Here is a 56,227-nt window from a genome sequence, read left to right as displayed (position 1 = left end):
TCATCATCGGCATCGGGCTGCTGCTGAGCGTCTATGAGGTGGCGACGGGCAGCGAAATCCCGCGTCCTCTGGATAACGGTATCAGCATGGGATTTGCGTTTCTGTACAGCTTCCTGACCAACCGGGCCTATTACCTGAAGCAGGCCAAAGGGCAGCAGAGCTGGAACCCGTTCGAGGGGCAGCGGTTCATCTGACTCGGCTGGTACGTTCGGCAAGTATTGTCAGGGGCGGCCATGAGCTGAAAATTCGCAAGCAGCCACTGCGCATCACTTGGGATAGAGCGGCGGCAAGCTGCCGTTCTCGCCCGCCGGCAGCAACACCTGCTCAGCTGGCGGAATGGTACCAATCGCCCGCCACAAATCCTCCCCCTGCCAATACTGCCCGCTCTCGCTGTACAACGCCCCGTTCAAACCATCCAGCGCATCCGACAACGGCACGAAGCGCGCCGCCATCTCGGCCAGGGTTTCGGGTTGCTGCCGGGCCCAGGCATCCAGTGCCTGGCGCGTAGCCTGGGGGTCGTTGGCCTGGCATGCGCGCTTGATGTCGTCCAGCAAGGTGCGTGGGCTTGGCCCGTTCTGTGCCGTGCGCAGCACCGCTGGCCGCGAACGGGCGCGCCACCACAGGGCAAAGCCAAGCACAGTGGTCAGGGCGAACACCAGTGTGGACAGCTGCCAGGGCCACAGCAGGGTGCTGGCGCTGCTGTTGTCGCCCACCGGGGTGTCGGCGCTCAGTGCCGGGTTGTCCAGCACGTTCAGCGTGCGCGCCGGCAGGCTGCTGTGCTCCAGGTGGTCTTCGCGGGTGTTCCACCAGGCCACTTCCAGCGCCGGCAAGGCCAGCGTGCCGCTGTGAGTCGGCACCAGGGCCTCGCGCTCTTCGCGGTTGGCGGTCATGCCCCGTTCGCTGATTTCGTTGCGCAGCATCGGCTGGTCAGGGTAGCGGCGCAGGCCGATGATTTCTGTGGCCGGCAGCGGCGGCAGTTGGGTGCTGGACAAGCCTTCGGCACGCAAGGTGATGTTGCGCGTCAGCGAGTCGCCAATCTGTACCTGCTGGCTGCTGGGGTCGGGGCTCCAGTGCTCTTCCAGGGTCAGGCTGCTGGCGGGCAACCACGGCAAGCCAGCCGGCCAGGCTGCCGGAATCGGCCGTACCGTGAGGCGCAAGGGCAGCGAGCTGACTTGCACCTGGTGGCCGGCGCGGGCCGTGCCATTGGCCTGTGCTGCTTCGTCGCTGCTGGCGGCTGCCGTGGCGGTGAACGTCAGTGGCGGGATGTCGAGGGTGCCGCTTTGCTGGGCATACACCGCATAGCGGGTTTCGATCACGCCATGACGCACACCATTGATTTCCTTTTCATACGTGCGCGACTCGCCCAGCGGCTCGACCTTGGCGTTCTCCAGTTGCAGTGGGCTGAGGCTGCTGTCGTCGTACAGCGCTACCGAGTGGTAGATGCGTAGGGTCAGCACGGCTTGGGCCTGGACATAGACGTCATGGCTGTCGAGGGTCGCTTCGATGAAGACCTGAGCGTTGTCCTGGCGGCTGGCATCGGCCTGCAGCACTTGCAATTCGATGGCCTGGCTGTGTGACTGGCCCAGCCGCAGCTCGGGGATGCGCAGGCTACCGCTGCGCCGTGGCAGCAGGGTGATGATCCAGCGGGTGCTGGCGCGGGTTTCGCCGTCCAGGGTGTGCAGGCTATTCAACTGGCGCGTACCGCGGACTTCGAAGTCACCTTCCAGGGCGCGCAGGTCGGGCTTGCCGAACTGGGTGACGTCCTGGCTTTCCAGGGTCAGTTCCAGGCTTTCGCCCGCTTCCAGGCGGGTGCGGTCGACGCTGGCCTGCAGCAGCGGCTCGGCCTGGGCCAGCACGGCCCAGAGCAGGGTGAGGAGAAAGACGCCGAAGCGACTCATCGTGATTTTTCCTGATGCAATTGCTGTTCATACCAGAATTTGCGTCGCAGCAGCTCTGCCGGGTTGTCGGGGATTTCCCGCAGCCATTGCTCCAGGGCTTGGCGCTGTTCGCCGTCGAGGCTGGTCGACACCGGGCGCTGTGGTGGCTGGATGACACTGTCGTCGCCCCCGGCCTGGTTGCCGGGTGCGGCCTGGCTGTTGCTGCTGCTTTCGCCGGGTTGTTCGGGGCTGGCCTGTTGGTCGTCGCCGGGTGTGCCTTGGGCCGGGCTGCTGGCCGAGCTGCTGTTGCCTTCGGTTTCGCTGCCGGGCGTGTCTTGGGCATCGCTGCCGGGCGGTTGTTCCTCGGCCTTGGCTTCACGTTGCTGCAGCAGTTGCTGCACCAGCGCCTGGTTGTCCAGCGCGGCCTGCAGGTCGGGCTGGCGCTCCAGGGCTTGCTCGTAGGCATCCAGGGCGGCGTCCAGCTCGCCACTATGGGCCAGGGCATTGCCTCGATTGTAGTGGGCTGCTGCAGTGTCGCCTTGGGAAAATGCCTCGGCGGCCCCGGCATAGTCGCCGGCCTGGTACAGGGCCATGCCGCGCCATTGCGGGTTCTGGAAGTGACGTGCAGCGCTGGCCGGGCGGTTTTGCTCCAGCAGCTTCTGGCCTTGCTGGTCGGGGCGCAGCCACAGGTCGTTGAACTCGAAAGCCTGGCTAGGCTGCGGCAAGGCCAGCAGCAGCGGCAGGCAGAACAGCCAGCCGCGCCGGCCAGCGCAGGCGGCCAGCAGCAACAACGGAATCAGCAGCCAGTAACCTTGGTCGGCCCAGCTGTCCAGTTGCAGGGTCTGGCCGTCATTGCGCCCGCTCCGCGGGTTGTCGAACAGGCCCAGGCCACGCAGGTCGAGGTCGTCAATGCGGGCGTGCCGGTAGCGCCCGCCCGTGCCGCTGATAAAACCCTTCAGGCTGGCACTGTCCAGGCGAGGCAAGAGGATGCCGCCCTGGTCGTCTTTAAGGTATTCGCCATTGGCCTGGCGCACCGGGGCGCCTTCGCGGCTGCCGATGCCCAGCATCAGCAGGCTTGGGCCCTGGCGGCCGAGGGCCTGGGTGATGCCCTGGCGCTCGGCGGCGCTGAGTGCCGAGCCTACCAGCAGCAGGCGGCCTTGGCCGAGGCCGCTCTGGGCCAGCAGCGCCAGGCCTTTTTGCACGGCCAGGTCGGCACGCTGGCCGGGTTTTGGCATGATCGACGGGTCGATGGCCTCGAGCAAGTTGCGGGTGGTGGCCAGGTCGTCAGACAGCGGCACCAGGGTGTGCGCGGAGCCGGCATACACCACCAGCGCCGTCTGGCTGTCGCGGCGGTGTTCAAGCAGGTCGAGGATCTTGCGCCGGGCCTGTTCCAGGCGGTTGGGCGGGCTGTCCTCGGCGAGCATTTGCGGGGTCAGTTCGAGCAGGATCACCAGGGGGTCGGCCGGGCGCTGACGGCTTTCTTCCAGCCGCTGCCAGCTGGGCCCGAGCAGCGCCAGGATCACCAGTAACCAGGCGAGGCCCAGCGCCACCCACGGCAGTTTGCTGGTGCTGCCGCTGCCGCCACCCAGCAGTACACCATGGAAGGCGGGCGGCAGAATCATCTGCCAGCGCCCGGCACGCTTGCGCCGGTGCCACAGCTTGTACAGCAGCCAGCCGAGCACGGGAACCGCCAGCAGCCAGAGCGGGCGCAGCCATTGGGGCCACAAGTCGATCATCGCCGCCTCCTTAAACGCAGGCGCTTCAAGCGCTGGCGCCATTCCGGGTGCGGCTGCAGGAAGCGCGGCTTGCGCAGCAGGCGCTGCAACAGGTTGTCAGGCCACTGCACGGCTACCACCAGCAGCACGCTGAGCAGCAGCGCCAGCGCCAGGGGCCAGGCGTACAGGGCCTGGGCTGTGCGTGCCTGGGTCGGTTGCTGGGCCACGGGCTCCAGTTGGTCGAGGGTATCGCCGATAGCGTCCAGTTCGGCGCCGTCATGGGCGCGGAAGTAGGCGCCGTGGGTGATGTCGGCAATTTCCTTGAGCGCGGCTTCGTCCAGGTCCAGGCTCGGGTTGAGGCCGAGCAGGCCTGGTGTGCCACTGGCTTCGGGGTTGGCGCCGATACCGATGGTGTAGATGCGCACGCCTTCCTGGGCCGCCAGGCGGGCGGCTGTCAGCGGGTGAATCTGCCCGCCGTTGTTGGCACCGTCCGTGATCAGCACCAGCACCCGGCTTTGTGCCGGGCGTTCGCGCAGCCGTTTGACCGCCAGGCCAATGGCGTCGCCGATGGCGGTGTTCTTGCCGGCGATGCCGATCTGCGCCTCGATGAGGAAGGTGCGCACGGTGCGCCGGTCAAAGGTGAGCGGCGCCTGCAGGTAGGCCTGGCTGCCGAACAGGATCAGGCCCACACGGTCGCCTTCACGGTCTTGCAGGAAGTCGCCCATCAGCGCCTTGACCAGGTCGAGGCGGCTGATGTCCTCGTTCTTCCACTGCATGTCGGGGAAGTCCATCGACCCGGACACGTCCACCGCCACCAGCAGGTCGCGGCCGCTGGCGGCGATCGGCACCGGTTCGCCCAGCCATTGCGGGCGAGCGGCGGCGCACAGCAGCAACAGCCAGATGACGACGAACGGTGCCTGCTGGCGCCAGGTGGGCAGGTTGAGCCGTGCGCGGCGCCCGGCCAGGCCTTCCAGCTCGCTGAGGAAGCCCACCTTGAGCACCGGTTCACCGCTGTCGGCGGCGGGCAGCAGCAGGCGCGCCAGCCATGGCAACGGCAACAGGGCAAAGACCCACGGCCAGGCCAGTTCAAACATGCTTGCGGATCCAGGTTTCGACGGCTTGGCTGAGCCCGGCGATGGCCTTGTCATCGAGCTTGCACTCGGGTTTATAGGCGCCTTCTACCAGTACCATCCAGCGGGTCAGGCCGGCGGCCGGGCAGCGGTTATCCAGAAAGGCCAGCCACTGGCGGCCGTTGAGGGTGTGGCTGTTGGCGCCTGGGTAGTGGTTGCGGCACAGGCGTTTGAGCAGGGCGTTGATCTGTTGCAGCCAGGCGCCGGCCGGGGCGCCGTCATACGGGCGTGGCAGGCGGGCCAGCTCGGCCAAGGCCTCCAGGCGTACCGGGTCCAGGGGTTGTTCGGCGCGCACGATGCGGCGTTTGCCCGGGCGCCAGCGGCGCAGCCGCCACAGGCCCCAGCCCAGGAGTGGCAGGACGGCCAGCAGCAGCCACCAGCCTGGTGCGGGTGGCCACAGGCTGACCGGTGCCGGGGCAATCAGTGGGTGCAACTGGTCGAGCGGGTTCATGACGCGCTCCGGGGCCGCTGGGCGTTCAGGTACTCGCGCAGTTGCTCGATCATTTCGCTTTGCGTGCTCAGTGGCATCAGGACCACCCTCAGCTTTTGCGCCATCAGCTCCCAGCGCTCGATGCGGGCCTCGGCCTGCTGGCGGTAGGCCTGGCGCAGGTTGGCGTCGAGGGTGTCGAGCTCCAGCTGGGCGCTGCGCTGGGCGAAGCGCAGCAGGCCGGCGGCGGGCAACGCGTGGTCGAGTGGGTCGGATACCGGCAGCAACAGCAGGTCGCAATGCCTTGAGAGCATGGCCAGGTGCTGTTCTACCTGGGCGCTGAGCGAGCGCTCATCGCAGATCACGATGGCCAGGCTGCCGGGGCGCAGCACTTCGCGGGCGCGGCGCAGGGCCAGGCCGAGGCTGTCGGCCCCGGGTATGGCTTCGGTGTGCAGTGACTGGTTGACCTTTGCCAAGCGGTTGAGCAGTTGCAGCAGGCTCTGTTTGCTGCGTCGGGGCTTGATCTCGTGGTGTTCGTTGTCGCCGAACACCAGGCCGCCGATGCGGTCGTTGTGGCCCAGCGCTGCCCAGCCGAACAGCGCCGCAGCCTGGGCCGCCAGCACGGACTTGAACATCAGCCCTGAGCCGAAGAAAAGCCGTTGGCTTTGTTCGACGAGGATGAAGATCGGCCGCTCGCGTTCTTCGTGGAACAGCTTGGTGTGCGGCTCCTGGGTACGCGCAGTGACACGCCAGTCGATGTTGCGCACATCATCGCCGGCCTGGTAAACGCGCACCTGGTCGAAGTCCACGCCGCGCCCGCGCAGCCTGGAATGGTGCAGGCCGACCAGCGGGCTGCGCTGGCCGGGCTTGGAAAACAGCTGGATTTCGCGCACGCGGTGGCGCATGTCGATCAGCTCGGCAAGGCCAATGCGGATGCCGTGTTCGGCCAGCTGCGCAGTGGGCATGGGGTCAGGCAACGGCGACGACGTCGAGGATGCGCTGGACCACGCGGTCCTGGTCGATCCCTGCCGCCTCGGCCTCGAACGAGAGGATGATGCGGTGGCGCAGGACGTCGAACAGCACGGCCTGGATGTCTTCGGGGCTGACGAAGTCGCGCCCGGCCAGCCAGGCATGGGCACGCGCGCAGCGGTCCAGCGAGATGGAGCCGCGCGGGCTGGCGCCGTAGGCGATCCAGTCGGCCAGCTCGGTGTCGAACTTGGCCGGGGTACGGGTGGCCATGACCAGCTGCACCAGGTATTCCTCCACTGCGTCGGCCATGTACAGGCCAAGGATTTCCTTGCGCGCGGCGAAGATGGCCTGCTGGCTGACCCGGCGCTCAGGCTTGGTCTCGCCGCCGAGGGCTTCACCCCGGGCCTGCGCCAGGATACGCCGCTCTACGGCGGCGTCGGGGAAGCCGATTTTTACATGCATCAAGAAGCGGTCGAGCTGGGCTTCGGGCAGCGGGTAGGTGCCTTCCTGCTCGATCGGGTTCTGTGTGGCCATGACCAGAAACAGCGGCGACAGGTCATAGGTGCTGCGGCCCACGCTGACCTGGCGCTCGGCCATGGCTTCGAGCAGCGCCGACTGCACCTTGGCCGGTGCGCGGTTGATTTCGTCGGCCAGCACCAGGTTATGGAAGATAGGCCCCTGCTGGAACACGAAGCTGCCGGTTTCCGGGCGGTAAATCTCCGTGCCGGTGATGTCGGCCGGGAGCAGGTCGGGGGTGAACTGGATGCGATGGAACTGCGCTTCGATGCCTTCTGCGAGTTCTTTGATGGCTTTGGTCTTGGCCAGGCCCGGTGCCCCTTCGACCAGCATGTGGCCGTCGGCCAGCAGCACGATCAACAGCCGTTCGACCAGTTTCTCCTGGCCTAGGATCTGGGTAGAAAGAAAAGTGCGCAGCGCGATCAGCGCTTCACGGTGTTCCATCGGCGACGGTTCCTGGTAGGGGCCTGAGGCGGCGTGAGGCAGCAGCCTTGGCAAGGGGGGATACTTTAATCTATCCGGGGGGGCGACCACCAATGGCGGCGGGTAAATTTATCGTTGCAGCCGGGCATGCGGGCAAAGAAATGTCCCACGTATGGCTGGCCATTGCCTGATGTTCCGTGACGGCGTGCTGGCGCCTGCTTGTGCTTTTCGGACAAGCAGGAGGCACGATGATGAAAATGACCAGCGCCAGCACGCCAAACCTTACGCCGATCACCTTGCGTTTTGGCGTGTTCTTCGATGGCACCGGTAACAACCAGCACAATGCCATGACGATGGGTGAGCAGGGCGACAAGGGCGGCAGCTATGGCAACGCCTTGAGCAATGTGGCCCTGTTGCATGCGTTGTATCCGACTGATGCGGCCCATGCCGACGGGCCGCAGGCGTTCTTGAAGCACTATGTGGAAGGCGTGGGCACGCTGGCGGGTGAAGCTGACCATGTCTACGCCTCGGCCACCGGGCATGGGCGCACGGGGGCCGAGGCGCGGGTTGCCGAGGCGTTGCAGGCGATGGCCGAGCAACTGCAGGCGTGGCGCCGGGCGCATCCGCAGGCAACGCTGGAAGGGGTCGAGTTCGATCTTTTCGGTTTCAGCCGGGGTGCGGCGGCGGTGCGGCATCTGGCCAACCTGCTGCACGAGGACGCGGGCGGGCTGTTATCGGTGGCGTGCGAAACCTCGATCAACTTTATCGGCCTGTTCGACACCGTGGCGGCGATCATCGCGCCCTTACAGGGTGACTTCGACCCTGCAGACGGCCGCCACGGTGGCCTGCGCCTGGGCCTGGGTGCGGGTATTGCCCGGCACGTGGTGCAACTGGTGGCCGAGGACGAGCGGCGGCATAACTTCCCGCTGGTACGCAGTGGCCACGATATCGTGCTGCCGGGTGTGCACTCGAACATTGGAGGTGGTTACCCGGAAACCACCCTGGAGCAGGTGCTGCTGTGTAAACCTCAGTCCCAGCGGGTGCCCGCAGGCATGCGTGTCGAGCAGTGCCGCGTCCATGCCAAGGTGAGCGCCTTGCTGGCTTCGGCGTTTGCCGATATGGGCGAACCCAGGCCGCGCGTGATGACCTGGGAGGAGCCGATTGCCGGTGGGCATCGGGACGAGGCGCAAAAGCAGGTCTATGTGGCGGTGTACCGGGAGCGGCAAGTGGCGGGGCACTTGTCCCGGGTGTACTTGAGCGTGATGCGGGCGTTGGCGGTGCGCGCGGGTGTGCCGTTTGCGCCGTTGGGCGCGCAGGCAGAGCATTGGCTGCCGGATGAGTTGTCGGGCATCAGCCGAAAACTGCATGCCTTTGCCTTGGGGGAAACTGGCCAGGCGGGGTTGAGCGAGGAAGAACAGCGGCTGTTGCGCGACAGATACATGCATGCGTCAGCGAACTGGAATGCACTGAAGGGTTTGCGCAACAGTGTTCTGGATGTGCTGTTCGTCAATCGGCCGGGGGCAGGCGGGCGAGTGATGCATGCCAACCCGGCGCAATGAATGACTGACCCTGGCCTGGCAATGCTGCACCGGGCCTACAGGGCGCGCGCCAGCTGTTCAGTCGCGCGCCTTCTGGCTGAATACGTCTCCTGTGCCAGGGTCAGCAGCACCGTCAGCAACATGAACACCACCGATGCGATGAAGATCCCGTTGGGCAGGCGCTGATCGAGCATCCAGCCGAACGCTACCGGCCCGATGGCGCCACCGATGTTGAACCCGGTCGACACCAGGCCGAAGGTTTTGCCCTCGGCCCCGGGTGGCGCCGCTGCCTTGACCAGCATGTCCCTTGATGGGGCGATGACCCCCGTGAGCAAGCCAATGGCGCCCAGTACGACCACCAATGCCCAGCCCTGCAGCAGCCCCAGTGCCACCAGAGCGGTCAGCGCAGCCGCCAGCGCGAAGGCCAGCGCCGCCACCAGGCCATGGCGCCGGGTACGGTCGGCCAAAGCGCCTCCGCACAGCACGCCGGCTGCGCTGCTCAGCAGGAAAGCGGTGAGCGCGGCGTTGGCCCAGGCCAGTGTCAGGCCTTGGCCCTGGACCAGGGCGGCTACGGAGAACTTCTCGATGGCACTGGTGCTCAGGTTGAGCAGGATGAACAGCACCGTCAGCACGCCGATCATGGGGGTGAACAAACGTACGCGGCCTGTTGCTGCGGCCGGGCCTGTGTCTTGTTTGTTGGCAGGCCTGGCGACCCGGTAAACGCCACTGCCTGGTATCGATATCAGCAGTAGCGCGGCTACCCCGAATACCGCGCCCGCCGCCAGGGCTGCCCGCGTGCCGAGCGCCGCGGCGATGCCGAGAAATACGGCTGGGGTAACGGCTGAACCGAGGAAACCGGCAAAGGTATGAATAGAGAACGACCGCCCCAGGCGTGCGGGCTCGATGCCGTTGGCCAGCAGCGCATAGTCGGCCGGGTGGTACACACCATTGGCCAGGCCAGCCATGGCCATCGCCACCAGCAATACCGCATACCCGGGGCTGGCCGCCAGTAGCGCGAAACTGAGGCTGCCCAGCAACAGCCCCGCCTTGAGCACTTTACGTGCGCCATAGTGATCGACGGCATAACCCAGCGGGGCCTGTACCAGCGCGGAGACGATGTTGAACACCGCCAGGGCTACGCCCAGCTCTACGAAGCCTACGCCCAGCAGGCCGGGCAGCACGGGCAGTAGCGCCGGGATCAGCATGATGTGCACATGGCTGACGAAGTGCACGGCAGCAATTTGGGTCAGCAGCTTGGGGCCAGCGTGGGGCATGTCGATACCTGTTGAACAGCGTGCGCCCCTGGCGCACGGCAAGGTGGTGGAAAGCTCGTTTAGCGGGAGGCGCCGCGCAAACCGGGCAAGCGACCGTTCAGCACAACATGGGCCAGCAGACCAATGACCAGGCCCCAGAAAGCCCCGCCAATGCCCAACAGGCTGATGTTGGCCGCCGCCGCCAGGAAGGTGATCAGTGCTGATTCGCGTGAACGGGCATCGGCCAGGGCGCTGGCCAGGCTGGCACCGATGGTGCCCAGCAGGGCAAGGCCCGCCAGGGTGGTGATAAAGGTGCCCGGCAGGGCCATGAAGACACTCGCCAGCGTGACCCCGAACACCCCGACGAGGATGTAGCAGACACCGGCAGCGATGCCCGCCACCCAGCGCTTGTCCGGGTTTTCATGGGCTTCCTTGCCGGTGCAGATGGCCGCGGTGATGGCAGCGATGTTGAACGCGTGTGAACCGAAGGGCGCCATCAGCAACGAGCCGATGCCGGTGACGGCGACAATCGGGTTGGCGCTGGTCTTGAAACCATCGTTGCGCAGCACCAGCATGCCGGGCATGTACTGGCCGGTGAGGGTGATCAGGAACAAGGGCAGGGCCACGCTGAGGGCCGCGTTGAGGGAGAAGGTGGGCGCGGTGAAAACCGGTGAGGCGAATTCCAGCCGCAACGTCGTCAGGCCCACTTGCCCCTGCAGCAACAGGTAGCCCAGGCCCAGCAGCAATATGGCGACCACGGCGTAACGGGCGGTGAAGCGTTTGAAGGCCACATAGGCTGCAATCAGCAGCCCGGCGAGGGTGGGGTCGACCGACAGGCTGGCAAAGGCACCGATGCCAAACTGCAGCAGGATGCCGGCCAGCAGGCCGGCGGCAATGCCGCCGGGCACGACGCGCACCAGGCGCTCGAAGCACCCGCTCAGCCCCAGCACCACGAAGCCGGCGGCCGACAGCAGGTAGGCACCTATGGCCTCGCTGTAGGGCACGCTGGCCAGGGCGGTGACCAGGAACGCGGCGGCTGGCGTGGACCAGGCTGTGATGACCGGCTCGCGGCTGTACCAGGACAATGCCAGGCCGCTGAGGCCGACGCCGATCGACACCGCCCAGACCCACGATGACGTCAGCTCCGGGCTCAGCCCGGCCACTTTGGCCGCCTGGAACACCAGGATGAACGTGCCGCCGTAGTTGACGATCACCGAAACGAGTCCGGCAATCACCGGGTGAAGGATGTCTGTCAGCCTGAGCGGCGTTGCAGAGCTTTGAGCAGGCGCGTCCATGGTTGCCTCGGGTAATGGTCAGATGAGGAGCGGTTTTGTGCGGCGAAGGGGTAATCCGACTGCAGCGTCATTGGCCCTTTCGCAGCCCAAGGCTGTTCCTGAAAAAAAGGCTGCCCGACAGCGACAGGCTGCCGGGCAGGTTTGTGCATCAGTTGGTCAGCGCCACCAGCAGGTTTTTCAGGTGGTTGCTGCCTTGCGCATCCAGCGGCTGCAGGGGCAGGCGTGGGGCGCCGACCTCCTGGCCGAGCATTTTCAGGCCGGCCTTGATGGTGGTCGGCAGGCCACGGCGGGTGATGTACTCCAGCAGCTCGTACTGGCGGTAGAACAACGCACGGGCTTCGGCCAGATCGCCTTGTTGTGCGGCGTCCCACAGTGCCAGGTTGAGTGCAGGGATCAGGTTGGGCGCGGCGGTACACCAGCCCGTGGCGCCGGCCACCAAGGCTTCCAGGGTCAGCGGGTTGCAACCGTTGTAGAACGCCACCTGACCATCTGTAGCCGTGAACAGGCGGTGCATGCGCTGGATGTCACCGGTGCTTTCCTTGACCATGGTCACAGTGGGCACTTCGCCGAGGATACGCAGGATCAGCTCCACCGACAGGTCGGTGCCGCTGGTGCCCGGGTTGTTGTAGAGCATGATCGGAATGTCGATGGCGGCGCCGACCGCCTTGTAGTGGGCGATCACTTCGGCTTCGGTGAGCTTCCAGTAAGAGATGGGCAGCACCATCACCGCCGTAGCACCGCAGGCCTGTGCCAGGCGGGCACGCTGCACGGTGCGGGCGGTGGTCAGGTCGGAGACGCTGACCACGCTGGGTACGCGCCCGGCAATGCGTACCTGGCTGAAGCGCACCACGGTTTCCCATTCGCTGTCGGACAGGTAAGCCCCTTCGCCGGTGCTGCCCAGCGGCGCGATGGCGTGCACGCCGTCTGCAATCAGGCTATCGATGGACGTGCCCAAGGCATCCAGGTCGAGTGTGCCGTCTGCCGTGAAGGGAGTGATGGTGTAGCCGATAACGCCGCGAATTACAGGTGTAGACATGACCAGGCACCTTTGCCGTTGTTGAGGGAAGAGTACAGCTTCGATCAGCCCAGGCAGTCGCCATGGGCACGCAAGGCACGGCGCGCGTAGTAGCTGAAGGCAGCACCGTGACGTTTGGGGGTGGAAATCCAGTCGTGGGCCTCTTTGCCCAGTGCTTCGGGGATGGGGCGGATGTCACCGGCGCCCATGGCCAGCAGTTGCATCTTTGCTGCCCGCTCGAACAGCAGGGCGAGCACGCAGGCTTCCTCGATCGAACGCCCAGCGATCAGCAGGCCATGATGGGAAAGCAGGATTGCGCGCTTGTCGCCAATCGCGTTCGCGATGATTTCGCCTTCTTCGTTGCCCACCGGCACACCGGGCCATTCCTTGAGGAATGCACAGTCGTCGAACAGTGGGCACAGGTCCATGTGCGAGATGGCCAGCGGAACTTCCAGCATCGACAAGGCGGCGCTGTGCAGCGGGTGGGTGTGGATGATGCAGTTGACGTCGGGGCGGGCGCGGTACAGCCAGCTGTGGAAGCGGTTGGCCGGGTTGGCCATGCCACGGCCTTGCAGCACCGTCAGGTCTTCGTCCACCACCAGCAGGTTGGAGGCAGCGATTTCGTCGAAGCCAAGCCCCAGTTGTTGGGTGTAGTAGGTGCCAGGTTCCTGCGCACGCGCAGTGATCTGCCCGGCCAGGCCAGAGTCGTGGCCGCCGTCGAACAGGATGCGGCAGGTGAGGGCGAGCTTTTGTCGTACGGTGTAGGTGTTGTCGGTCAGCGCCGTCAGCATCTGTTGCTGGGCGAGTTTGACAAGCTGGTCCTTGGGGGTGTGCATGGTGGTCGTCATGGGCGGTACCTGCAGGGGTGGAGACTAGGGATGGCTGATCGGCGCGGAGGCGACGCCAGGACACGGCGTTGATCATAATGACACAAGGTGTCATATGCAAGCGATGTGTCATCCTTGCCTCAGGGCCTCAACACATCAGTGCCAGCGCAATCTGTTATGGCGTGCATACGCAACTGGTATTACTTGCCCCGGCTTCACGCTGTTTAGCATCGAGCGGGTCTTAACCGTCGACGAGAACAACAACGTGAACCTTGGAACCCTATCCAGTCGAAGTGCCAGATACTGGCCTGAACGTCTGGCGGTAATCGACCGCCACACCCGGCTGACCTTCGCTCAGCTCGAACAGCGGGCCAACCAGCTGGCCTCGGCCTTGCTGGCACAGGGCATCGCCACGGGCGAGCATGTCGCCATCCTGGCGCCAAACCGCGCCGAACTGGTGGAAGCAGAGGTGGCTTTCTACAAGGCCGGCCTGGTCAAGGTACCGGTCAATGCGCGTCTGGCACCGGATGAAGTCATTCAGGTGCTCAACGACGCCTGCAGTGTCGCGCTGATCGCCGATGCGCAACTCGCCCAGGCGTTGCTGGACCGCAGGCAGGAGGTACCTTCATTACGCTTGATCGTGACCTTGGGTGAGCGGGGCGGTGACATCACCTATGCCGCGCTGCTGGCACAAGGCAGTAGCCAGCCAATCAGCTGCGACCTGCCTGACGACGCCCTTGCCGTTTTGCATTACACCTCTGGCAGCTCTGGTGTGCTCAAGGCTGCGATGCTCAGCGTGGGCAACCGCAAGGCGCTAATCCGCAAGAGCCTCGCCAGCCCGACCCGTCGCGCCGCCCCGGGCGACGTCATGGCTCACGTCGGCCCTATCACCCATGCCAGCGGCATGCAGCTGATGCCGCTGCTGGCGGTCGGTGCCTGCAACCTGCTGCTGGAGCGCTACGATGACCAGCTGTTGCTCGAGACCATTCAGCGCGAAGGCGTGACCCGCTTGTTCCTGGTGCCTGCCATGATCAATCGCCTGGTCAACTTCCCTGATGTCGAGCGCTACGACCTGAGCAGCTTGCGCCTGGTCATGTACGGTGCCGCGCCGATGGCACCAGCGCTGGTGAAACGGGCCATCGAGGTATTCGGGCCGATCCTGGCCCAGGGTTACGGTGCTGGCGAGACCTGCTCGCTGGTAACCGTCCTGACCGAACAGGACCATCTGTGCGAGGGCGGCGACTACCGGCGCCTGGCCTCGTGCGGACGTTGCTACTTCGAAACCGACCTGCGCGTGGTGAACGACCACTTCCAGGACGTCCAGCCGGGAGAGGTGGGCGAAATCGTAGTCAAGGGCCCGGACATCATGCAGGGCTACTGGCGCGCCCCCCACCTCACCGCCGAGGTGATGCGCGACGGCTACTACCTGACTGGCGACCTGGCCACGGTGGATGAGCAGGGGTATGTGTTCATCGTCGACCGCAAGAAAGAAATGATCATTTCCGGTGGCTTCAACATTTACCCCAGCGAGGTCGAGCAGGTGCTCTACAGCATGCCGCAGGTGTTCGAGGCGGCGGTGGTGGGGGTGCCTGACGAGCAGTGGGGCGAAGCGGTGCGGGCGGTGATCGTGCTCAAGCCGGGCATGGCGCTGCAGGAGCAGGACGTCATCGAACATTGCGCCCAGGCCCTGGCCGGTTTCAAGAAACCACGTGCCGTGGACTTCGTCAGCGAGCTGCCGAAAAACCCCAACGGCAAGGTGGTGCGCCGGTTGATCCGTGACGCCTACTGGCAAAACAGCGAACGCCGTATCTGACACGAGGAACGACCATGTATCAGCCAAGCGAAAAGGCCCAGCAGATCATCGAGGCCATCAGTGGCTTCGTTCGCAACGAAATCCTGCCCCTGGAACAGCAAGCCGGTCTCAGTTGGGCAGAGCCGCACCCGCGGGCGGTGCTGCAGCAGGTATGGCAGCGTTCGTGCGAGCAGGGCTTCTACAACATCATGCTGCCCGAGGCGATAGGTGGCGCCGGGTTGAGCGTGTCAGACCTGTGTGCGGTCAAGGAAGCCACGGTGCTCACCGGCTCGATGCTGTCGCCGCACATTCTCGGTGAGCTTTCCGGACCGCCCCGTATCGGCCATCTGTTCAAGGTGGCGAGCCCGACCCAGATCGAGGCGTTCCTGCAGCCGGTGTGCCGTGCCGAAAAGGCCGTGTGCTTCGCCCTGACTGAAAGCGAAGCCGGCTCTGATGCAACGGCGATCAAGACCTCCGCACGGCGGGAAGGTGAACACTATGTGCTCAATGGCGCCAAGCGCTACATTTCAGGGGCGCCCTATGCCGACATCGCCGTGCTGCTTGCGGTGACGGATCCCGGGCGCGGTGCCCAGGGGATTTCGGCGTTCTTCGTCGACCTGAGCGCATCGGGGGTAAGGGTTGAAAGCGATTATTCGGTCATGTCCGGCGGTGGTGCGCATGGCGACATCATTCTTGAGGACGTACGGGTGCCGGCGGCCAACCGCATTGGTGAGCAAGGGCAGGGCTTCAAGTTGGCGATGGGGCGCATCACCCTCAACCGCCTGCTGCATTGCCCCACCTTGCTGGGGCTGGCCGGCCTGGCACTGAACCTCTCGATCGACTATGCCCGCACGCGCAAGCAGTTCGGCCAGCCTATCGCCATGTTCCAGTCGATCAACCACATGATCGCCGACATGGCCACCGAGCTGCATGCTGCACGCAGCATGGTCTACGCCACGGCAGCGGTGAATGACGCCGGTGGCAATATCCGCACCCAGGCCCCGATGTGCAAGCTGTTCGTTTCGGAGACGGCCTTCCGCATCGCCGATCGCGCCGTGCAGATACACGGCGGTGCCGGGCTGCTGCGTGGCAACCCGGTGGAGTGGATATTCCGTGCGACACGTATGATGCGCATTCTCACGGGAACCAGCGAGATCCAGCGCAACACCATCGCCAAGGGCGTGCTCATGCCTGAGCAATGACGCGGTATGCCCGGCCCGTGGCGGCCGGGCTCTCCAGACAAGAACAATAACGAGAGATCATCATGACTCATACTGACACCCCCGCGCGTGCAGGCACGGCCTGGATGATTGCGGTACTGCTGGCGCTGTTGATGCTGGTGAACTTCCTGGACAAGGTGGTCATTGGCCTGGTGGCGGTGCCGATGTCCAGGGAACTGGGCTTGTCCCCTGCCGAGTTCGGCCTGGTAGGGGGCGCACTGCACTGGTTCTTCGCCATCTCGGCGGTGATAGGCGGCTTCATGGCCAATCGCCGGCCAACCCGCACCCTGCTGCTGGGGATGGGCGCGTTCTGGGCGCTTATCCAGTTGCCCATGTTGTTCGTCAGCTCGCTGTGGGCGATCGTCGCCTGCCGGGTGCTGCTGGGTATTGGCGAGGGACCGGCCTCACCGGTGGCTACACATGCCTTGTACAAGTGGTTCCCCAACGACCGTCGCAACCTTCCCGTGGCGCTGTTGCATACCGGCAGTGCGCTGGGGCTGTTGGTAGCGGGTGCCATGATCCCATGGATCAGTGTGCACTACGGCTGGCGCATGAACTTCATCGTGCTGGCGGTGATCGGGGCGGTGTGGTGTGTGCTGTGGTGGTGGCTGGGCAGCGAGGGCAACCTCGACCGCATTCGCCCGGGCCAGCGTGAAGAAGGGCAGGCCCCTGTTCCCTATCGTCGGCTGCTCGGTGACCGCACGGTACTGGGCAACTACTTGTGCCACTTCGCCGCCAACTGGTCCCTGGCGTTGACCCTGACCTGGGTACCGAGCTACCTGGAAACCGGGCTGGGGATCGACCCGATCATGACCGGCCAGGTGTTCGTTCTGTTCGTGGTGGTTACCACGCCGCTGAGCCTGTTCATGGCCTGGCTGTCACAGCGAATGATGCGTGCCGGGGTTGCCACGCGCTGGTCGCGCGGTGCGTTCGTTTCAGTGTGCCTGATCGCCAGCGGGCTGCTGTCAGCGGCGTTGTTTCTGCCCGGTCTGAGCAACGTCGAGCGGATCGTCAGCCTCACCTTCAGCGGCGGGCTGGCGCTGGTGATGTACTCCGTGGGGCCTGCCATGCTGGCGGAGTTCACGCCCAGCGGGCAGCGCGGCGGCATTCTGGCGATCGGCAACGGTATCGCCTCGTTGGCCGGGCTGTCGGCACCGGTGGTCACCGGTTTGCTGGTGCAGGGCGCCGGGGCCGGGCACACGGCAGGGTTTGGCCAGGGGTTTCTGGTGTGCGGCGCGGTGCTGGTGATTGCCGGGCTGATCGGGCTGGCCTGGATGGACCCGCAGAAAACCCGGCAACGTCTGATGCAGGTGGGCACGGCTGCGCCAGCCCAAGCGTGATGTGCACAGCGCTCAGAGGCTCTGCTCCGCCAGGGCCTCGCGCTCGATCAAGGTTCCTTTCCAGCGCTCGTTGCGCACCGCATCCACCAGCAGTGCGCGCACCAGATCGCGCATGCAGGCGGCGGCGAACGACAGCGGCTTGTGCTGCGAGTGGGCCAAGGCGATGGTGCGGGTGATGCGCGGTTCCACTATCAGCCGCGCGCTGGCAGGCGCGGCCAAATCCAGCAGCGGCGGCCAGTTGCTGATGGTGGCCGCCAGGCCAGCACGGACCAGGCTGGTGATACCGGGGGCGGACTGCTGTTCGTAGCTGGAGTCCAGGGTCACACCGGTCTCCATGGCAGCCTGCTCGATGCGCCTGCGCAAGTGCAGGCTACGGGGTGGCATTACCAGGCGGCTCGCTGCGGCTTCAGCCAAGGTGATGGGCGACTCGTCAGGACCGTGCCCAGGCAGGCCGACCCAGTACAGGTCTTCGGAAAACACGGGCTCGGCGACCACATGGACAAGTTCTTCGGCGTTGGGCACTACGCCGAAATCCACCTTGCCCAGCTCGATCGCCTGGCCACCTTCGCGGCTCAGGCCATCCCATACGGTGAGCTTGATCCCCGGGAAGCGTGCCTGGGCCTGGGTAATGATGGCCGGCAACAACAGTGCCGAGGCCGTGGCGGGAATCGAGATGGCCACGTGCCCCTTGGGGTTGCCGCGGCTGGACTTCAGCTCATCCTTCACCGAATCGAGTTGCTGCACGACCGATCGGGCCACCTCGTACAACTGCCGCCCGGCATCGGTCAGTTCGATACCGTCATGCTGGCGCGCCAGCAGTTGCATTTCCAGTTCGCTCTCCAGCAGGCCTATCTGTCTGCTCAAGGCCGGTTGGGCGATGAACGCCTGGCGTGCGGCATTGGAAAAACTGCCGGCTTCGACAATGGCGATCAAATAACGCAGCTGTTTCAAAGTCATTGTGGTTCTCAGGCTATGCCGAAGTGATATGGCAACCATCGGGAGACGCTATTTGTTCAGCCCCGGTGGCCTACTTAGTATCGGTAAGCAGCAAAACGAGGATAACAGAAACGTTCGAATAATTACCCAAGCCCTTGCCTGCAGGCCTTTGCGCCGTACTTAAGCATTAACTCGCAATTCACTCTCTAATAAACACAATAAGAGGTTAAGAGTGATGGCATCTCGTATTTTCGGTCGCTCGGGACCGTTGTCGGTACTTGCCTCATCAGTACTTTTTTCTGCGTCTGCCTGTGCCGCTCAGTTTCACTGGGGTGAACTTGAGGGGCAATTCGACTCGGCGCTTTCTTTTGGTACCAGCCTTGCGACTGCCAACCCTGACCCGGCCCTGCACAACAGCGCCAACAGCGATGACGGCCGCCTGAACTTTGCCTCTGGCGATGTGTTTTCAGCGGTGTTCAAAGGCACCCATGACCTGGAGCTCAAGCACGACAACCTGGGGGTGTTCCTTCGCGGTACCTACTGGTACGACACGGCCCTGCGTGATCACGATCAGCGCTTCAAGCAGGTCGAGGACAACAACCGCAAGCGCTCGGCCAAGACCGCAGGTAGCCAGCTGCTCGATGCCTTCGGTTATTACCTGTACGACATCGATGGCCAGCCGGGTTCGCTCAGGCTGGGCAAGCAGGTGGTCAACTGGGGTGAGAGCACCTTCATCCAGGGCGGACTGAACGTCATCAACCCCTTCAACCTGGCGGCCTTGCGCCGCCCCGGCTCGGAAGTGAAGGACGCGCTGGTGCCGGTGAACCTGTTCTACTTCACCCAGAACCTTACCGAAGCGCTGTCGGTCGACGGTTTCTATCAGCTGGACTGGGAACAGACCCAGCTCGACAACTGCGGCACGTTCTTTTCGAACAACGACTTTTTGCCCGATGGGTGTGATGGCCTGGACGTGGGCGCCAAATTGATCGGCAACCCCACAGCCGTGACCGGGCTTGCGCCGTTCGGTGTGAACCTCACCCGCGAAGGCGTGCGCATACCTCGCGGCAGCGACCAGGATGCCCGCAACAGCGGGCAGTGGGGCGTTTCGCTGCGCTGGTACGTGGCGGCGCTGGACACCGAGTTTGGTGCTTACGCGGCGAACTACCACAGCCGCACGCCTTACCTGGGTACGGTCAGCAGCCCGTATTTCGACAACCGCCGTTTCGCCCCGCAGTTGTGCGCCAACCTCGCTATCGGTCTTGCAGACTGTGCCGCTTTTCTGGGTTCCAGCGCAGGCCAGTCGCTGGTCGGCGCGCTACGCCTGGGCACCTCGCAGTACCGGGTGCAATACCCCGAGGACATTCGCCTCTACGGCCTTTCGTTCTCCACTACCCTGCGCACCGGCACGGCGCTGCAGGGGGAGCTGAGCTACCGGCCGAACATGCCCATGCAGCTCAACGGTACCGACATCATCCAGTCGTTGTTGAACGTCGATGGCCGCTCGCCCTTGCTCGGCGACGGCCTGCGGCCAGACAGCGCCAGTACGCTGTTCGACGGCTACCGCCGTAAAGAGATGACCCAGTTGCAGATAACCGCTGTTCACGCTTTCAGCCAGGTGATGGGGGCCAACCAGTTGCTGTTGATAGGCGAGGCTGGCGCCACCTACGTGGGCGGTCTGGAGGGCGCCTATGGCCCCCGTTACGGGCGCTCGGGCACGTTCAACAGCGGCGAACTGGCGGACAACAGCGTGTGCGTGGCCATTTCCAAAACCCCTGAGCATTGCAACGACGAAGGCTTCATGACCCCGTTTTCCTGGGGCTACCGGCTGCGTGCCACCTGGGCCTACCCCAACGTGATTGCCGGTTTCGACCTGCGGCCGAACCTGTCCTGGGCACATGACGTGCACGGCACCGGCCCGGTGGAGGGGTCGGCGTTCAGCGAAGGCTCCAGGGCCATCAGTGTCGGGTTGGATGCGACGCTCGCCAGCACCTACAGCCTGAGTGTGTCGTACACCGACTTTATCGACGGCGACTATGGCACCCGCGGCGACCGGGACTTCATTTCGCTGAGCCTGGGCGTCACTTTCTGAGGGCATGACAATGAAAATGCGCATGGTGATGATCGGCCTGTTCTGGGCGAGTGGCACGCTGGCAGCAGCCGGCCTGCCCGACAACCTGACCCCGGTGGGAGCCGAGCGTGCTGCCAGCCCCGACGGGCGCATCCCGGCCTGGCAAGGTGGGTTGAGTACAGCCCAGCAACGCCTGGGCGACAACGGCACGCCGCTGGATCCGTTTGCCGATGAGCAGCCTCTGTACCGGATCACGGCCGCCAACTACCGGCAGTACCGAGGTCAGCTTACCGACGGCCAGGTGGCCTTGCTCAAACGCTTCCCAGCCAGCCTCAGCTTGCCGGTGTATCCCACCCACCGCAGTGTTGCGGTACCCGACGCGGTCGCGGCATCGGCCGCCCGCAACGCCGAGCAGGCGCAGCTGGATGACCAGGGCAACGGTGTGCGAGGTTTCACTGGCGTCATCGCCTTTCCGCGGCCAACCAACGGCCTGGAGGTGATCTGGAACCACCTGACCCGGCATCGCAACGAGAGCTACAGCCTGAGCTCCGACAGCGTCACGCCGCTGAAGAATGGCCGCTTCGTGCTGATGAGCGCGCGTCAGGAAGTGGCCCGGCCTGAAGGCTTGGCCAGCCTGGGGGCGGGCAATGTACTTTATTACTTCACCTACCGCATGACGGCGCCCTCGCGGCTTGCCGGCGATGCGATGGTGGTGCATGAGACACTGGACCAGGTCGCCGAGCCGCGCTTGTCCTGGGTGTACAGTGCCAGCCAGCGCCGGGTACGGCGGGCGCCGAATATCGCCTATGACACCACCGGCCCGGGCACCGCCGGCCTGCGGACCGCCGACAGCCGCGACATGTTCAATGGCGCGCCAGACCGGTACGACTGGAAGCTGCTGGGCAAGCAGACGCTGCACGTGCCCTACAACAGCTACCGCTTGGCATCGCCTGAGCTGCGCTATGCGGACCTGATCAAGCCAGGTCACATCGACCCGGCACCAACCCGCTACGAACTGCACCGGGTATGGGTCGTGGAGGCGACGTTGAAGCCCGGGGCGCAGCATATCTACGCCAAGCGCCGGTTCTACCTGGATGAAGACACCTGGGCCATTCTCGAAACAGACAGCTACGACGCACGTGGCGAGCTGTGGCGCACCTCACAGGCCCATGGTTTCTTTCACCCCGGCGGCCAGGTGGCGGTCAACGCCATGGAGGTCACCTACGACCTCAAGAGTGGCCGCTACCATGCATCGGGCTTGATCAACGAGCAGCGTCGGCCCTTTGCCTTCAATGTGCGCACCAGCCTTTCGTACTTCTCGCCCGGCGCCCTGCGCAGCTTTGGTGTGCGCTGATGGGCGTGCCTGAACCACGGCCTGACTGGTCGCGGCGGCTGTTGGGCCAGGGTGAAGCGCCTGATCCGCGCTTCACCCTGGCCAACGAACGTACTTTCCTGGCCTGGATTCGCACCGCGCTGGCGCTGCTGGGTGGCGCTATCGCCATTGAAACCTTCGCCGGCCACGTCCTCGAGACACCCCTGCGGCTGTGGCTGGTCGCTGGCCTGATGCTGCTGAGCGCATTGCTGAGCGCGGGCGCCTGCCTGCGCTGGCTGCGGGTAGAGCGGGCATTGCGTCATCGACGTCCATTGCCGTTGCCGGCACTGGTGCCCTTGTTGGCGCTGGGCTGCCTGGTCGCTGTACTGCTGGCAGGTCTCGTCCTGTGGCCACGCTGGCATGGGTGATCCGGGCCTGCAGGCAGAACGCACCGAGTTGGCCTGGCGGCGCACTGTGCTGGCGCTGATGGCGGTGGCGGGATTGGCCTGTCGTCAGGGCGATGTGTACGTGCTGGCATTGGCGGGCGTGGCCGCGCTGGCGCTGCTGACCCGCCAGGGGCGGCGTTACGAACGGGGCCTGGCGATGTTGCAGGCCGAACGCGGCCAGCCTGCGCCGTGGGGAGTGCTGGCACTGGGTAGCGTGGTGTGGCTCATGGCATTGGCAGGCTTGTGCCGGTTGGCGAAGGGCGGCTGAGCGCAGTGCCGGCGCCGCCCGCTGCCGCTCAGGGCGTGACGAGATTGAAGCGTGAATCAGCCTCTTCCAGCCCGCCCATGAATTGCAGGAACTTTACCCGCTCGCCTTTGATGTCGATTGCCCCTGCTGTGGCTTCCTTGAGAAAGCCTGTCTGCTTCAAGGCAATGCTGTCCAGCGTCTGCTTGCGCATGGTCACCTCTACATCGGCCTTGGCGTGGCGCGCCAGGTCGCGGTGGGTGAGGACGCCGTTGCGCAGGGTGAGCGCGTAGTCTTCGTCCAGGTCGGAAAACCGCCAGTTGATGGTCAGGTCGCTATCGGCAGCCTTGTAGGCATTCACCCGCACACCCAGGTAGTCGAAAAACAGGCTGGGTGTCAGGGCCCGCACCATGTCATCGGCGTTGCCGCCGCTACCCGCACCGGTGGCAACGCCTGAGCGCAATTCCTGCGCGCCACTGAGGTAGGCATTGCGCCAGGTGGCGTTCTCACTCTGGTAACCCAGTTGCTCCAGCGCGTCGGCCTGCAGTTCGCGGGCCTCGGTGTTGTCTGGCTCGGCGAATACCAGGTGGTTGACCAATTGCGCCACCCAGCGATAGTCGCCCTCGGCGAAGGCCTGGCGGGCCTGGGTCAGCACCTGATCGGCACCCCCCATCGCCGCCACGTAACGCTTGCCGGCCGCTTGCGGTGGCAATGGGTCGAGGTTGGCCGGGTTGCCGTCGTAGAACCCCATATAGCGTTGATAGACGGCCCTGACGTTATGGCTGAGCGAGCCGTAGTAGTCGCGGCTGTACCATTTGCTTGCCAGGCGCGGCGGCAGGCTGGCCAGGGTCTGGGCAATTTCCATGGGCGTCTGGCCCTGATTGATCAGGCGCAAGGTCTGGCTGTCGATGAAGGCATACATATCGCGCTGGTCGGCCAGGTAGTCGCGGATGGCCGCACCACCCCAAGTGGGCCAGTGATGCTGGGCGAACACCACCTCGGCCTGGTCGCCATAGTGCGCCAGCGATTGGTCCAGGTAATGGGCCCACACTTTCGGATCGCGCACCAGGGCCCCGCGCAGCGTCAGTACGTTGTGCTGCACATGGGTGGCGTTCTCGGCCATGCACAGTGCCCTGAGCGCCGGGAAATAAATGTTCATTTCCGCCGGCGCCTCGGTGCCCGGGGTCAGCTGGAATTCCACCTCCACGCCGCTCAGGGTCATGCGTTGCAGCGGTTGGCTGATTTCGAGCGTCGGCGCGATGAGGCTGACAGTGGCGTTGGCCGGCACGCCCTTGCCCAGTCCGGCATCCACCTGGCCTCGCGGCCCACGGGGCAGGGGGGCGCCGTACATGTACTGGGCGCGGCGTTTCATGGCCGGTCCGGCCAGCACGTTTTCGCCGATGGCATGTTCGAAGAACCCCTCGGGCGCGATGACCTGGACTTTGCCAGCCTTGACGTCCGCCTCGTTGATCACCCCGCGCACGCCGCCGAAATGGTCGACGTGTGGGTGGGTGTAGATCACCGTGGTCACCGGCTTGCGTGGACGGTGCTTGAAGTACAGTTCGAGGCCCGCCTTGGCGGTCTCCACGGCAAGCAGCGGGTCAAGCACAATCAGCCCGTCCTTCCCTTCGACAATGGTCATGTTGGCCAGGTCCAGACCGCGAAGCTGGTAGATGCCCTCGGTGACCTTGAACAGCCCGGCGATGTTGTTCAACTGAGCGATGCGCCACAAGCTCGGGTTTACCGTGGCAGGGGATTGCGCCGGTTCCAGAAAAGCATACTGGGCCAGGTTCCACACGGTCTTGCCATCGGCTGTCGCGACTGGCCCGTCAAACCGCTCGACCAGCCCACGCCGGGCGGTTTCGTAATCGACGCGATCCTCGAAAGGCAACCGTTGCAGCCACTGCTGGTTGCTGGCCAGGGTGGCCGCGGTGGCATCCTTGGCCGCTGTTGCGGCCAGGCTCGGAAGGGGGGCCAGCAGGGCAAGCGCCAGCATCGACAGTGAAAAGCGCATGGGATTTCCTTGTTGTTCTTGAGGCAGAACACTCTAGGGGAGGGGCTTGCGCACCAGCCAATACCAGAGCGGCATGGCCGCTATCGCGTTTCCTGATGGCTTCAGGCGGGGGGGAGCGTGAGGATCTGTTCGACCAGCCAGGCCAGGGCGGGGTCGTGCTGACGGTGGCTCAGGTGTACCAGTTCCAGTTCGAAAGGCTCCAGGGCAAAAGGCAGTTCGTGCACCGCCAAGGGCAGCAGATGCGCGAACTGCTGGGCCAGTTGCCGCGGCAGCACCACACACATGTCGGTGGCTGCGGCCAGATGGGCGGCCTGCAGGTAGTTGGGCGTGGTATAGGCGATTTGCCGGGTCAGGCCTTGCTCGGCCAGCCACTGGTCGACCATGCCCCGGGTCTGGCCGCCGTGCACCCAGATGTGCCGCAAACCCAGGAACGCGTCGAGGTCCAGTGCCTGGCCCGGCACCAGGTGCGGGTGCTGCTGGCGCAGCGCGATCTGCAGGGTTTCACGGCGCCAGGGGTGGCGGGTGAAGCGCGCCGGCACCTCGTCGAAACGGCCCAGTACCAGGTCGAGGTCGCCCCGGTCCAGCGCCTCGGCCGGCAGGTTGGGGGCCAGGTGCACCACGTCGATGCGCACGTTGGGTGCCAGCAGCTCCAGCCGCGCCAGGAGTGGCGGCATGCACAGCTGTTCGACGAAATCGGTAAGGGCGATGCGCAACTGGCGATGGCTGCGCTGAGGCTCGAAGCCATCGCCGGTGCCCAACGTCTGCTCGATCTGCTGTAACGCCGCACGTATTGGCCCCTCCAGTGCCAAGGCCCGTGGTGTCGGGCGCATGCGCCGGCCCACGCGGACCAGCAGCGGGTCGCCCAGCTGGTCACGCAGGCGCGCCAGGGCATTGCTCACGGTCGGCTGGGTGAGGGCCAGACGCTCGGCTGCCCGCGATACGTTCTGTTCACGCAGCAACATGTCGAAGACGCGCAGCAGGTTCAGGTCGAAGTTCGAAATATTCATGCTGAAAATATATGGCATACGAAATGGAAATTTCAAAAATACCTTCGGCCTGCTTAGGGTGATCACAGTCCTCATACCTACAAGAAAGCAGGAGCGTTGCGCGTGAATACTCCCTTCCCGATCAATCAGGTGGCTGTAATAGGTGCAGGCACCATGGGCCGCGGCATCGTCATCAGCCTGGCCAACGCCGGGCTGTCGGTGCTGTGGCTGGACTGCAACGCGGCAGCGCTCGAAGCCGGGCTGGGCATGGTCAGCCAGTCCTGGGCCCAGCAGGTGGACAAGCAGCGCATCACCCCGGCCCAGGCCGACGCTTGTCTGGCGCGTGTGCAGGCAGTGGACGGCTATCCGGCGTTGGCGGAGGCCGACCTGGTGATTGAAGCGGTGTATGAAAACCTGGCGCTCAAGCAGGAAATCTTCCGTGCACTGGATGCACACCTCAAGCCACGTGCGATCCTGGCCAGCAACACCTCGGCGCTGGACATCGACGCGATTGCCGCCGTCACCCAGCGGCCGTCCCAGGTCCTGGGGCTGCACTTCTTCAGCCCTGCGCATGTCATGAAGCTGCTCGAAATCGTGCGTGGGACGCACACCGATCAGAAGGTGCTCGATGCCGCCAAAGCGCTGGGCGAGCGCATGGGCAAGGTGGCGATAGTGGCAGGCAACTGCCCTGGTTTCATTGGCAATCGCATGTTGCGCAGCTATGTGGGCGAAGCGCGCAAGTTGCTGCTTGAAGGGGCGTTGCCACATCAGGTGGATGCGGTACTGCAGCAGTTCGGCTTCGCCATGGGGCCGTTCCGCATGTACGACGTGGTGGGCATCGACCTGGAGTGGCGCGCCCGGCAGTTGGCCGGGCAAGGCATGCACGACCCGCTGGTGCAGGTCGATAATGCACTGTGCGAGCTCGGCCGCCTTGGGCAGAAGACCGGGCAGGGCTATTACCGCTATGTCCCCGGCAGCCGGCAGGCCGAGCATGACCCGCAGGTCGACGCGTTGGTGCTGCAGGTGTCTCAGAACCTTGGCTACCGACGTCGGGGCATCAGTGCCGAGGAAATCCTCGAACGGTGCCTGCTGGCACTGGTCAACGAAGGGGCGAAGGTTCTCCAGGAAGGTATCGCCGCCAGCAGCAGCGACATCGACCGGGTCTGGCTCCACGGCTATGGCTTCCCGGCTGCCACTGGCGGGCCCATGCGCTGGGCTGACGAGCAGGGGGCGCCGTTTATCCTGGCCCGGCTGGAATACCTGCAGGGCGTGCTTGGCGAGCATTGGCGCCCGGCAGGGCTGCTCTACTCACTCGTGGCCGGTGGCAAGCGTTTCGAACCGCGCGGGGAGGTTCAGGCATGAACTACCAGGCGCCCCTTCGTGACATGCGTTTCGTGCTGCATGAACTGTTCGACCTGAGCGGACATTGCCAGCAACTCGGTATCGAACTGGACCGCGACACCCTCGACGGCATCCTTGAGGAGGCCGCACGCTTCACTGGCCAAATCATCGCACCACTCAATCGCAACAGTGACGAACAGGGCTGCCAGTGGGTGGGCGGCGAGGTCACCACCCCGGACGGCATGCGGGACGCCTATCGGCAATACGTCGAACATGGCTGGGCCAGTATGACCGGGCCGCAGGCCTACGGTGGCCAGGGTTTGCCGCAGATGGCATCGGCCAGCTTCCATGAAATGCTGATGGCAGCGTCGTTGTCGTTCCGCATCTACTCCGGCCTGACCGAGGGCGCGGTCCTGGCGTTGCATCGCCATGGCAGCGAGCCACTCAAGCAGGCCTACCTGAGCCGGATGGTCAGTGGCGAGTGGGCCGGCACCATGTGCCTGACCGAGCCGCAGGCCGGCACCGACCTGGCGTTGCTGCGTACCCGCGCCCAGCCGGAAGCGGACGGCAGCTATCGCATTACCGGCAGCAAGATATTCATCAGTGGTGGCGAGCAGGACCTGACCGACAACATCGTTCATCTGGTACTCGCGCGCCTGCCTGATGCGCCGGCCGGTGTCAGGGGCATCAGCCTGTTCCTGGTGCCCAAGCTGTTGCCCGGTGGCGAGCGCAATGCGCTGGGCTGCGGGGCGCTGGAGCACAAGATGGGCATCAAGGGGGCATCGACCTGCGTGATGAACTTCGACGGTGCCCAGGGCTGGCTGGTGGGGGAGGCCAACCAGGGCCTGGCCTGCATGTTCACCATGATGAACGATGCCCGCTTCCAGGTCGGCCTGCAGGGGCTTGGTATTGCCGAGGCCGCTTTTCAGGGAGGGCTGGCCTACGCCCGGGAGCGTCTGCAGTCGCGCTCGCTTGCTGGGCCGGTGGCAGCGGAAAAGCCTGCCGATCCGATCATCGTCCATCCAGACGTGCGGCGCATGCTGCTGACCCAGAAGACCCTTACCGAGGGCTGTCGCATGCTGGGCATCTACACCGCTCGGCAACTGGACCTGGAGCATGCTGCGAAAAATGCACCGGCGCGCCAGGCCGCAGCTCGGCGGGCGGCGTTGCTGATCCCTATCGTCAAGGCGTTCTTCACCGACGTCGGTCAGGAAGTCGCCAGTCTTGGGGTGCAGGTGTACGGCGGTCACGGCTACATCCGCGAGTGGGGGATGGAGCAGTTGATGCGCGATAGCCGCATCACCCAGCTTTATGAAGGCACCAACGGCATACAGGCCCTCGACCTGATACGCCGCAAGGTCCTGGGGGATGGCGGGGCCGAGCTCAATCTGCTGATCGACGAAATGGCGCCGCACGTCAGGGCTGCCAATGCGCGCGACGGCCTGCAGGCCATGGCGACGGCCGTGGGGCAACGTCTGGAGGAATGGCGCGTCCTGGCCGCCCATGTGGTCGAGGCCTGTCAACGCGACCCCCAGGAGTCAGGGGCAGTGTCGGTTGATTTTCTTGCCTACTCGGCCTACGTGCTGTTGGCGGCGATGTGGTTGCAAGCGGCGGTGTGCGCTGAAGCGACGCTTGCCGCCGGCAGCGCGGAAACAGCCTTCTACAGGGCCAAGCTTGACGCCGCGACGTTCTACTGGCGGCGGCTCCTGCCCCGCGCCACTGCTCACCGCGAGGCCCTGCTGGGTGGCGCGGACTGCCTGATGGCGCTACCGGCGAGCGATTTCGCGTTCTAGCGCACGGCAAACCACACGAACAAGGAGAGTGCGATGCAGCCTTTCAGCTTTGCCACCACTGCGCAGATCCTCTGCGAACCCGGCGCGGTGCAGCGCCTTGCAGGTCTGTGCCGTGAGCGCGGTGCCAAGCGTGTATTGATCGTCAGTGACCCGGGTATCGCCCGCCTTGGCATGCTTGATGACCTGCTGCCGGGGTTCACGGCAGCCAAGGTCGGTGTGGCGATCTTCAGTGAGGTTACGGCCGACCCTAGCGAGGCATGCGTGCTGGCGGCCGCCCAGCGCGCCCGGCATATCGGCGCCGACCTGGTGGTGGGGTTCGGCGGCGGCAGCTCGATGGATGTGGCCAAGCTGGTTGCGCTGCTGGCCCACCGCGACTGTTCGCAGCCCATCGCCGAGCTGTACGGCATCGACAGGGCCAAGGGCCGCCGGCTGCCGTTGATCCAGGTGCCCACCACGGCAGGTACCGGTTCGGAGGTGACGCCGATCGCCATCGTCACCACCGGTGCCACCACCAAGATGGGCATTGTTTCGCCGCTGCTGTTGCCAGACCTGGCAGTGCTCGACGCCGTCTGTACCCTCGGCCTGCCATCGGCGGTGACGGCTGCTACCGGTATCGACGCCATGGTACATGCCATCGAAGCCTATACCAGCCGCCTCAAACGTAACCCGCTGTCCAGTCTGCTGGCCCGTGAGGCGCTGCGGCTGCTGGCGGATAACCTTGACCAGGCTGTGCACAATGGCGGCAACCTGCAGGCCCGCCAGGCCATGCTGCTGGGGGCTTGCCTGGCCGGCCAGGCCTTTGCCAATGCACCGGTGGCGGCGGTGCATGCCCTGGCCTATCCGCTGGGTGGGCACTTTCATGTTCCCCATGGCCTGGCCAACGCGCTGGTGTTGCCGCATGTGCTGCGCTTCAACCTGCCGGTGGCGGCAGTGGACTACGCCGAACTGGCCGTGCCGCTGCTGGGGGCCCGTTTGCAGCCCGGCGATCAGCGCCAGCAAGCAGAACAATTCGTGGCCGAGCTGGCCGCGCTGGGTAGCCGCTGCGGGTTACCGGACCGCCTGCGCGACGCCGATGTACCGCGTCATCGGCTTGGCCAGCTGGCCGAAGACGCGATGCAACAGCAGCGCCTTTTGGTCAATAACCCGCGTGAAGTCACCCAGGCCGATGCGCTGGCCATCTATGAGGCAGCCTACTGATGAGCGACCTCCGGCAACGTGAACACTATCGGCACTTCACGCCTATAACCACCCGGTGGCACGACAACGATGTCTATGGCCACGTGAACAATGTGATCTATTACAGCTTTTTCGACAGCGCCGTAAACCGCCTGCTGGTGCGGGAGGGCGGGTTGGATATCGACCAGGGGAAGGTGATCGCGCTGGTGGTCAGCTCCGCCTGCGACTACCAGGCGCCGGTGGCCTTCCCGCATGACATCGAAGTGGGCCTAGTGGTGGGCCGGTTGGGCAACACCTCGGTGCACTATCAGTTGGCTATGTTCCTTGCCGGTCAGCCGTTGGCCTGCGCCACCGGCCGCTTCGTCCATGTATTCGTCGACCGCGAAGGGCGGCGCCCGGTGCCGGTACCTGACTGCCTGCGGCGCGTGTTGAGCGAACTGCAGCCCCTATCCCCTGAGGAACAGCCATCATGAAAGACGCCGTGATCGTCGCCACTGCTCGCACCCCTATCGGCAAAGCCATGCGTGGCGCCTTCAACGACCTGAAAACCCCCAGCATGACGGCTGTCGCTATCCGCGCCGCGGTAGAACGTGCCGGTATCGAACCGGCGCAGGTCGATGACCTGGTGCTGGGGACTGCCATGCAGAGCGGCACTGCCGCGATCAACCCGGGTCGGCTGTCGGCGCTGGCCGCCGGCCTGCCCCAAACGGTCAGCGGTCAGACCGTCGACCGCCAGTGCGCTTCAGGCCTGATGGCCATTGCCACGGCGGCGAAGCAGATCATGGTTGATGGCATGCAAGTGACCATTGGCGCAGGCCAGGAGCAGATCAGCCTGGTGCAGCAGGTGCACAACCAGCTGGCCAGTGAGGCTTACGACCCCGCAGTGCTGCGCATGAGCGAGCACGCCTACATGCCGATGTTGCAAACGGCCGAACGGGTGGCCCGGCGTTATGGCATAAGCCGCGAAGCACAGGATGTCTACGCCCTGCAGTCTCAGCAGCGCACGGCGGCGGCGCAGGCGGCAGGGTTGTTCGCCGCTGAAATCGTGCCGGTCACCGCACGCAAGAAGGTGGTGGACAAGCTGACAGGTGTTGTCAGCCATGAAGAGGTGCGCCTGATCCAGGACGAAGGGAACCGACCGGCGACGACCCTGGCCGATCTACAGGGGCTCAAGCCCGTGGTCGAAGGCGGTTGTGTCACGGCCGGCAATGCCAGTCAGTTGTCCGATGGCGCCAGTGCCTGCGTGCTGATGGAGGGCGCGCTGGCGGCGCGCTCGGGCATCGCAGCCCTGGGGCTTTACCGCGGTATTGCCGTGGCTGGCCTTGCCCCCGAGGAAATGGGCATCGGCCCGGTATTGGCGGTGCCCAAGCTACTGCGCCAGCAGGGCCTGACGGTAGACGATATCGGGCTATGGGAGCTGAACGAGGCGTTTGCCTGCCAGGTGCTGTATTGCGCCCAGCAGTTGCAGATCGACCCGGCGAAACTGAACGTCAATGGCGGCGCCATTGCTATCGGCCACCCCTACGGCATGAGCGGCGCGCGGATGGTCGGCCATGCCTTGCTGGAGGGCAAGCGACGTAAGGTGAAGTACGTGGTCGTGACGATGTGCGTGGGCGGCGGCATGGGCGCAGCAGGCCTGTTCGAAGTGCTTTAGGCCGGTATCCAAGGCCAGCCCATGGCGCTGACCGGGAGGCAGGCGCAACCCGCGCCCACGGTGTCCCGGCCAGGGCTGGTTATGAGCCTACAGCAACCGCGTGGCGCGAAGCTGGCTGTGGCAATTGGCGGAAGCCTTCACGGATGGCAGCGATCAGTTCCGCGTCCTTGACGGGGCACAACCCGGGGAACGGTTTGTTGGCATGGGTGAGCACGGCTTCGACGCTTTCCTGGTTATCCAGGTAAACCTGCCTGATTGCCTGGCTTTCCAGGTCCTTGCTGTTGCTGCAGTTCAGGGCGTGGTGAATGGCGAGCCCGGCGCCAAACGCCAGGGCCGGGGTTGCAATACCGTGCTTGCGGGCAAGGTCGATGCTGCTGAGGATGCGTTCGTTGCGTTGCAGCTTGCGCAAGGGGTCGCGGCCTACCCGGGCGCAGGGGTCTTTGAACGAGGTTTTGCAGCGCTCGAGGAATGCTTCGGCAAAGCGGCTGACCACCTCGGCCATCTGTGGGTATTCGGCCACCAGTGCGGGCGCGACCTCCTGGCGAATCAGGCGCTCGGCCAACTCACTCACCCGCGCATCGCCCATGCCCTGGCCGACCCAGGCATGGCCCAGCAGGCTGGCGTACCAGGCCACGATGGCATGCGGGCCGTTCCACAGGCGGTTCTTGATGATCTGGATCTGGGCGATGTCTGGCACTGTCTTCACCTGGCGCAGGCGTTCGAGCAGATCGCTGCCGCGTTCGGCGTAAAGCGGCATGTCAGCTTCGCTGTTGAACAGCACCAGATGCAGTTGGCTCATGGCGCTGCTGGGCTGTGCAAAGGGCCTGAAGTGGCCGATCAGCCGTTCGTACTCCGGTAGCGGCGCTGAAGGTTTGCAGGTGCTTGCGGGCTCGTCTTCCAGGCTGTTCTGGAACATCTGCGACTTGATGCGCAGTTGCCGCACCAGCGCGTCATTGCCCAGTTTGGAGACGATGCGGCTGACCACCGTTTCGGCGAAATGGGTCTTTTGCAAAACCTGCTCGCTGATCGCAGGCGGGCACAGTAACGCCAGCTCGGCTTGCACATGACGCTGCACGAACGCCGCACCGCCAACCTTGTTCAACACGATCAGCAGGGTCAGCTCGCGGCCTCGGCGCTCGAAGCGTTGCAGCAGGCCTTGGGCGATCACCCTGGCCTGGCTTCTGATGGCCTGCTCGGGCAGGCTCAGGCCGATGATTTCGGCAGTGGTGTACATGCTGATGACGGCGTCGTCATCGTCCATGTCGATCATGCGCACGTTGTCGATGGTCTGGTCGAACGATGTGGCACCGTAGCGCACGCTGTAGCGGCCGAAGGCGCTGACGCTTTCGCGCAGCATGCGCGAGCGGGTTGCGGCAATGATTCCACGCGGTCGGGTGTAGCCGTCCCAATGGGAAAATACCTGCGTCAGGTAACCGCCGCCGATGGCGCCGAAACCATGAATGCCCACGCTGAACTGGTTCATCGAGGCCGGGAACGGCTCACTCAATGCAGGCATGCCCAGGTCGGGTACGCACGCGCTCAGGTCGGCGAGAAATTCATGCATGCTGCGGTAGGCTTTGAGCGCGCCCACCTTGATTTCCGGCGCAGGCGGCTTGATGTCCTCGATCAGGATCGCCTGCCCTTCGGCGCGCATCGCCGACAGCATGCCGTTTTCCGAGTCCTCGACCATGAAGCACTGGCCTGGCTCGCAATTGAGCGCGCGGGCGGCTTTCAGGAAAATCTCGGGGTGGGGTTTGCCTTGGCTGACTTCATCGCCACAAACGGTGATGTCGAAGTACTTCAGCACGTTGGCGTTGATCAGGTATTCCTCGGCGATAGCACGGCGGCTGGAGGTGGCCACTGCCATGGTCAGGCCCGACTTGCGCAGGCGCTCCAGCACCTCCAGCAGGCCGGCCTTGATCGGTACGCCGTGATTGCGCACGTACGCCAGCTCAAGTTCATCGGCGCGTTGGCGGATTTCGGCGTACGGGAAGTCGTCGCCGTTATGCGCCTTGGCAAGGGCTTCGGCCTTTTTTGCGCTCAGGCCCAGCGAGCCAATCAAGGTCTGCTCGCTCAGCGCTTTGCCGAAGATTTCCAGAGACGCTTGCTTGAGTGTCTTGAAGCGCAGGCGCTCGGTGTCGAAGAGGGTGCCATCCATATCGAAGATGGCGCTGAAAATGTGTTTACCGTGAAAGAAAAGCATTGGCTGTTGCCCCTTGTCGTTGCGTCAGGCATCCCGCCTGCAACAGGCGAGAACGGTGTGTGAGCTGCAGTGCAGGCAGTCAGGTCGGGGGCACACGTTCGACAGGGGGACGCTCAGGAGTGACGCAGAGGTAAGGCGGGGCGGAGCGGGGCGTGCAGAGGAGGTTGGCAACCGTTGAGGTGAGGCGGGTGGCGCGTTTGGCCTTGAGGTCACGCCCACTGGCTGCAGTCGGTTTTGCAGGCAGTGGGCGCAAATAGCGATGGATACGTGTGATTCCAAGCATGAGGTGCTTTGCTTCCTTTTCGTCATGGGTGATCCTTTTTCAGCCTTGCACGTATGCGCCGCGACATGCAAGGCTTGGCCTCCCGCTCGCATTGCGCAACAAGGTGAACCCCAATGACCCAAGCTACCGACCAGGCCTTTTACGATCGCGCCGATGCGCACATCGAACTGGCGAACCAGCAGATCGAAAAGTTCGAAGACCTGGGCAAGGTCAGCGCCTCGCTGACCTTCGGTGCCGCGCGCTTCAGCGCCTGGATGAGCGCCCGCAGCTTCAAGAACGGCGCGGAGCTGGGCGCGGCACGGGAAGAGATTCTGAAGTACTTCTGCGATCAGTACCGGATGATGCTCGAGGACAACCTCGATGAGCATATCGAGCATTTTGACCGGTACATGCTGGGTAAGAACGACTAGTTTCTGTGCGAGATCGCGAAAGTTTCATCCAATGAAACGCGTGAATTATCGTGCATGTAGGCCTTTTGATGCATTGCTTTCACTTTATGCCTTATGGAACTCTGCGTAAAGCGAGAACCAATGATTCTGACAACCCATTAACAACGGGTTCGTTCTGTTGTGGCTGTGCAGGGGCGGTGTTTGTGAGCAATTTAGGAGGGTAGGTGACCCTTTCAAAACCATACTCTTCAAAATATTTATCAACACGAGCATAGTTTCTCTCGCGACCGTCATCCAGCCATGGGTCGATTCTTAAATCACCTTTTGTGTAAACAATCTTGCCCGCAAGTTGATCGCGCAGGACAGGATGGGGAAGAGCGTCATGTTTCCCTTTTTTGCCTTTTGCTTTTATCAAGAAGTGTTTGTAGGTCCCATCTTCCTGCTTTTTGTACACTGAAAAGTTTCCTTTCCAGTATTTTAAAAATGGTTTGAGTGTCTCCTTAGGTATCTTATGTTGTTTCAGAAATTGAGTAAGACCTGTTTTACGCCAAGGCATCATTAGCTTAATGATGCTTATCCGGCCTGATGGGTCATGCCTGTTTACCGGATCGCCCAGGCAATAACAGTATGTATTTACCCCACCCTGCCCAAACGGGCTCAACGCGTCTGGACTGAGAAATCGCATCAAGGCAGGGCTATAGTAGCGATGACCCTGGCCAAGACTATACGATTGTAAAATCTCGTCCTTCCACTCGCCATTGTACCCTAAGCACGCGTCTGGCCTGGCCCACAGTTCCCCGTAAGCTGTATACGACAGCGGCTGTTTCTTCATTCGCCTCTCGTCGACAAATATTCGGTAATTAAAGTGTTCACCTGTGTGTTTCACGTCAGAATGCTTCCTAACAGTGCGCCTGCACATAACCTGCTGCAGACAGCCTTTATTAGCAACTGGCAGTTTTACTAGGTTTTGTGCGCGCCGCTTCCCTCAGCGATTTGGCCATTTCTGCAGCAGGATCGAAACGAATTTCTCCGCAGCCGGCGACAGCGATGCGCCGCGCCGGTACACCAGCCCTAGCGTGCGGGTGACTTGCGGCTCGATCAACGGCACGCTCACCAGCGTGGGGTGGTCGGCATTGGGCATGGCCAGGCTGGGCATGGCGGACACGCCCAGCCCGGCCTCGACCATGCCCAGCGACGTGGACAGGTGTTGCACTTCGTAGAACCACTTGGGCCGCAGGTTGAGCCCGGACAACGCATGGTCCAGCAGCATGCGGTTGCCACTCAGGCGGCCGACGCCGATCAGGCGGTAATCAGCCAGCTCTGTCCAGGTAACGGAGGCGCGATTCGCCAGTGGGTGGTCACGCCGGCAGGCCAGTACAAAGTGCTCCTGCACCAGCGAGACAAACTCGATGTCCGGGTGCTGGCCGCTCATCATGTTGATGCCGAAGTCGGCTTCGCCGCGCAGCACGGCTTCGAGCCCGTCGTTGGCGCTAAGGTCCAGCAGGCGAATACGGATTTTCGGGTATTGCTCGTTGTAATCGCGGATCACCGACGGCAGGAAGTAGAACGCCGCGGTAGGGATGCAGGCGAGGGTAACCTGACCGGTCTGGCGCTCGGCCAGCTCGCGGATGCTGAGGATCGAGTCTTCAAAATCATCCAGCAGGCGCCTGGCCTTGGGCAGGAAGTCGCGGCCCACGCTGGTCAGGCTGACCCGGCGAGTGGTGCGTTCCAGTAGGGAGGTGCCCAGGCCTTCCTCCAGCTTCTTGATCCGCCGGCTCAGGGCCGGCTGGGACAGGTGAAGCGCTTCGGCGGCCTCATGAAAACTGCCAAGTTCGGCGATTTTCACGAAAGATCTGATGTCTTGCAGCTCATATTCCATAAGAAAACCTTCGACTGGCCTGGCGCTTTATTTATGTCTGAATCGCAATAATAGCTACGATATTTGCATTGGATTGATTTATCCATCCCTGTCACTCTTTTGCTCACAGCATCAATGATGTCCATTGATCAACAAGAGTGCGAAATCATGCAACGAATTCCTTGCGTACTCATGCGCGGCGGTACCTCCAAAGGGCCGTTCTTCCACGCCTGGGACCTGCCTGCCAATGTGGTCGAGCGCGACGAGTTGCTGATCAACCTCATGGGCTCTGGCCATGAGCTGGAAATCGACGGCATCGGTGGCGGCAGCCCTCAGACCAGCAAGGTGGCGATCATCAGCCCGTCATTGCACGCCGACGCCGACGTCGACTACCTGTTCGTGCAGGTGATGGTCGCACAGCGCCGGGTCGATACGGCCCCCAACTGCGGCAACATGCTGTGTGCGGTTGGGCCATTCGCCATCGAACAGGGGTTGGTAAAAGGCCAGGAAGGCAAGACCTTGGTGCGCATCCGTAACCTCAACACTGGCACCTTCGTCAATTCGTTGGTCGAAACGCCCGGCGGTATCGTGCGCTACGAAGGCCGCACGGCGATCGATGGGGTACCGGGCACTGCCGCCCCGGTGCACCTGACCTTCCTCGACGCGGTCGGCAGCAAGACCGGCAAGCTGTTCCCCACGGGCAAGGCCCAGGACGTGATTGATGGCGTGCCGGTGACCTGCATCGACATGGCCATGCCGATGATGGTAGTGGAGGCCAGCCAGGTGGGTGTCAGCGGCTCGGAAACCCCGGCTCAGCTGGACGCCAACAGCGCGCTGCTCGAACGCCTGGAAGCGTTGCGGCTGAAGGCCGGAAAGGCCATGGGCCTGGGCGATGTCAGTGGCATGGTCATCCCCAAGCCAGTGCTGGTGTCCAAGCCGCGCTACGACGGCACGCTGCAGGTTCGCTATTTCATGCCGCACAACTGCCATCGTGCCTTGGCGATCACGGGAGCCGTGGGGCTGGCGACTGCCTGCGTCAGCCCTGGCACCGTGATTGCCGACCTGTTGGGCGAAGGCGCGCAGCAACTGGCCGAGGTCCGCCTGGAGCACCCAAGTGGCGGCATCGATGTTGCGCTGACGCGCAGCGGTGCCGAGGGCCAGACGATCCAGGCTTCGGTGGTGCGAACCGCCCGGCGGCTCTTCTCAGGGTTCGTCTACGCCCCTACATTCCGCAGGTTGGCCGGGTAGTTCCAGGCACCAATCCAGACCTGCACATTCGTAACAAGCGCATCCGCACAATTTCAACAATGGGTGATGCCATGAGACTCGCCAAATCGCTGTATTTCCAGATTCTCTGCGCCGTCCTGCTGGGCGTGGTGGTCGGACACTTCTGGGCGCAACAGGCCGTGGCCCTCAAGCCGCTGGGTGATGCGTTCATCAAGCTGATCAAGATGATGATCGCGCCGGTGGTGTTCTGCACCATCGTCACCGGCATCGCCGGCATGACCGACAAGCGTTCCCTGGGGCGCTTGATGAGCAAGACCCTGCTGCTGTTCCTGGGTTTGACGGTGGTCAGCCTGGTGATCGGACTGGCGGCGGTCTATCTGTTCAAGCCAGGTGCCGGCATGAACATCGATCCTGCTACCTTGAGCACAGCGGGCCTGAGCCAGTACACCGCGTCGGCCGCCAAGCTGAGCGTGGTGGACTTCTTCATGCACATCATCCCGGACACCTTCATCGGTGCCTTCAACAAGGGTGAGGTCTTGCCGGTGCTGTTCATCGCCGTACTCAGCGGTTTCGCCCTCTCGTCGATGGGCGAAAAGGGCAAGCCGGTACTGGACGTGCTGGAGTCGGCCTCGACCATGGTGTTCCGCATCTTCGGCTACCTGATGCGCTTTGCCCCGGTCGGCGCTTTCGGCGCACTGGCATTCACCGTGGGCCAGTACGGCATTACGTCCCTTGGTGCGCTGGCCAAGCTGGTGGGGACGTTGTACATCGCCTGCGCCTTCTTCGTGCTGGTGGTGCTCGGTGGCATCTGCCGCGCCCATGGCTTCAGCCTGTGGAAGTTGCTGCGCTATTTCCGCGAAGAGTTCCTCGTCGTGCTGGGTACTTCCTCCACCGAGCCGGTGCTGCCGCGCATGCTCGAGAAACTCGAGAAGCTTGGGTGCAAGAAAGGCGTGGTTGGCCTGGTGCTGCCCACTGGCTACTCGTTCAACCTGGACGGTACTGCGATCTATCTGTCGTTGGCAGCCGTGTTCATCGCACAGGCCTGCAACATCGACCTGAGCCTGGGCCAGGTGGTCACCATGCTGGCGATCATGCTGCTGTCCTCCAAGGGCGCGGCAGGTGTCACCGGCAGCGGTTTCGTGGCCTTGGCCTCGACCCTTACCGTGATCCATGACATTCCCCTGGCCGGCCTGGCCCTGTTGATCGGGGTCGACCGCTTCATGTCGGAAGCCCGTGCGCTGACGAGTCTTGCCAGCAACGCTGTGGCGACGGTGGTGGTATCGCTGTCGGAAAACGCCTGTGACCGCCAGACGTTGCACAGCCGCCTGAACGGCGAGCCGGTGGTCACCCCCGTCGCTGAATCGGCCGACTGGGTCGCCGAACCACACCGCCACGGCTGAGCCTCGACACCCTCAAGCTTTTCACAGGCCCCCACCAGGCGTTGCCGGGTGGGGGTCAGGGGGCCGTCTGCGCTGCAGGGGGCCACATAGACAATAAAAACAAGAGAACAAACCATGCTCGCACTTCTGGGCCTGATCATGGTGGTGACCTTCACCTACCTGATCATGAGTAAACGCCTGTCCCCGATCGTCGCGCTGACCATCGTGCCGATTGTTTTCGCCGTTGTTGGCGGTTTCGCGCCAGACCTGGGCAAGATGATGCTCGATGGGCTGAAAATGGTCGCACCGTCTGCCGCGCTGCTGCTGTTCGCCATCCTGTTCTTCGGCCTGATGATCGACGCCGGCCTGTTCGACCCGCTGATCCGCAAGATTCTCAAGCGGGTGAATGGCGACCCGATCAAGATCGCTATCGGCACCGCTCTGCTGTCGCTGCTGGTGGCGCTGGACGGTGATGGCACCACGACTTACATGATTACCTGCGCTGCCATGCTGCCGCTGTACAAGCGCATCGGCATGAACCCGATGATCCTGGCGACCGTATCGATGCTGTCATTGAGCATCATGAGCGGCATGAGTCCTTGGGGTGGTCCCGCCACCCGCGCCATTGCCGCGCTCGGTCTGGATGCGACCGAGTACTTCATTCCGATGTTGCCCACCGTCATCGGTGGGGCGGCGTGGGTCGTGTTCACCGCCTACCTGCTGGGCCGTGCCGAGCGCCGGCGTATCGGCAATATTGCCCTGGAGTCCGGTGGCGGCAACTGCTACATCAAGGAAATCCTTGGCGACAACCCGCACAAACGCCCGCGCCTTGCCTATGTGAACCTGGTGCTGGTGATCGCCGTGATGACCGCGCTGGTGCTGGGGCTGATGCACGCGGCCATCCTGTTCATGATCGGTTTCGTCGCCGCACTGATGATCAACTACCCGCAGCTGGACCTGCAGAAAGAGCGCATCCTCGCCCATTCGGGCAACGCCATGACCGTGGTGCTGCTGGTGTTCGCCGCAGGCATCTTTGCCGGTATTTTCTCGGGTACCAAGATGGTCGATGCATTGGCCCAGACGCTGGTGGACTGGATTCCGGATGCGTGGAGCCACTGGTTCCCGCTGGTGGTGGCGCTGACCAGCATGCCGCTGACCTTCGTGCTGTCCAACGACGCGTACTACTTCGGCGTTGTGCCGATCCTGGCCAATGCCGCGGCCGCGTACGGCATCGACCCTGTAGAGATCGCCCGCGCTTCGGTGCTGGGGCAGCCGGTGCACCTGATGAGCCCATTGGTAGCCTCGACCCTGCTGCTGGTGGGCATGGTCGACCGCGACATCGGCGACTTCCAGAAAGCCACCGTGAAATGGGCCGTGCTCACCTCGTTGGTGATCACAGCGCTGGCGCTGCTGACCGGCGCCTTGTCCTTCATGGTTTGAAGCACCCAGGGCGCCGCTCGGCGCCCCCTGACTCACCCAAGAACAACAACAGAGTAACCACTATGTCCCGATTTCCTCTCCGTGGGGCCACTTGTGGCCTGCTGTGCGGCTGGCTGCCTGTGGCCGGTGCCGCCGGTTTCATCGAAGACAGCAAGCTCAAGCTGCAGCTACGCAACGTGTATTTCAACGAGAACTTCCGCGACGAGCAGGGCATGAGCGCGCGCGCCGCCGCCACTGCCAAAAGCGAACGGGTGGAGTGGGCTCAAGGCTTTCTGCTCGACTACCAGTCGGGTTTTACCCAAGGCACCCTGGGCTTGGGCGTCGACGCCATGGGCCTGCTGGGCGTACGCCTTGATTCCGGCCGTGGGCGCAGCGGTACAGGGTTGTTGCCGGTGCATGACGATGGCCGCGCGGCGGATGAGTTCGCCAGCGCCGGTATCACGGCCAAAGCCCGCCTGGGCAGCACCGTGGTCAAGCACGGCACCTTGCTGCCCAAGACGCCGGTACTGGTGTACAACGATGCACGCCTGCTGCCGCAGACTTACCAGGGAACCCAGCTGACCAGCACCGACATCGACAACCTCACCCTTACCGCTGGCCACCTGGACCGCTTCAAACAGCGCGACTCATCCAATAGTACCGGGTTGTACCTGGACGGGTATGGCGGCCCAGCGTCTGGCGACTTCAGCTTCGCCGGTGCTGACTATGCCGTCAGCAAGCAACTGCGCCTGAGTTATTTCCATGGCGAGCTCGAGCATTTCTACCGCCAGGACTTCGCCGGGCTGGTGCACGACCTGCCGCTGGGCGGCGGCGTGCTGACCACCGACCTGCGTTACTTCAAAAGCCGCGACAGCGGTACGGCGTATGGCGGTGGCATCGACAACGACATGTTCAGCGGCCAACTGTCGTACGCCCACTCCGGGCATACCGTCGGCGCAGGTTACCAGGTGCTCGATGGTGAAGCGGGGCTGCCGTATATCAGTGGGGCAACGGTCTATTCGTTCAGCAACGTCGGCATCGGCAAGTTCATCGAAGAGGAAGAGAAGACCTGGATGGCCAGCTACGCCTACAACTTCGCTGCCGCCGGGGTGCCGGGGCTGACCTTCATGACGCGCTACCTGAGTGGCGACAATGGCCGCTCAGGTGGCGAGGGCATCAAAGAATGGGAGCGTGATGCCGAGATTGCCTATGTGGTGCAGGGCGGGCCGCTGAAAGGGCTGGGCGTAAAGCTGCGAAACTATGTGTATCGATCAGATTTCGCCCGCGGCCGAGACAGCAATCGCCTTTACCTGACCTACGATATCGCCATCTGGTGATGGCGCAGGCCGGACAAGATATCCGGCCCTGAAACGCCTGAGGCGCCGTGGTTCAGCGGCGTAGCAGGCGAGACACCACCAGTGTGACGGCGGCGGTGATGGCCAGTGCGGCGAAGGGCTTTTCCTTGACGAACGAGGACACCGTGTCCAGGGTGTCGCCGTAGGTCTTGGTCACCTGGCCTGCGGCCTGACGCGCATCGCCTTCGGCTTCCAGCGCCGGGTCTTCGACCAGGCGACCTACGGCGCTTTGCGCCTTGCCAGCCAGGTCCTCTGCTACACCTTCGATCTGTTCGCGTTTCATGATGGCTTAGTTCCTTCCTGTGAGCGGCTTTGGGTTAACAGCACAGGGTTAGGGCGGTGAATCGCCGCAATGGTTCAAAGCGACTGCTTGTCACCTGCAGGTGATGCGCGCCGGCAAAGGGTCGCACCTGGCATGAGCGCGCGAGGTTAGCGCGCCTTCTTTTCGAGGATCCGCGCCCCGGTCCCTTCCTTGCCCAGTACATCCTCGGGGTTGCGCAGCGGGCAGTCTTCCAGCGACAGGCAACCGCAGCCAATGCAGTTGTCGAGGCTGTCGCGCAGTGCTTCCAGTGTGCGAATGCGGGCATTCAGGTCCTCGCGCCAGGCCGTGGACATCTCGCCCCATTGCGCGGCCGTGAGCTTGCTGTTGGGGGCATAACGGCTGAAGGCCTGTTTGATTTCCTCCAGCGCAATACCCGTGCGCTGGGCCACTTTGATGATCGCCAGGGTACGCAGCACCAGCGAGGGATAGCGGCGCTGGTTGCCTGCCGTACGGACGCTGGCGATTAGCCCCTTGGTTTCGTAGAAGTGCAGCGCAGACACCGCCACGCCGCTGCGCTTGGCCACTTCACCCACTGTGAGCATCCGTGTGTTGTCCGCTGCCATGCCTGTTGACCTCAAGTAAAGTTGAGCTTTTATAGTCCTGCCCGATCTTCCCTGCAACCGCTTTCCCTGTGATCGGAGCTGTGCATGAACAAACGGACGTTACTGGCCTGGGCTGGCGCTGTTGCCGGTGCGCTGGCCGCTGCCTATGCGCTGGTGGGAAGCGGCTCGGCGCCACCCGCTGCGGCGGTGTGGCCGGCGACCAAGGTGGCGCTGGCCACGGCCGAGCAGGTGCAACTGGCGCGGCAGCGCTTTGCTTCGGGGGAGTTGGAGGCGGTCAACCAGGTGCAGGTGGCGGCCGAGATGCCAGGGCGTATTACCCGCATCGCCTTCGAGTCGGGGCAGACAGTCGCGGCCGGGCAGTTGCTGGTGCAGCTCAACGACGCGCCCGAGCAGGCCCTTCGCGTGCAGTTGCAGGCCAGGTTGCGTAACGCTGACGTGGTGCTGCAGCGCAGCCGCAAACTGCGCGCGATGAATGCCGTGTCGCAAGAGCTGCTGGACAACGCCGCCACGGCCGTGGACGTGGCCCGTGGTGAGCTGCAGCATGTCGAGGCGCTGATCGCGCAGAAGGCCATTCGTGCACCGTTTGCCGGCAAGCTCGGCATCCGCCGTGTGCATCAGGGCCAGTACCTGGGCGCTGGCGAGACCATCGTCAGCCTGGCCGACATCAGCCAGTTGCATGTGAACTTCGCCTTGGGCGAGCAGGCCGCCCCCGAAGTGCACGCCGGGCAAGTGCTGGCACTGACGGTGGATGCGGTGCGTGGGCAAGACTTCCAGGCGCGGGTGGTGGCGGTCGATCCGGTGGTCAGCACAGCACGCCTTGTGCAGGTACAGGCGGCCTTGCCGAACCCGCAAGGGCAGTTGCAGCCGGGTATGTATGCCGGCGTGCGGCTGGATGCTGCGCAGCCGTCGACCGTGCTGGCCGTGCCGGAAACCGCGATCACCTACACCGCCTATGGGCAGACGGTGTTTGTCGCGACCCAGGACCCGCAGCATGGCACCCGGGTGAGCCGGGTGCAGGTAACCACTGGTGAGCGCTGGCAGGGGCGGGTGGAAATCACCTCCGGCCTGACGCCCGGTGACCGTGTGGTGGTTTCCGGCCAGCTGAAACTGAGTGATGGCATGCCGGTCGAGCCAGTGGCGCAGGACAGCCTGCAGGCCAGCCAGGGAGGGCGGCAGTCGTGAGGTTTACCGACGTCTTCGTGCGCCGGCCGGTGCTGGCGCTGGTGGTCAGCAGCCTGATCATCCTGATGGGGCTGTTTGCCATGGGCAAGTTGCCGATCCGCCAGTACCCGTTGCTGGAAAGCTCGACCATTACCATCAGCACCGAGTACCCCGGTGCCTCCGCCGAGTTGATGCAGGGTTTCGTGACGCAGCCGATCACCCAGGCAGTGTCGTCGGTCGAAGGCATCGACTACCTGTCCTCGTCGTCGCAGCAGGGGCGCAGCCTGATCACCTTGCGCATGGTGCTCAACCGCGATTCGACCCAGGCGCTGGCCGAAACCATGGCCAAGGTCAACCAGGTGCGCTATCGCCTGCCGGAAAAAGCCTACGACCCAGTGGTGGAACTGTCGGCAGGTGACTCCACTGCCGTGGCCTATGTGGGGTTTGCCAGCGACAGCCTGTCGATACCGGAACTGAGCGATTACCTGTCGCGGGTGGTGGAACCGCAGTTCTCCGGTATCGACGGCGTGGCAAAGGTGCAGTCGTTCGGCGGGCAGCGCCTGGCCATGCGCCTGTGGCTGGACAGTGAGCAGATGGCTGGGCGCGGGGTGACGGCGGCGGACGTGGCGCAGGCGGTACGTGCCAACAACTACCAGGCAACGCCGGGCCAGGTGCGCGGGCAGTACGTGCTGGCCGATATCCAGGTGGACACCGACCTGACCCGGGTCGAAGACTTCCGGGAGCTGATCATCCGCAACGATGGCACCGACCTGGTGCGCCTGCGCGATATCGGCACCGTCGAGCTGAGTGCGGCGGCCACGCAGACCAGTGCCACCATGGACGGCAAACCTGCCGTGCACCTGGGGCTGTTCCCCACGCCCAGCGGCAACCCTCTGGTAATTGTCGAGGGTATTCGCCAACTGCTGCCACAGATCCAGCAGACCTTGCCGCCTGGCGTGAACGTGGCGCTGGCCTATGAAACCGCACGCTTCATCGATGCGTCGATCCATGAAGTGCTGCGCACCTTGGTGGAGGCGATGCTGATCGTGGTGTTGGTGATCTGGCTGTGCCTGGGTTCGCTGCGCAGCGTGCTGATTGCGGTGGTGGCCATTCCGCTGTCGATGCTGGGGGCCGCAGGCCTGATGTTGATGTTCGGTTTCAGCCTCAACCTGCTGACCTTGCTGGCGATGGTGCTGGCCATCGGCCTGGTGGTGGACGATGCCATTGTGGTGGTGGAAAACGTGCATCGGCATATCGAGGAGGGCAAGTCGCCGGTCGCGGCAGCATTGGCCGGGGCGCGGGAAATCGCCGGGCCGGTGATCGCCATGACCCTGACCCTGGCGGCGGTGTATGCGCCCATTGGCTTGATGGGCGGGCTGACCGGCACGCTGTTCCGTGAGTTTGCCTTGACCCTGGCGGGGGCGGTGATCGTGTCCGGCATTGTGGCGCTGACCCTGTCGCCGGTGATGAGCTCGCTGTTGCTGCAGCCCGGTCAGCAGCATGGCGCCATGGCCACTCTCGCCGATCGGTTGTTTGGTACGCTGAGCGGGGCCTATGGACGGGTGCTGGCCTACACACTGGCACACCGCTGGATCAGTGGCGGCGTGGCGTTGCTGGTGTGCCTGAGCCTGCCCTGGCTGTACCTGCTGCCACAGCGCGAGCTGGCGCCACCCGAGGACCAGGCGGCGGTGCTGACTGCCATCAAGTCGCCGCAGCATGCCAGCCTCGAATACGCAGAACGCTTTGCGCTGAAGCTCGACCAGGTGATGAAGTCCATTGCCGAAACCACCGACACCTGGATCATCAACGGTACCGACGGCCCGGCCGCCAGTTTCGGTGGCATCAACCTCAGCGCCTGGCAGGCGCGCGACCGTTCCGCCGCACAGGTGCAGGCGCAGTTGCAACAGGCCGTTGCGGATATCGAGGGCAGCAGCATCTTCGCCTTCCAGGTCGCGTCGCTGCCGGGCTCCAGCGGTGGCCTGCCGGTGCAGATGGTGCTGCGCAGCGCCCAGGATTACCCCGAGCTGTTCCAGACCATGGAAGTGCTCAAGCAACGCGCCCGCGACAGCGGCCTGTTCGCCGTGGTGGACAGCGACCTCGACTACAACAACCCGGTGGTCAAGGTACGCGTGGACCGGGCCAAGGCGGCGAGCCTGGGCATCAGCATGCAGGCCATTGGTGAGTCGCTGGGGGTGCTGGTGGGCGAGCAGTACCTCAACCGCTTCGCCCTGTTCGGGCGCTCTTATGACGTGATCCCGCAGAGTATCCAGGACCAACGCCTGACGCCTGCGGCGCTGAGCCGCCAGTATGTGCGCGCCGAAGATGGCAGCCTGGTGCCGCTGGCTACGTTGGTGCGCCTGGATATCGAAGTGGCACCCAACCGCCTGTTGCAGTTCGATCAGCAGAACGCCAGTACCCTGCAGGCAATCCCGGCCCCGGGTGTATCGATGGGCAACGCTGTGGCATTTCTGGAACAGCTCACCGCCGAGCTGCCACCGGGCTTCAGCCACGACTGGCAATCGGAATCGCGCCAGTATGTGCAGGAGGGCTTTGCCTTGATGTGGGCATTTCTCGCCGCCCTGGTGGTGATCTATCTGGTGCTGGCGGCACAGTACGAAAGCCTGGTCGACCCCCTGATCATTCTGGTGACCGTGCCGCTGTCGATCTGCGGTGCGCTGCTGCCATTGGCGCTGGGCTGGGCCACGCTGAACATCTACACACAGATTGGCCTGGTGACGCTGATCGGCCTGATCAGCAAGCATGGAATCCTTATGGTGGCGTTCGCCAACGAGATTCAGGTGCGCGACAACCTCGATCGTGCTGCCGCCATTATTCGCGCGGCGCAAATACGCTTGCGGCCAGTGCTGATGACCACGGCGGCGATGACTTTTGGCGTGCTGCCACTGCTGTTCGCCAGCGGCGCCGGCGCCAACAGCCGTTTCGGGTTGGGGGTGGTGATTGTGTGCGGGATGCTGGTGGGGACCTTGTTCACCTTGTTCGTGCTACCGACGATCTACGCCTGGCTGGCACGCGATCACCGGGTGAGCACGGCGCGGGCGAGGCAGTTGGTCGAAGCAGAAAGGCAACTGGGGGCGCTTTAGGCGCAACGGCCTGTTCATTAGCTGAAAGTTGCACCATCCCTGTACGAGCGGGTTCAGGCGGGGGAGCGGTCGCGGCGCATCTGGGTGACCAAGGTAAAGCGGTCATCCGGGTGCACGGTCTCTGAGACCGCCATCAAATCACCATTTTCCTCGCGGTATTGGCGGATGATCTTCAGCCCCGGTGAGCCCGCCTCTGCCTTCAGCGCCCTGGCCATTTCCGCTGTCAGCAACACCGCGCGCACCTGCTGGTCGATCGCTGCGATCGCTCGGCCATAGTGCTGTTCGATCAACCCGACAATAAGTTGGTCGGGGTGCTCGCGTGCCAGTTCGATGACCGCGGTGTAGTCGCGCTGCGCATATACGTCGGTCCAGCCCAGCGGCGCGGCAGGGTGCTGCCTGTCGACGCGCAGGCTCGATACGCAGAAGTAATGCTCCCCCGGCACCAGCCCCAGCCTCGCCGCCTCGCTCAGGTCGGCGACAAAGTGGCGCACGTTCTGGATTTCCCGCTGCTGGGTGTCTGCCAGGTGCGCCAGGTCAGCCACACTGGCTAACGACTGCGAATAGCCGCCGCGCGGGCTGCTGGCCTCCACCCGGGTGCCCACACGCTTGCGGCGCGACACCAGCCCTTGGGTGAGCAACTGGTCGATAGCGGCACGCACGGTGTGCCGGCTCACATTGTAAAGGTCGCACAGCTCGAACTCGGTCGGCAGCAGGCTGCCTACTGGGTAGCGACCGCTGGCAATCGCTTGCATCAGGTCCTTTGCCACGGTGGAGTAGCGCGTCGGGTTCATACCTTTGCTCGGGCTCGCCAATTTCATCGGTTGACAGTGTAACAGCGGCCGAATGCCGAACGCTCCGGTCGCCCACAGAGTTCGATAGTGCCTTCAATGCTGCTGTCTGGCCCGCAGCAGCAACGCTGCAAGGGCACACCCGACCAATGCCAGGCACGCCAGGTAGAACGCATCACTGTAGGCCATCAGGTAAGCCTCTCGTCGAATGGTCGCCGCCAACGCTTCCAGCATTTGCTGCTGAGGCGGCAGCCAGCTTTGCACCGTCTGGTTGATACGCGCCTGCACGCTTGGCTCGAACAGCGTCACCTGCTCGTGAATGCGCTCACTGTGAAAGCGTTCACGGGTCGCCACCAGTTGCGTCAAACCGGCCGTACCGATGGCGCCACCCAGGTTGCGCAACATCGAGAACACCGCCGAGGCTGAGCCGGCTTCACGCTTGTCCAGCCCGGCCACCGCCAGCACCGATAACGCAACCATGATGAAAGGCTGGCCGATACCGCGCACCACCGTGGACGGGATGATCACGTTGTCGGCACTGTCGGCGCTCAGGCTAGCCCCCAGCCAGCAGCCCAGCGCCATGATCAAAAAGCCGCTGGCGACCATGAACTTGGCACTGGTCCAGCCCATCAGCCGGGGCATCAACGGCGCCAGCAGCAACTGCACCACGCCATAGGCGATCAGCGCCACGCCCACGTCGTGCGCGCTGAACCCCTGCAACTGCGACAGGTAGTTGGGCACCAGGAACACCAGGCCGAACGTGGCAGCGCCAAAGATGAACATCGCCACGCTGGCAACGCCGAAGTTGTAGTGCCCGAGCAAGCGCAGGTTGATGAACGCGCGCTGGCCGAACAGCTGGGTCACCACGAACACCACCAACGCAATGGCAGCGACCACGCTCATGCCGACAATGAGCGGCGAGCCGAACCAGTCCAGCCGACCGCCTTCTTCCAGCACGATCTGCAAGCCGCCCAGGCCGATCACCATGGCCGCGATACCCAGCCAATCACCTTTGCGTAACAGTTCGAGCTTCATCGGCTTGGCCTCGATCGACCAGGCGATGGCCAACAGCAGCGCAATGCCGGGGAAAAGTTGCAGGTAGAAGATCCAGCGCCACGAATAGGCATCGGTCAGCCAGCCGCCAATCGACGGCCCGGCGGCCTGCGCCACGCTGTTGGCCAGGCTGAACAGCGCCATGCCCATGGCCATCTTGCTGGCCGGCAGTTCGGTGATGATCAACTGGAACGACAGGGGAATCAGCACCGCGCCCGCAGCCCCCTGGATCACCCGGATTACGATCATCGCCTCCAGGTTGGGCGCCCAGGAACAGGCTACCGAGGCGATCAGGAATATGAGCGAACCGGTCCACATCACCCGTCGCAGCGAGAACACTTCCACGAGCCAGGCCGTCAGTGGAATCATCACGATTTCCGCCACCAGGTAGGCGGTGGAAATCCATGAGCCTTCCTCGAAGCTGGCACCCAGCGAGCCGCGGATTTCCGGCAGTGCGGCGCTGGTGACATGCACGTTCATACCCGCCATGAAGCAGCCGAACAGGCCGCCAAGCACCGCTACCCAGGCACGCAGCGAGACCGTTTGCTCAGTGCGCATCGGCAACCTCTGCGGGGCGTGTGTCGACTGTACTGACCACCGACATGCCGGGCAGTACCTGCGGGCCATCCAACGGTTTGTCGAGCAAAATGCGCACCGGGAAACGCTGGACGATCTTGGTGAAATTGCCGGTGGCATTGTCCGACGGCAGCAAGGCGAAGACATTGCCCGAGGCTGGCGAGAAACTGGCCACATGGCCATGCAGTGGCTGGCTGGCGAAGCTGTCGACATGTATTTCTACCGGTTGCCCAGGGCGCATGCGGGCCAGTTGGGTTTCCTTGTAGTTGGCCACTACATAGGCCTGCTGTAGGGGCACCACAGCCAGCAGCGGCTGGCCCGGCACCACGTACTGGCCGGTGCGTACGCGGCGTTGGCCGACCACGCCGGTGATCGGCGCGCGGATCACCGTGTCCTGTTCGTCTTGCTCGGAAAGCTGTTGGTGGGCCAGGGCGCGTGCCAGGGCCGCTGCCCGTTGTTGCAGCTCGGCCTCGGCCTGGGCTGACCGGGCCTTGGCCATGGCCAGTTGAGCGCGTTGCTGGCGCAGCGCGGCCTGGGCACCTTGCCGCGCGGCTTGTGCCTGGCTGGCATGGGCGCTGGCGGTTTCCAGGCGCTGCATGGTCGCTGCATCGTCACGCACCAGGCCACGGTAGCGTTGGACATCCAGTTCACTGCGGTGCTGTTCGGCGGTGGCGCTGCGCACGACAGCCTCGGCCTGCAGGATGGCTTGCTGTTGCTGGTCGATGCGCTCGGTCGCTACCTGTTGGCTGGCCTGGGCGGCGGCCAGTGCCGCCTGTGCCTCGGTCACGCCAGCCCGGGCCTGGTCGAGGCGGGCGCGGTAGTCGCGGTTTTGCAGGCGCACCAGCACATCACCGGCTTTTACCGGCTGGTCGTCAGCCACCTCGACCTTGGCTACGTAGCCCGCCACGCGTGGGCTCAGGGCCACCCAGTCGGCGCGGACGTAGGCATCGTCGGTGGTTTCCAGGTAGCGGCCGGTGCTTAACCAGTAGCAGGTGAAGGCCAGCAGGGTGATTGCGGCCAGGCTGCCGCTGGCGATGACTGCCAGGCGGCGACGGCTTCTAGCGCTCGGCCGCTGTTCAGTTTCGGCGGGTGAGGGTTTGTCTACGGCAACATTCATGGTTGGTTTCCATTCTCGAATTGGGCCTGCTGGCTGTCCGTTGTGGGAGCAACTGTCTTGCTCAATTTCTAAAAGCTGGCGCGTGTGGGAGCGGGCTTGCCCGCGAACACGGGCGAAGCCCGTGCCATCCACCGCGGTGTATTCTTCGCGGGTAAACCCGCTCCTACAGTGGGCGGTGCTCGCTGTTGGTCTTGCTTCTCGCTACCACCGCCCGCCCAGCGCGCGGAACAGGTTTACCTGCGCTTGCGCCAGGCGCCCTCGGGCTTCTGTGTGGCTGGCCCGCAGGCTGATCATTTCGCGCTCGCTGTCGAGCAGGGCCAGCCCGTCCACGGTGCCGGCACGGTAGTTACCCTGGGCCAGGGCAAAGCTGTGCTGGCTGTGCACCAGGGCTGCGTCCAGCGCCTGCAAGCGTTGTCGCTCGCCGTCGTAGCGGGCCAGTGCCTGGCGCACGTCTTTCAGCGCGCTCAGCGCCACGCCGTGGTAACGGGCGACCTGCGCCCGCTGCAATGCCTCGGCTTTGCTCACCCGTGCGCGGTTGGCCTGCAGGTTGGGAAATTCCCAGCGGATCAGCGGGCCAATGCCGAACATCACCGCGCGGCTGGCGCCGAGGTTGGCAAGGTGATGGTCTGAAGACGTCAACGAAGCGCCGAAGCTGACCTTTGGGTAAAGGTCAGCCCGCACGATGTCGGTCTCCAGGGTGGCCGCCTGCAGTTCCCGTTCGGCCTGGCGCACATCTGGCCGGCGTTCGAGCAAATGCCAGCCATCGCCAGCCGGCAGCGGCGCCGACAGCGTGGGGATGGCTACGCAGGTCCTGGCTTCGGCCACCGAGGCCTGGCCACTGAGCATGCTCAGTTCGTAAAGCGCCATCTGCCGCCGGGCTGAGAGCATCGGCAGTTGCGCACGCACCTGCTCCCGCAAGCCCAACAGGCGCTCGCTGTCGAGGGCAGTGGCCACACCGGCCTGGCGCTGACGCTGGCTGAGTTGCACGCTGTGGTCGAGGGTTTGCAAGGCCTGCTTCGCTGCCTCCAGGAGGGCCGCGTAGGTGCACTGGTCGATGTAGGCGCGGGTGGTCTGGGCGACTACCTGCAGGCGTACCAGGTCTAGTGCCGCAGCGCTGGCTTCGGCTTGCACCCGGGCACGTTGGATGGCGGCGCGTACCTGGCCCCAGATATCCACCTGATAGGCCAGCTCGATGCCCGGGTTGAATTGCCATTGTGACGGCGCGTTGCTGTCGGTCGCCTCGGCCAGCGTCTGGTCATCGGCGCTTCTTCCATAGGTAGCGGCAACGCCCATCGCGGTGGACGGCCAGCGCCTGACGTCGAACTCGCCGATGCCGGCCAGCATGGCCTGCACGTTGGCCTCGGCCTGTGCCAGGCCTTGGTTGTGCGCCAGGGCTTGCTGTACCCAGCGGTTGAGTTGGGGGTCTTGATACAGTGCCCACCAGCGTTCGGGCAGGGGCTGTTTGCTGACGCTGGCCGGCATGTTCGCCAGCGGGTCTGCCTGCAGCGCTGGAGGTGGTTCGGCAGGCGAGGGTTGGTGGCCGCACGCCGCGAGTGCAGCGAGCATGCCGAGGGCTGTGGCAAGCCGGGCAGGGCCTGGAAATGAGTGCAGTAAGGGCATCACGATTGTCGCTCAAAGGTCGTGATGCGAGGTTAACGAGGGTTGCATGGGCGTCGCTGTCGCAAGCGGGACAACCCTGCGCGCAAGCGGGACAACCTGAGGCTCAGTGCTCGCGCGCGGTACCGTTTTGCCAATCACTCGGTGCATGGCCGAGGATGCGCTTGAACATGGCAGTAAATGCGCTGGCGCTCTGATAGCCGTGCTCCAGCGCAACGTTCAGGATCGGCTTGCCATCGGCCAGGCACTGCTGGCTGAGCATCACCCGGGCACGGGCGCGCCATTGGCCATACGACATGCCCACCTCGCGCTGGAACAGCCTGGCCACACTGCGGGCACTCATGTTCAGTTGTGCGCCGCATTGCTCCAGGGTCAGGTCCTGGGCCGGGTCCTGCAGGAAGCGCTCGCACCAGGCACGCAGGCGTGCGTGCTGCGGCGTAGGGACGAAGGCATCGATGCGCCGGGCGGCGGCGAGTTCGTACAGGATCAGCGCACGAGCATGCGCGCCGTCGCGCAGGTTCAGCACCCGTGACGCCGCCAGGATCAGTTCGCGCAGCAGGCCGGACACGACGATGACCTGGCAGCGTTCGATGTGGGCATCGAGCAGCAAGGTGCGCAGGTAGACCACGCCCTCCATGCGGATGGCATGGCTGACCCCCGCAGGCATCCACAAGGCATGCCCGCCGGGGATCACCCAGCTGCCGCCCTCGCTGCTGACCCGCATCACGCCGCTGGCGGCGTAAATCAGCTGGTCTTCGGCGTGGCAGTGGCTGGCCACTTCATCGCCGTGTCCGTAGTCCCTTTCCAGTGCTTGCATGCAGGCCACCCTCGTTATTGGATCCAATTATATCGAGGCGAACCTGTGCTGGGTTGCGAAGTGTGGGCGGCGAGCGAATTGCCATGGTTACAAATCGCAATAAGGCGATTGTTTATGGTTAATTATTGCTGTGAAGTTAGAGACATCAGCTTGAAAGTGGTGAATGTTGTTAAATCCAGACATCGCTCTGTGCTGTGCGATCCCCTCCTTCATGACCGGTATTCAGAATGCCCCGCGGTTCGATCATCATCAGTTTCGCTTCGCCTTGCGCGGCGGTCCGGTGCTCGACGCCGCGTGGCACCACATAGAGTTCCCCAGGGTTCACATGCACGCAGCCATCCGGCAGGTCGATACGCAGCGTGCCTTCCAGCACCAGGAATGCTTCGTCGGTCTCCGGGTGCGCGTGCCAGATGAATTCGCCTTCGATGCGCACGACCTTGAACTGGTAATCGTTCATCTCGGCAACGACCCTGGGGCTCCATTGCTGTTCGATAAGCGCGGCCTTGTGGACCAGGTTCACTGGCAGGGAGGGGTGTGGGTGACGGGACTCAGGCATGACAGTTCCTCGGAAAGTGGAGTGGTCAGCCTATCGCGCCGGGCGAGTCCGGTTCTTGTACGATCCTGCACGCCTGCTCCCACGGGATACGCGGGCGACTGCGGTTTCTCAGCGTGACGCTCGCAAACGCTCCAGCCAGCGTAAGGGCGGTACGCCGTAGCAACGGGTGAAGTGCCGGGTCATGTGGCTCTGGTCATGAAAGCCTGCGGCAAGGGCTGCCTCGACCAAGGTGAAGCCGTCCAGGATCATTCGGCGAAAGCTGTCGAGGCGGCGCAGGGTGACAAAGCGATAGGGGCTGGTGCCGTACAGCGTGCGAAAGTCACGCGACAGGCTCCAGCGTTCGCGGCCGCTGGCCTGTTCCAGCATGTCCAGTGTTATGCCCACATGCAGGTGTTCCATGATGAAGGCCCGGGCGCGTTCGGCTGCCTGGTAATCCAGGCGCTTGCGCCCGCGCGGCTTGCCGCCGACGGCCCGCAAGGCGATCGCCAGGTCATACAGGGCGTCCTGTTCTTCCAATGGCTCCAGCGCGTGGTCCACTGCCTGCACGAACGCTTCGCTGGCGTGGTACAGGCGAGGGTCGCTGGACAGCCCACCAGCGATGAAGGGCAAAGGCTGACCACCCAGCACGTTCTGGATCAGTGCCGGGTCGACGTAGGCCATGCGGTAGCGAAAGCCTGCGTCGGTGCCGGCCATGCCGTCATGCAGTTCGTCCGGGTGCAACACCAGCGTGTTGCCCGGTATGCCGTGGCGCAGCGAACCCTTGTAGTGGAAGCTTTGCACGCCGGCCAGCGTGCGGCCGATCGAATAGGTATCGTGGCGATGCGGGTCGTAGCCGTGGCTACCGAACCAGGCTTCGATACGCTCGATACCGCCCGGTTGGGCACTACGGATGACCCAGTCGGACGGCGGTAGGGGCTTCGCTTTACGGGCCATCGCGGTGAGTGCCTCCTGCTCACGCCCGGGTGGGCAAGCTCATGTGCAGCAAAGGGAACGGGCGACCTTCGCCATCCAGCGGTGAACGGCCGGTCTGAACGAAGCCATAGCGCTGGTAGAACGCTGTTGCCTGTGGGTTCTGCTCGTTGACATCGACACTCATCGCACTGCGTGACTGGCGGCCGAAATCCAGCAGTGCACGGCCAATGCCCTGGCGGTGGTGCGCTGGGTCGACGAAGAGCATTTCCACATGGTTTTCATTGAAGCCGATAAAGCCCAGTGGCTGGTCATCGGGGTCTACCGCAACCCACAGCTCGACGGCCGGGAAGTACACGTCGCGCAGCTGTGGCAACAGTGCGTCGATGTCGGAGGGTTGCAGGAAGTGGTGCGTCGCGCGAACAGCGCGCAGCCAGATGTCGAGCAGCTGCGGGTAGTCTGCAGCGATGCCTTGGCGAATGATCATGGTGTCATCCTGAGTGTATTGATGGCGGATGGGCGCGCCAGTGAGCGGCGGCCATGCAAGTGTCGGCATCATGAATGACCGCTTCGCGAGTCAACGCCTGGGCGGTGCACGGCAGGGGAGGCCGGAAGGGAAGAGCGCGGAAGATTACCCCGGTCGCGCAGTAGGGGGCAATGGCGATCGCATAGGGTGCAGTGCAGGTTTCGACTCGGCTAGGATGCATGTCGATGCCGGAATTGAACCCGAACAACAAGCACGGCCCGGGAGCACCCATGAACCGCAACGAACTGCGCAAAGCCGATATCAACCTGATGGTGGTGTTCGAAGCGCTGATGCAGGAACGCAACCTCACCCGTGCCGCGGAGAAGCTGTTCGTCGCCCAGCCCACGGTCAGCGCCGCGCTGGCCAGGTTGCGTGCGATGTTCAACGACCCGTTGCTGGTTCGAGTGGGCAACCGCATGGAGCCCTCGGCCAGGGCCGAAGAGGTGATCAAGTACCTCACGCCAGCCTTGGATGCGATGTCTGTCGCCCTCAGCATGACCCATGATTTCGACCCGCTGACCAGCAAGATGACCTTCCGCATCGGCTTGTCCGATGATGTCGAGTCGGGCCTGCTGCCGCCGCTGTTGCGGGCGCTGCGGGTGGAGGCGCCGAACGTGGTGGTGGTCGTGCAGCATGTGGACTATTGGCGCATTCCGGACCTGCTGGCGGCGGGCGATGTGACGGTGGGTATCAGCCAGACCAAGGGCCTGCCCGCCAATGCCAAACGCAAGGTGCTACGCACCCTGCAAGCCAGGGTAGTGCGGGCCGACAAGTCCAGCACGCCGCTTTCACTGGATGAGTTTTGCCAACGCCCGCATGTCCAGGTTTCGCCAACCGCCAACACCCAGGGTGTGGTCGATGACTGGTTGAAAGACATCGGCCGTGAACGCAAGGTGGTGTTGTCGGTGCCGCAGTTCAGTTCGCTGCCGGCGATTCTGGCCGGTACCGACCTGCTGGCCTGTTGCCCGGACTATGCCGCACAGGGTATGGAACGCTGGGGCAACCTGCAGGCCGAGACGCTGCCGTTCGAGACTGCTGCACTGGAGCTGGCCATGGTCTGGTTGAGCACCACCGACAGCGCCCCGGCCGAGCGTTGGCTGCGTAGTCGCCTGGAGCACTACATGGGCGGACTACGGGAAGCGGTCATGGGATGATGGCTTTGCATCGTGCTGCAACTGGCTGCCGATGAAGTGAAGGTGTCGCAAATGTACCCGCGCGCCGGGTGCAGTTTGATCAGTCACTTTCGTTGGCCTTTTGAGGTGCAGAGCGCTTTCGTGGTTTTTTCGTCGGCCGTTTGCCGGGCTTGAGCTGCCAGCGGTCGGCGTTGGCGAGCAAGCGTGCCTGGATTGCGGGTGGGTAGTCGCTCAGGGTTGTCACGGGTGGGACTGGCTTGCCGGGCAGGCCGGCCTCGCGGATGACCTTCGGCCAGCGCGGTCGCCAGCACAGCAGCAGGCTGAGCCAGTGGCCGGTGCCGATGATGACGAACGCGGGCCAGACAAACAGCAGCGCAACTTTGAACAGCCAGCTGCTTTTGCGGAAGAAACGCCCAAGGCCTTCGAACTGGGCGCTGAATGCCTGGATGGGTGAGGGTAGCTGGGTGCTCAGGCGGGGGCGGGGGACGGCGTGTGGGCCTTCTTCCATGTAACGGCGGATGAATTCCCACTCATCACGCAGTTCGCTGCCGCCTTGGCCTTGTTTGCC

At 64.0% G+C, this 56,227-nt stretch carries 49 protein-coding genes (1 of these 49 cut by a window edge); 22 read left to right on the top strand and 27 right to left on the bottom strand.

The annotated features are described in order from the left end of the window. Positions 1-194: the final stretch of a DUF2628 domain-containing protein gene (locus tag ACTJJN_RS18770; RefSeq protein WP_003247236.1), read on the top strand. The gene continues 238 nt to the left of window position 1, outside the view; only the last 194 of its 432 coding nucleotides appear in the window; its start codon lies beyond the left edge, outside the window; it ends in the stop codon at positions 192-194. A 72-nt stretch (positions 195-266) separates the two neighbouring features. On the opposite strand, the gene ACTJJN_RS18765 is transcribed toward ACTJJN_RS18770, so the two are convergent. The 6 genes from ACTJJN_RS18765 to ACTJJN_RS18740 are packed head-to-tail and all read right to left on the bottom strand — an operon-like array spanning position 267 to position 7,078. Further along, positions 267-1,898: a BatD family protein gene (locus ACTJJN_RS18765; RefSeq protein ID WP_014754011.1), complete on the bottom strand. Its 1,632-nt coding sequence runs from the start codon at positions 1,896-1,898 to the stop codon at positions 267-269. Continuing rightward, positions 1,895-3,613 (bottom strand): tetratricopeptide repeat protein, encoded by a 1,719-nt coding sequence (locus ACTJJN_RS18760; protein ID WP_003247238.1) that lies wholly within the window; start codon positions 3,611-3,613, stop codon positions 1,895-1,897. The genes ACTJJN_RS18765 and ACTJJN_RS18760 overlap by 4 nt, the downstream gene beginning before the upstream one ends. Continuing rightward, positions 3,610-4,686 carry a vWA domain-containing protein gene (locus ACTJJN_RS18755; protein WP_012053232.1) on the bottom strand — a complete coding sequence of 359 codons (1,077 nt, stop codon included), beginning with the start codon at positions 4,684-4,686 and terminating at the stop codon, positions 3,610-3,612. Before ACTJJN_RS18755 ends, ACTJJN_RS18760 begins: the two co-directional genes overlap by 4 nt. Next, entirely contained in the window at positions 4,679-5,173 is a 495-nt protein-coding gene (locus tag ACTJJN_RS18750) for a DUF4381 domain-containing protein (RefSeq protein ID WP_003247240.1), read from the bottom strand. Before ACTJJN_RS18750 ends, ACTJJN_RS18755 begins: the two co-directional genes overlap by 8 nt. Continuing rightward, positions 5,170-6,114: a DUF58 domain-containing protein gene (locus ACTJJN_RS18745; protein ID WP_004577431.1), complete on the bottom strand. Its 945-nt coding sequence runs from the start codon at positions 6,112-6,114 to the stop codon at positions 5,170-5,172. The genes ACTJJN_RS18750 and ACTJJN_RS18745 overlap by 4 nt, the downstream gene beginning before the upstream one ends. A gap of 4 nt (positions 6,115-6,118) precedes the next feature. After that, positions 6,119-7,078, bottom strand: a complete 960-nt coding sequence (locus ACTJJN_RS18740) for an AAA family ATPase (protein ID WP_003247242.1) — start codon at positions 7,076-7,078, stop codon at positions 6,119-6,121. 227 nt (positions 7,079-7,305) lie between these two features. Between ACTJJN_RS18740 and ACTJJN_RS18735 the strand changes: the two genes are divergently transcribed. Continuing rightward, entirely contained in the window at positions 7,306-8,616 is a 1,311-nt protein-coding gene (locus tag ACTJJN_RS18735; protein ID WP_440781508.1) for a phospholipase effector Tle1 domain-containing protein, read from the top strand. A 35-nt stretch (positions 8,617-8,651) separates the two neighbouring features. Here the strand turns inward: ACTJJN_RS18735 and ACTJJN_RS18730 are convergent, their stop codons facing one another. The 4 genes from ACTJJN_RS18730 to ACTJJN_RS18715 form a co-directional block, all read right to left on the bottom strand. Continuing rightward, positions 8,652-9,869, bottom strand: coding sequence for an MFS transporter (locus ACTJJN_RS18730; protein ID WP_440781507.1), 1,218 nt, complete (start codon positions 9,867-9,869; stop codon positions 8,652-8,654). Between the two features lie 59 nt (positions 9,870-9,928). After that, positions 9,929-11,143 carry a benzoate/H(+) symporter BenE family transporter gene (locus ACTJJN_RS18725; RefSeq protein WP_012053227.1) on the bottom strand — a complete coding sequence of 405 codons (1,215 nt, stop codon included), beginning with the start codon at positions 11,141-11,143 and terminating at the stop codon, positions 9,929-9,931. A 148-nt stretch (positions 11,144-11,291) separates the two neighbouring features. Then, positions 11,292-12,179, bottom strand: coding sequence for a dihydrodipicolinate synthase family protein (locus ACTJJN_RS18720; RefSeq protein ID WP_440781506.1), 888 nt, complete (start codon positions 12,177-12,179; stop codon positions 11,292-11,294). A gap of 44 nt (positions 12,180-12,223) precedes the next feature. Next, positions 12,224-13,006: an aldolase gene (locus tag ACTJJN_RS18715; RefSeq protein ID WP_004577435.1), complete on the bottom strand. Its 783-nt coding sequence runs from the start codon at positions 13,004-13,006 to the stop codon at positions 12,224-12,226. A 244-nt stretch (positions 13,007-13,250) separates the two neighbouring features. Here ACTJJN_RS18715 and ACTJJN_RS18710 point away from each other — a divergent pair, with 244 nt between their 5' ends. The 3 genes from ACTJJN_RS18710 to ACTJJN_RS18700 all read left to right on the top strand — a co-directional run bounded on the left by ACTJJN_RS18710 (position 13,251) and on the right by ACTJJN_RS18700 (position 17,337). After that, positions 13,251-14,798, top strand: a complete 1,548-nt coding sequence (locus ACTJJN_RS18710) for an AMP-binding protein (protein WP_012053225.1) — start codon at positions 13,251-13,253, stop codon at positions 14,796-14,798. Positions 14,799-14,812: 14 nt separating this feature from the next. Next, a complete protein-coding gene (locus ACTJJN_RS18705) occupies positions 14,813-15,979 on the top strand; it encodes an acyl-CoA dehydrogenase family protein (protein WP_012053224.1) in 1,167 nt (388 codons plus the stop codon). Positions 15,980-16,083: 104 nt separating this feature from the next. Further along, positions 16,084-17,337, top strand: coding sequence for an MFS transporter (locus ACTJJN_RS18700; RefSeq protein ID WP_003247252.1), 1,254 nt, complete (start codon positions 16,084-16,086; stop codon positions 17,335-17,337). A 12-nt stretch (positions 17,338-17,349) separates the two neighbouring features. Here ACTJJN_RS18700 and ACTJJN_RS18695 read toward each other — a convergent pair whose 3' ends face one another. Then, positions 17,350-18,294 carry a LysR family transcriptional regulator gene (locus ACTJJN_RS18695; RefSeq protein WP_014754004.1) on the bottom strand — a complete coding sequence of 315 codons (945 nt, stop codon included), beginning with the start codon at positions 18,292-18,294 and terminating at the stop codon, positions 17,350-17,352. Positions 18,295-18,508: 214 nt separating this feature from the next. Between ACTJJN_RS18695 and ACTJJN_RS18690 the strand changes: the two genes are divergently transcribed. From ACTJJN_RS18690 to ACTJJN_RS18675, 4 genes are read left to right on the top strand one after another with little or no spacing between them, the layout of a single operon-like run. Beyond that, positions 18,509-20,362, top strand: coding sequence for a DUF1302 domain-containing protein (locus ACTJJN_RS18690; protein WP_440781505.1), 1,854 nt, complete (start codon positions 18,509-18,511; stop codon positions 20,360-20,362). A 22-nt stretch (positions 20,363-20,384) separates the two neighbouring features. Beyond that, positions 20,385-21,695 carry a DUF1329 domain-containing protein gene (locus ACTJJN_RS18685; RefSeq protein ID WP_017147819.1) on the top strand — a complete coding sequence of 437 codons (1,311 nt, stop codon included), beginning with the start codon at positions 20,385-20,387 and terminating at the stop codon, positions 21,693-21,695. Beyond that, complete coding sequence (locus ACTJJN_RS18680; protein WP_003247256.1) at positions 21,695-22,081, top strand: YidH family protein; 387 nt, start codon at positions 21,695-21,697, stop codon at positions 22,079-22,081. Before ACTJJN_RS18685 ends, ACTJJN_RS18680 begins: the two co-directional genes overlap by 1 nt. Then, complete coding sequence (locus tag ACTJJN_RS18675) at positions 22,074-22,367, top strand: DUF202 domain-containing protein (RefSeq protein ID WP_014754000.1); 294 nt, start codon at positions 22,074-22,076, stop codon at positions 22,365-22,367. Before ACTJJN_RS18680 ends, ACTJJN_RS18675 begins: the two co-directional genes overlap by 8 nt. 28 nt (positions 22,368-22,395) lie before the next feature. Here ACTJJN_RS18675 and ACTJJN_RS18670 read toward each other — a convergent pair whose 3' ends face one another. Next, positions 22,396-24,357, bottom strand: coding sequence for an alkyl/aryl-sulfatase (locus ACTJJN_RS18670; RefSeq protein WP_440781504.1), 1,962 nt, complete (start codon positions 24,355-24,357; stop codon positions 22,396-22,398). A 101-nt stretch (positions 24,358-24,458) separates the two neighbouring features. Next, positions 24,459-25,382, bottom strand: a complete 924-nt coding sequence (locus ACTJJN_RS18665) for a LysR family transcriptional regulator (RefSeq protein WP_019437992.1) — start codon at positions 25,380-25,382, stop codon at positions 24,459-24,461. Between the two features lie 84 nt (positions 25,383-25,466). On the opposite strand from ACTJJN_RS18665, the gene ACTJJN_RS18660 reads away from it, so the two are divergent. Genes ACTJJN_RS18660 through ACTJJN_RS18640 form a run of 5 tightly spaced genes read left to right on the top strand, consistent with a single transcriptional unit; the run spans position 25,467 to position 31,307 of the window. Then, the gene (locus ACTJJN_RS18660) at positions 25,467-26,705 is read left to right on the top strand and encodes a 3-hydroxyacyl-CoA dehydrogenase NAD-binding domain-containing protein (protein ID WP_440781503.1); all 1,239 of its coding nucleotides are present in this window, start codon (positions 25,467-25,469) and stop codon (positions 26,703-26,705) included. Continuing rightward, positions 26,702-28,477, top strand: a complete 1,776-nt coding sequence (locus ACTJJN_RS18655) for an acyl-CoA dehydrogenase C-terminal domain-containing protein (protein ID WP_440781502.1) — start codon at positions 26,702-26,704, stop codon at positions 28,475-28,477. Before ACTJJN_RS18660 ends, ACTJJN_RS18655 begins: the two co-directional genes overlap by 4 nt. Positions 28,478-28,510: 33 nt before the next feature. Then, complete coding sequence (locus tag ACTJJN_RS18650) at positions 28,511-29,674, top strand: iron-containing alcohol dehydrogenase (protein ID WP_088513121.1); 1,164 nt, start codon at positions 28,511-28,513, stop codon at positions 29,672-29,674. Next, the gene (locus ACTJJN_RS18645) at positions 29,674-30,126 is read left to right on the top strand and encodes an acyl-CoA thioesterase (protein ID WP_440781501.1); all 453 of its coding nucleotides are present in this window, start codon (positions 29,674-29,676) and stop codon (positions 30,124-30,126) included. Before ACTJJN_RS18650 ends, ACTJJN_RS18645 begins: the two co-directional genes overlap by 1 nt. Further along, complete coding sequence (locus tag ACTJJN_RS18640) at positions 30,123-31,307, top strand: acetyl-CoA C-acyltransferase (RefSeq protein WP_014753993.1); 1,185 nt, start codon at positions 30,123-30,125, stop codon at positions 31,305-31,307. Before ACTJJN_RS18645 ends, ACTJJN_RS18640 begins: the two co-directional genes overlap by 4 nt. 79 nt (positions 31,308-31,386) lie before the next feature. On the opposite strand, the gene mtlD is transcribed toward ACTJJN_RS18640, so the two are convergent. Next, entirely contained in the window at positions 31,387-33,510 is a 2,124-nt protein-coding gene (gene mtlD / locus ACTJJN_RS18635; protein WP_440781500.1) for a bifunctional mannitol-1-phosphate dehydrogenase/phosphatase, read from the bottom strand. A gap of 396 nt (positions 33,511-33,906) precedes the next feature. On the opposite strand from mtlD, the gene ACTJJN_RS18630 reads away from it, so the two are divergent. Further along, positions 33,907-34,203: a DUF3144 domain-containing protein gene (locus ACTJJN_RS18630; RefSeq protein WP_014753990.1), complete on the top strand. Its 297-nt coding sequence runs from the start codon at positions 33,907-33,909 to the stop codon at positions 34,201-34,203. A gap of 91 nt (positions 34,204-34,294) precedes the next feature. Here the strand turns inward: ACTJJN_RS18630 and ACTJJN_RS18625 are convergent, their stop codons facing one another. Together ACTJJN_RS18625 and ACTJJN_RS18620 are read right to left on the bottom strand one after the other, a co-directional pair. Beyond that, complete coding sequence (locus ACTJJN_RS18625) at positions 34,295-35,014, bottom strand: RHS repeat-associated core domain-containing protein (protein WP_085983054.1); 720 nt, start codon at positions 35,012-35,014, stop codon at positions 34,295-34,297. Positions 35,015-35,167: 153 nt separating this feature from the next. After that, positions 35,168-36,061, bottom strand: coding sequence for a LysR family transcriptional regulator (locus ACTJJN_RS18620; protein ID WP_003247268.1), 894 nt, complete (start codon positions 36,059-36,061; stop codon positions 35,168-35,170). 147 nt (positions 36,062-36,208) lie between these two features. Here ACTJJN_RS18620 and ACTJJN_RS18615 point away from each other — a divergent pair, with 147 nt between their 5' ends. The 4 genes from ACTJJN_RS18615 (at position 36,209) to ACTJJN_RS18600 (ending at position 41,402) form a co-directional block, all read left to right on the top strand. After that, complete coding sequence (locus ACTJJN_RS18615; protein ID WP_440781499.1) at positions 36,209-37,288, top strand: 4-oxalomesaconate tautomerase; 1,080 nt, start codon at positions 36,209-36,211, stop codon at positions 37,286-37,288. Positions 37,289-37,359: 71 nt separating this feature from the next. After that, the gene (locus ACTJJN_RS18610; protein ID WP_012053211.1) at positions 37,360-38,667 is read left to right on the top strand and encodes a dicarboxylate/amino acid:cation symporter; all 1,308 of its coding nucleotides are present in this window, start codon (positions 37,360-37,362) and stop codon (positions 38,665-38,667) included. A 114-nt stretch (positions 38,668-38,781) separates the two neighbouring features. Further along, positions 38,782-40,086 (top strand): CitMHS family transporter, encoded by a 1,305-nt coding sequence (locus tag ACTJJN_RS18605; RefSeq protein ID WP_440781498.1) that lies wholly within the window; start codon positions 38,782-38,784, stop codon positions 40,084-40,086. A gap of 62 nt (positions 40,087-40,148) precedes the next feature. Further along, positions 40,149-41,402, top strand: coding sequence for an OprD family porin (locus ACTJJN_RS18600; protein ID WP_108190891.1), 1,254 nt, complete (start codon positions 40,149-40,151; stop codon positions 41,400-41,402). 52 nt (positions 41,403-41,454) lie between these two features. Here the strand turns inward: ACTJJN_RS18600 and ACTJJN_RS18595 are convergent, their stop codons facing one another. Both ACTJJN_RS18595 and soxR read right to left on the bottom strand, forming a co-directional pair. Further along, positions 41,455-41,703, bottom strand: a complete 249-nt coding sequence (locus ACTJJN_RS18595) for a CsbD family protein (RefSeq protein ID WP_003247275.1) — start codon at positions 41,701-41,703, stop codon at positions 41,455-41,457. 146 nt (positions 41,704-41,849) lie between these two features. Then, positions 41,850-42,305, bottom strand: coding sequence for a redox-sensitive transcriptional activator SoxR (soxR, locus tag ACTJJN_RS18590; protein ID WP_004577443.1), 456 nt, complete (start codon positions 42,303-42,305; stop codon positions 41,850-41,852). An 84-nt stretch (positions 42,306-42,389) separates the two neighbouring features. Between soxR and ACTJJN_RS18585 the strand changes: the two genes are divergently transcribed. Together ACTJJN_RS18585 and ACTJJN_RS18580 are read left to right on the top strand one after the other, a co-directional pair. Then, positions 42,390-43,487 (top strand): efflux RND transporter periplasmic adaptor subunit, encoded by a 1,098-nt coding sequence (locus tag ACTJJN_RS18585; protein ID WP_012053208.1) that lies wholly within the window; start codon positions 42,390-42,392, stop codon positions 43,485-43,487. Further along, positions 43,484-46,567: a MexW/MexI family multidrug efflux RND transporter permease subunit gene (locus ACTJJN_RS18580; protein WP_440781497.1), complete on the top strand. Its 3,084-nt coding sequence runs from the start codon at positions 43,484-43,486 to the stop codon at positions 46,565-46,567. The genes ACTJJN_RS18585 and ACTJJN_RS18580 overlap by 4 nt, the downstream gene beginning before the upstream one ends. Positions 46,568-46,620: 53 nt before the next feature. Here the strand turns inward: ACTJJN_RS18580 and ACTJJN_RS18575 are convergent, their stop codons facing one another. The 8 genes from ACTJJN_RS18575 to ACTJJN_RS18540 all read right to left on the bottom strand — a co-directional run bounded on the left by ACTJJN_RS18575 (position 46,621) and on the right by ACTJJN_RS18540 (position 54,487). Next, positions 46,621-47,358 (bottom strand): GntR family transcriptional regulator, encoded by a 738-nt coding sequence (locus ACTJJN_RS18575; protein WP_017147814.1) that lies wholly within the window; start codon positions 47,356-47,358, stop codon positions 46,621-46,623. Positions 47,359-47,451: 93 nt separating this feature from the next. Then, complete coding sequence (locus ACTJJN_RS18570) at positions 47,452-48,966, bottom strand: DHA2 family efflux MFS transporter permease subunit (RefSeq protein ID WP_014753980.1); 1,515 nt, start codon at positions 48,964-48,966, stop codon at positions 47,452-47,454. Next, on the bottom strand, positions 48,956-50,101 hold the full coding sequence (locus ACTJJN_RS18565; RefSeq protein WP_014753979.1) for an HlyD family secretion protein: 1,146 nt from the start codon (positions 50,099-50,101) through the stop codon (positions 48,956-48,958). Before ACTJJN_RS18565 ends, ACTJJN_RS18570 begins: the two co-directional genes overlap by 11 nt. Positions 50,102-50,302: 201 nt before the next feature. Further along, on the bottom strand, positions 50,303-51,721 hold the full coding sequence (locus tag ACTJJN_RS18560) for an efflux transporter outer membrane subunit (protein WP_440781496.1): 1,419 nt from the start codon (positions 51,719-51,721) through the stop codon (positions 50,303-50,305). A 103-nt stretch (positions 51,722-51,824) separates the two neighbouring features. Continuing rightward, positions 51,825-52,535: an AraC family transcriptional regulator gene (locus ACTJJN_RS18555; protein WP_014860983.1), complete on the bottom strand. Its 711-nt coding sequence runs from the start codon at positions 52,533-52,535 to the stop codon at positions 51,825-51,827. A gap of 169 nt (positions 52,536-52,704) precedes the next feature. Beyond that, positions 52,705-53,091, bottom strand: coding sequence for a cupin domain-containing protein (locus ACTJJN_RS18550; RefSeq protein WP_003247285.1), 387 nt, complete (start codon positions 53,089-53,091; stop codon positions 52,705-52,707). 108 nt (positions 53,092-53,199) lie between these two features. Beyond that, entirely contained in the window at positions 53,200-54,024 is an 825-nt protein-coding gene (locus tag ACTJJN_RS18545) for an AraC family transcriptional regulator (RefSeq protein WP_004577449.1), read from the bottom strand. A 19-nt stretch (positions 54,025-54,043) separates the two neighbouring features. After that, on the bottom strand, positions 54,044-54,487 hold the full coding sequence (locus tag ACTJJN_RS18540) for an acetyltransferase (protein ID WP_012053200.1): 444 nt from the start codon (positions 54,485-54,487) through the stop codon (positions 54,044-54,046). Between the two features lie 269 nt (positions 54,488-54,756). Here ACTJJN_RS18540 and ACTJJN_RS18535 point away from each other — a divergent pair, with 269 nt between their 5' ends. Further along, entirely contained in the window at positions 54,757-55,680 is a 924-nt protein-coding gene (locus tag ACTJJN_RS18535) for a LysR substrate-binding domain-containing protein (RefSeq protein WP_440781495.1), read from the top strand. A 79-nt stretch (positions 55,681-55,759) separates the two neighbouring features. On the opposite strand, the gene ACTJJN_RS18530 is transcribed toward ACTJJN_RS18535, so the two are convergent. Then, a partial coding sequence (locus ACTJJN_RS18530) for a DUF6708 domain-containing protein (protein WP_440781494.1) occupies positions 55,760-56,227 on the bottom strand: 468 nt, incomplete at its 5' end.

This window comes from Pseudomonas sp. 22515, from assembly GCF_052044625.1.
Classification (GTDB): domain Bacteria; phylum Pseudomonadota; class Gammaproteobacteria; order Pseudomonadales; family Pseudomonadaceae; genus Aquipseudomonas; species Aquipseudomonas alloputida.
This window is presented reverse-complemented; position numbering and strand designations above follow the sequence as displayed.

Bases quoted from the DNA above. Each gene is read 5' to 3' on its own strand.
- ACTJJN_RS18725 (WP_012053227.1), bottom strand. From the start codon at position 11,143: ATGGACGCGCCTGCTCAAAGCTCTGCAACGCCGCTCAGGCTGACAGAC.
- ACTJJN_RS18740 (WP_003247242.1), bottom strand. From the start codon at position 7,078: ATGGAACACCGTGAAGCGCTGATCGCGCTGCGCACTTTTCTTTCTACC.
- ACTJJN_RS18545 (WP_004577449.1), bottom strand. From the start codon at position 54,024: ATGGCCCGTAAAGCGAAGCCCCTACCGCCGTCCGACTGGGTCATCCGT.
- ACTJJN_RS18615 (WP_440781499.1), top strand. From the start codon at position 36,209: ATGCAACGAATTCCTTGCGTACTCATGCGCGGCGGTACCTCCAAAGGG.
- ACTJJN_RS18690 (WP_440781505.1), top strand. From the start codon at position 18,509: ATGGCATCTCGTATTTTCGGTCGCTCGGGACCGTTGTCGGTACTTGCC.
- ACTJJN_RS18560 (WP_440781496.1), bottom strand. From the start codon at position 51,721: ATGCCCTTACTGCACTCATTTCCAGGCCCTGCCCGGCTTGCCACAGCC.
- ACTJJN_RS18755 (WP_012053232.1), bottom strand. From the start codon at position 4,686: ATGTTTGAACTGGCCTGGCCGTGGGTCTTTGCCCTGTTGCCGTTGCCA.
- ACTJJN_RS18605 (WP_440781498.1), top strand. From the start codon at position 38,782: ATGCTCGCACTTCTGGGCCTGATCATGGTGGTGACCTTCACCTACCTG.
- ACTJJN_RS18715 (WP_004577435.1), bottom strand. From the start codon at position 13,006: ATGACGACCACCATGCACACCCCCAAGGACCAGCTTGTCAAACTCGCC.
- ACTJJN_RS18735 (WP_440781508.1), top strand. From the start codon at position 7,306: ATGATGAAAATGACCAGCGCCAGCACGCCAAACCTTACGCCGATCACC.
- ACTJJN_RS18570 (WP_014753980.1), bottom strand. From the start codon at position 48,966: ATGCGCACTGAGCAAACGGTCTCGCTGCGTGCCTGGGTAGCGGTGCTT.
- ACTJJN_RS18730 (WP_440781507.1), bottom strand. From the start codon at position 9,869: ATGCCCCACGCTGGCCCCAAGCTGCTGACCCAAATTGCTGCCGTGCAC.
- ACTJJN_RS18750 (WP_003247240.1), bottom strand. From the start codon at position 5,173: ATGAACCCGCTCGACCAGTTGCACCCACTGATTGCCCCGGCACCGGTC.
- ACTJJN_RS18700 (WP_003247252.1), top strand. From the start codon at position 16,084: ATGATTGCGGTACTGCTGGCGCTGTTGATGCTGGTGAACTTCCTGGAC.
- ACTJJN_RS18640 (WP_014753993.1), top strand. From the start codon at position 30,123: ATGAAAGACGCCGTGATCGTCGCCACTGCTCGCACCCCTATCGGCAAA.
- ACTJJN_RS18550 (WP_003247285.1), bottom strand. From the start codon at position 53,091: ATGCCTGAGTCCCGTCACCCACACCCCTCCCTGCCAGTGAACCTGGTC.
- ACTJJN_RS18625 (WP_085983054.1), bottom strand. From the start codon at position 35,014: ATGAAGAAACAGCCGCTGTCGTATACAGCTTACGGGGAACTGTGGGCC.
- ACTJJN_RS18645 (WP_440781501.1), top strand. From the start codon at position 29,674: ATGAGCGACCTCCGGCAACGTGAACACTATCGGCACTTCACGCCTATA.
- ACTJJN_RS18555 (WP_014860983.1), bottom strand. From the start codon at position 52,535: ATGCAAGCACTGGAAAGGGACTACGGACACGGCGATGAAGTGGCCAGC.
- ACTJJN_RS18680 (WP_003247256.1), top strand. From the start codon at position 21,695: ATGGGCGTGCCTGAACCACGGCCTGACTGGTCGCGGCGGCTGTTGGGC.
- ACTJJN_RS18575 (WP_017147814.1), bottom strand. From the start codon at position 47,358: ATGAACCCGACGCGCTACTCCACCGTGGCAAAGGACCTGATGCAAGCG.
- ACTJJN_RS18670 (WP_440781504.1), bottom strand. From the start codon at position 24,357: ATGCGCTTTTCACTGTCGATGCTGGCGCTTGCCCTGCTGGCCCCCCTT.
- ACTJJN_RS18620 (WP_003247268.1), bottom strand. From the start codon at position 36,061: ATGGAATATGAGCTGCAAGACATCAGATCTTTCGTGAAAATCGCCGAA.
- ACTJJN_RS18720 (WP_440781506.1), bottom strand. From the start codon at position 12,179: ATGTCTACACCTGTAATTCGCGGCGTTATCGGCTACACCATCACTCCC.
- ACTJJN_RS18535 (WP_440781495.1), top strand. From the start codon at position 54,757: ATGAACCGCAACGAACTGCGCAAAGCCGATATCAACCTGATGGTGGTG.
- ACTJJN_RS18610 (WP_012053211.1), top strand. From the start codon at position 37,360: ATGAGACTCGCCAAATCGCTGTATTTCCAGATTCTCTGCGCCGTCCTG.
- ACTJJN_RS18600 (WP_108190891.1), top strand. From the start codon at position 40,149: ATGTCCCGATTTCCTCTCCGTGGGGCCACTTGTGGCCTGCTGTGCGGC.
- ACTJJN_RS18540 (WP_012053200.1), bottom strand. From the start codon at position 54,487: ATGATCATTCGCCAAGGCATCGCTGCAGACTACCCGCAGCTGCTCGAC.
- ACTJJN_RS18595 (WP_003247275.1), bottom strand. From the start codon at position 41,703: ATGAAACGCGAACAGATCGAAGGTGTAGCAGAGGACCTGGCTGGCAAG.
- mtlD (WP_440781500.1), bottom strand. From the start codon at position 33,510: ATGCTTTTCTTTCACGGTAAACACATTTTCAGCGCCATCTTCGATATG.
- ACTJJN_RS18565 (WP_014753979.1), bottom strand. From the start codon at position 50,101: ATGAATGTTGCCGTAGACAAACCCTCACCCGCCGAAACTGAACAGCGG.
- ACTJJN_RS18760 (WP_003247238.1), bottom strand. From the start codon at position 3,613: ATGATCGACTTGTGGCCCCAATGGCTGCGCCCGCTCTGGCTGCTGGCG.
- ACTJJN_RS18650 (WP_088513121.1), top strand. From the start codon at position 28,511: ATGCAGCCTTTCAGCTTTGCCACCACTGCGCAGATCCTCTGCGAACCC.
- soxR (WP_004577443.1), bottom strand. From the start codon at position 42,305: ATGGCAGCGGACAACACACGGATGCTCACAGTGGGTGAAGTGGCCAAG.
- ACTJJN_RS18630 (WP_014753990.1), top strand. From the start codon at position 33,907: ATGACCCAAGCTACCGACCAGGCCTTTTACGATCGCGCCGATGCGCAC.
- ACTJJN_RS18765 (WP_014754011.1), bottom strand. From the start codon at position 1,898: ATGAGTCGCTTCGGCGTCTTTCTCCTCACCCTGCTCTGGGCCGTGCTG.
- ACTJJN_RS18655 (WP_440781502.1), top strand. From the start codon at position 26,702: ATGAACTACCAGGCGCCCCTTCGTGACATGCGTTTCGTGCTGCATGAA.
- ACTJJN_RS18695 (WP_014754004.1), bottom strand. From the start codon at position 18,294: ATGACTTTGAAACAGCTGCGTTATTTGATCGCCATTGTCGAAGCCGGC.
- ACTJJN_RS18585 (WP_012053208.1), top strand. From the start codon at position 42,390: ATGAACAAACGGACGTTACTGGCCTGGGCTGGCGCTGTTGCCGGTGCG.
- ACTJJN_RS18665 (WP_019437992.1), bottom strand. From the start codon at position 25,382: ATGCCATATATTTTCAGCATGAATATTTCGAACTTCGACCTGAACCTG.
- ACTJJN_RS18745 (WP_004577431.1), bottom strand. From the start codon at position 6,114: ATGCCCACTGCGCAGCTGGCCGAACACGGCATCCGCATTGGCCTTGCC.
- ACTJJN_RS18685 (WP_017147819.1), top strand. From the start codon at position 20,385: ATGGTGATGATCGGCCTGTTCTGGGCGAGTGGCACGCTGGCAGCAGCC.
- ACTJJN_RS18675 (WP_014754000.1), top strand. From the start codon at position 22,074: ATGGGTGATCCGGGCCTGCAGGCAGAACGCACCGAGTTGGCCTGGCGG.
- ACTJJN_RS18705 (WP_012053224.1), top strand. From the start codon at position 14,813: ATGTATCAGCCAAGCGAAAAGGCCCAGCAGATCATCGAGGCCATCAGT.